Origin of the sequence: Mycobacterium sp. SMC-21 (assembly GCF_045310825.1) — a bacterium.
Classification (GTDB): domain Bacteria; phylum Actinomycetota; class Actinomycetes; order Mycobacteriales; family Mycobacteriaceae; genus Mycobacterium.
On sequence record NZ_JBJIAO010000028.1, the window covers coordinates 1 to 56297 of the forward strand.

General features: G+C 66.0%; 56 protein-coding genes and 4 tRNA genes (1 of these 60 running past the window's edge). 30 read left to right on the top strand and 30 right to left on the bottom strand.

Annotated features, from left to right (window positions below):
* Positions 1–238 precede the first annotated feature (238 nt).
* A complete protein-coding gene (locus ACJH6H_RS21755) occupies positions 239–634 on the top strand; it encodes a hypothetical protein (RefSeq protein WP_406775793.1) in 396 nt (131 codons plus the stop codon).
* Positions 635–857: 223 nt separating this feature from the next.
* Here ACJH6H_RS21755 and ACJH6H_RS21760 read toward each other — a convergent pair whose 3' ends face one another.
* The 8 genes from ACJH6H_RS21760 to ACJH6H_RS21795 form a co-directional block, all read right to left on the bottom strand.
* Positions 858–3644 (bottom strand): class I SAM-dependent DNA methyltransferase, encoded by a 2787-nt coding sequence (locus tag ACJH6H_RS21760; protein ID WP_406775794.1) that lies wholly within the window; start codon positions 3642–3644, stop codon positions 858–860.
* Positions 3641–6913 carry a helicase-related protein gene (locus ACJH6H_RS21765; protein ID WP_406775795.1) on the bottom strand — a complete coding sequence of 1091 codons (3273 nt, stop codon included), beginning with the start codon at positions 6911–6913 and terminating at the stop codon, positions 3641–3643. Before ACJH6H_RS21765 ends, ACJH6H_RS21760 begins: the two co-directional genes overlap by 4 nt.
* Positions 6914–7034: 121 nt before the next feature.
* Complete coding sequence (locus tag ACJH6H_RS21770) at positions 7035–7652, bottom strand: hypothetical protein (RefSeq protein WP_406775796.1); 618 nt, start codon at positions 7650–7652, stop codon at positions 7035–7037.
* Between the two features lie 129 nt (positions 7653–7781).
* Positions 7782–8903 (bottom strand): hypothetical protein, encoded by a 1122-nt coding sequence (locus ACJH6H_RS21775; RefSeq protein WP_406775797.1) that lies wholly within the window; start codon positions 8901–8903, stop codon positions 7782–7784.
* Complete coding sequence (locus ACJH6H_RS21780; RefSeq protein WP_406775798.1) at positions 8890–9594, bottom strand: metallophosphoesterase; 705 nt, start codon at positions 9592–9594, stop codon at positions 8890–8892. Before ACJH6H_RS21780 ends, ACJH6H_RS21775 begins: the two co-directional genes overlap by 14 nt.
* 2 nt (positions 9595–9596) lie before the next feature.
* Positions 9597–10340, bottom strand: coding sequence for a nucleotidyltransferase domain-containing protein (locus ACJH6H_RS21785; RefSeq protein WP_406775799.1), 744 nt, complete (start codon positions 10338–10340; stop codon positions 9597–9599).
* Between the two features lie 291 nt (positions 10341–10631).
* Complete coding sequence (locus ACJH6H_RS21790) at positions 10632–11159, bottom strand: GNAT family N-acetyltransferase (protein WP_406775800.1); 528 nt, start codon at positions 11157–11159, stop codon at positions 10632–10634.
* The gene (locus ACJH6H_RS21795) at positions 11156–11944 is read right to left on the bottom strand and encodes a GntR family transcriptional regulator (protein ID WP_406775801.1); all 789 of its coding nucleotides are present in this window, start codon (positions 11942–11944) and stop codon (positions 11156–11158) included. The genes ACJH6H_RS21790 and ACJH6H_RS21795 overlap by 4 nt, the downstream gene beginning before the upstream one ends.
* A gap of 138 nt (positions 11945–12082) precedes the next feature.
* Between ACJH6H_RS21795 and ACJH6H_RS21800 the strand changes: the two genes are divergently transcribed.
* From ACJH6H_RS21800 to ACJH6H_RS21815, 4 genes are all read left to right on the top strand, one after another.
* Positions 12083–12526, top strand: a complete 444-nt coding sequence (locus tag ACJH6H_RS21800; protein WP_406775802.1) for a hypothetical protein — start codon at positions 12083–12085, stop codon at positions 12524–12526.
* Entirely contained in the window at positions 12523–13842 is a 1320-nt protein-coding gene (locus ACJH6H_RS21805) for a cell division protein FtsK (RefSeq protein ID WP_406775803.1), read from the top strand. The genes ACJH6H_RS21800 and ACJH6H_RS21805 overlap by 4 nt, the downstream gene beginning before the upstream one ends.
* A 353-nt stretch (positions 13843–14195) precedes the next feature.
* Complete coding sequence (locus ACJH6H_RS21810; protein ID WP_406775804.1) at positions 14196–14432, top strand: helix-turn-helix transcriptional regulator; 237 nt, start codon at positions 14196–14198, stop codon at positions 14430–14432.
* Complete coding sequence (locus ACJH6H_RS21815) at positions 14432–15601, top strand: tyrosine-type recombinase/integrase (RefSeq protein ID WP_406775805.1); 1170 nt, start codon at positions 14432–14434, stop codon at positions 15599–15601. The genes ACJH6H_RS21810 and ACJH6H_RS21815 overlap by 1 nt, the downstream gene beginning before the upstream one ends.
* Positions 15602–15624: 23 nt before the next feature.
* On the opposite strand, the gene ACJH6H_RS21820 is transcribed toward ACJH6H_RS21815, so the two are convergent.
* From ACJH6H_RS21820 to ACJH6H_RS21830, 3 genes are all read right to left on the bottom strand, one after another.
* Positions 15625–15701: transfer RNA gene (locus ACJH6H_RS21820), tRNA-Phe, on the bottom strand.
* A 25-nt stretch (positions 15702–15726) separates the two neighbouring features.
* Positions 15727–15803, bottom strand: a tRNA-Asp gene (locus tag ACJH6H_RS21825).
* Positions 15804–15836: 33 nt separating this feature from the next.
* Positions 15837–15909 (bottom strand) — tRNA-Glu (locus ACJH6H_RS21830).
* 164 nt (positions 15910–16073) lie between these two features.
* Between ACJH6H_RS21830 and ACJH6H_RS21835 the strand changes: the two genes are divergently transcribed.
* Positions 16074–16146 (top strand) — tRNA-Lys (locus tag ACJH6H_RS21835).
* Between the two features lie 101 nt (positions 16147–16247).
* On the opposite strand, the gene ACJH6H_RS21840 is transcribed toward ACJH6H_RS21835, so the two are convergent.
* A complete protein-coding gene (locus tag ACJH6H_RS21840; RefSeq protein ID WP_406775806.1) occupies positions 16248–16970 on the bottom strand; it encodes a MerR family transcriptional regulator in 723 nt (240 codons plus the stop codon).
* 80 nt (positions 16971–17050) lie between these two features.
* Between ACJH6H_RS21840 and ACJH6H_RS21845 the strand changes: the two genes are divergently transcribed.
* The 3 genes from ACJH6H_RS21845 to ACJH6H_RS21855 are packed head-to-tail and all read left to right on the top strand — an operon-like array spanning position 17051 to position 20499.
* The gene (locus tag ACJH6H_RS21845; protein WP_406775807.1) at positions 17051–17842 is read left to right on the top strand and encodes an SDR family NAD(P)-dependent oxidoreductase; all 792 of its coding nucleotides are present in this window, start codon (positions 17051–17053) and stop codon (positions 17840–17842) included.
* A gap of 32 nt (positions 17843–17874) precedes the next feature.
* Complete coding sequence (locus ACJH6H_RS21850; RefSeq protein ID WP_406775808.1) at positions 17875–18864, top strand: SDR family NAD(P)-dependent oxidoreductase; 990 nt, start codon at positions 17875–17877, stop codon at positions 18862–18864.
* 12 nt (positions 18865–18876) lie between these two features.
* Complete coding sequence (locus tag ACJH6H_RS21855) at positions 18877–20499, top strand: AMP-binding protein (RefSeq protein WP_406775809.1); 1623 nt, start codon at positions 18877–18879, stop codon at positions 20497–20499.
* A 3-nt stretch (positions 20500–20502) separates the two neighbouring features.
* On the opposite strand, the gene ACJH6H_RS21860 is transcribed toward ACJH6H_RS21855, so the two are convergent.
* From ACJH6H_RS21860 to ACJH6H_RS21880, 5 genes are all read right to left on the bottom strand, one after another.
* Positions 20503–21120 (bottom strand): cation transporter, encoded by a 618-nt coding sequence (locus ACJH6H_RS21860; RefSeq protein WP_061006935.1) that lies wholly within the window; start codon positions 21118–21120, stop codon positions 20503–20505.
* Positions 21120–21458 (bottom strand): helix-turn-helix transcriptional regulator, encoded by a 339-nt coding sequence (locus tag ACJH6H_RS21865; protein WP_061006931.1) that lies wholly within the window; start codon positions 21456–21458, stop codon positions 21120–21122. Before ACJH6H_RS21865 ends, ACJH6H_RS21860 begins: the two co-directional genes overlap by 1 nt.
* Positions 21459–21536: 78 nt before the next feature.
* A complete protein-coding gene (locus ACJH6H_RS21870; protein ID WP_406775810.1) occupies positions 21537–22667 on the bottom strand; it encodes a protein kinase domain-containing protein in 1131 nt (376 codons plus the stop codon).
* A 56-nt stretch (positions 22668–22723) separates the two neighbouring features.
* Positions 22724–23089 (bottom strand): group 1 truncated hemoglobin, encoded by a 366-nt coding sequence (locus tag ACJH6H_RS21875; RefSeq protein WP_135357912.1) that lies wholly within the window; start codon positions 23087–23089, stop codon positions 22724–22726.
* Between the two features lie 110 nt (positions 23090–23199).
* The gene (locus ACJH6H_RS21880) at positions 23200–24207 is read right to left on the bottom strand and encodes an oxygenase MpaB family protein (RefSeq protein WP_406775811.1); all 1008 of its coding nucleotides are present in this window, start codon (positions 24205–24207) and stop codon (positions 23200–23202) included.
* A gap of 69 nt (positions 24208–24276) precedes the next feature.
* Between ACJH6H_RS21880 and ACJH6H_RS21885 the strand changes: the two genes are divergently transcribed.
* The 5 genes from ACJH6H_RS21885 to phoU all read left to right on the top strand — a co-directional run bounded on the left by ACJH6H_RS21885 (position 24277) and on the right by phoU (position 30007).
* Positions 24277–24864 (top strand): TetR/AcrR family transcriptional regulator, encoded by a 588-nt coding sequence (locus ACJH6H_RS21885; RefSeq protein WP_133428295.1) that lies wholly within the window; start codon positions 24277–24279, stop codon positions 24862–24864.
* Between the two features lie 132 nt (positions 24865–24996).
* On the top strand, positions 24997–25998 hold the full coding sequence (locus ACJH6H_RS21890; protein WP_061002045.1) for an acyl-ACP desaturase: 1002 nt from the start codon (positions 24997–24999) through the stop codon (positions 25996–25998).
* Positions 25999–26024: 26 nt separating this feature from the next.
* A complete protein-coding gene (gene dusB, locus ACJH6H_RS21895; protein ID WP_406775826.1) occupies positions 26025–27158 on the top strand; it encodes a tRNA dihydrouridine synthase DusB in 1134 nt (377 codons plus the stop codon).
* A 2-nt stretch (positions 27159–27160) separates the two neighbouring features.
* The gene (locus ACJH6H_RS21900; RefSeq protein ID WP_212813377.1) at positions 27161–29260 is read left to right on the top strand and encodes an LCP family protein; all 2100 of its coding nucleotides are present in this window, start codon (positions 27161–27163) and stop codon (positions 29258–29260) included.
* A 78-nt stretch (positions 29261–29338) separates the two neighbouring features.
* A complete protein-coding gene (gene phoU, locus ACJH6H_RS21905; RefSeq protein WP_212813379.1) occupies positions 29339–30007 on the top strand; it encodes a phosphate signaling complex protein PhoU in 669 nt (222 codons plus the stop codon).
* On the opposite strand, the gene ACJH6H_RS21910 is transcribed toward phoU, so the two are convergent.
* Positions 30004–30516, bottom strand: a complete 513-nt coding sequence (locus ACJH6H_RS21910; RefSeq protein WP_212813381.1) for a MarR family transcriptional regulator — start codon at positions 30514–30516, stop codon at positions 30004–30006. The two genes, phoU and ACJH6H_RS21910, sit on opposite strands and share 4 nt — an antisense overlap.
* A 76-nt stretch (positions 30517–30592) precedes the next feature.
* Here ACJH6H_RS21910 and ACJH6H_RS21915 point away from each other — a divergent pair, with 76 nt between their 5' ends.
* Both ACJH6H_RS21915 and ACJH6H_RS21920 read left to right on the top strand, forming a co-directional pair.
* Positions 30593–31567 carry a zinc-binding alcohol dehydrogenase family protein gene (locus ACJH6H_RS21915; RefSeq protein WP_212813383.1) on the top strand — a complete coding sequence of 325 codons (975 nt, stop codon included), beginning with the start codon at positions 30593–30595 and terminating at the stop codon, positions 31565–31567.
* 149 nt (positions 31568–31716) lie between these two features.
* The gene (locus ACJH6H_RS21920; RefSeq protein WP_212813385.1) at positions 31717–32589 is read left to right on the top strand and encodes a type IV toxin-antitoxin system AbiEi family antitoxin domain-containing protein; all 873 of its coding nucleotides are present in this window, start codon (positions 31717–31719) and stop codon (positions 32587–32589) included.
* Positions 32590–32699: 110 nt separating this feature from the next.
* Here ACJH6H_RS21920 and pstB read toward each other — a convergent pair whose 3' ends face one another.
* The 6 genes from pstB to ACJH6H_RS21950 all read right to left on the bottom strand — a co-directional run bounded on the left by pstB (position 32700) and on the right by ACJH6H_RS21950 (position 38441).
* Entirely contained in the window at positions 32700–33476 is a 777-nt protein-coding gene (pstB, locus tag ACJH6H_RS21925) for a phosphate ABC transporter ATP-binding protein PstB (protein ID WP_020098814.1), read from the bottom strand.
* A gap of 15 nt (positions 33477–33491) precedes the next feature.
* Complete coding sequence (gene pstA, locus ACJH6H_RS21930) at positions 33492–34406, bottom strand: phosphate ABC transporter permease PstA (RefSeq protein WP_318987087.1); 915 nt, start codon at positions 34404–34406, stop codon at positions 33492–33494.
* Between the two features lie 8 nt (positions 34407–34414).
* Positions 34415–35446 (bottom strand): phosphate ABC transporter permease subunit PstC, encoded by a 1032-nt coding sequence (gene pstC, locus ACJH6H_RS21935; RefSeq protein ID WP_036427561.1) that lies wholly within the window; start codon positions 35444–35446, stop codon positions 34415–34417.
* Between the two features lie 72 nt (positions 35447–35518).
* Entirely contained in the window at positions 35519–36628 is a 1110-nt protein-coding gene (pstS, locus tag ACJH6H_RS21940; RefSeq protein WP_406775812.1) for a phosphate ABC transporter substrate-binding protein PstS, read from the bottom strand.
* A 149-nt stretch (positions 36629–36777) separates the two neighbouring features.
* Complete coding sequence (mshD, locus tag ACJH6H_RS21945) at positions 36778–37668, bottom strand: mycothiol synthase (RefSeq protein ID WP_406775813.1); 891 nt, start codon at positions 37666–37668, stop codon at positions 36778–36780.
* Positions 37665–38441, bottom strand: coding sequence for a response regulator transcription factor (locus ACJH6H_RS21950; RefSeq protein ID WP_346414829.1), 777 nt, complete (start codon positions 38439–38441; stop codon positions 37665–37667). Before ACJH6H_RS21950 ends, mshD begins: the two co-directional genes overlap by 4 nt.
* 208 nt (positions 38442–38649) lie before the next feature.
* Between ACJH6H_RS21950 and lmeA the strand changes: the two genes are divergently transcribed.
* The 8 genes from lmeA to ACJH6H_RS21990 all read left to right on the top strand — a co-directional run bounded on the left by lmeA (position 38650) and on the right by ACJH6H_RS21990 (position 43217).
* Entirely contained in the window at positions 38650–39447 is a 798-nt protein-coding gene (gene lmeA, locus ACJH6H_RS21955; protein WP_318987066.1) for a mannan chain length control protein LmeA, read from the top strand.
* Positions 39444–39869, top strand: coding sequence for a thioredoxin family protein (locus tag ACJH6H_RS21960; protein ID WP_318987067.1), 426 nt, complete (start codon positions 39444–39446; stop codon positions 39867–39869). The genes lmeA and ACJH6H_RS21960 overlap by 4 nt, the downstream gene beginning before the upstream one ends.
* A 29-nt stretch (positions 39870–39898) precedes the next feature.
* Positions 39899–39991, top strand: coding sequence for an Ms5788A family Cys-rich leader peptide (locus ACJH6H_RS21965; RefSeq protein ID WP_350224456.1), 93 nt, complete (start codon positions 39899–39901; stop codon positions 39989–39991).
* An 82-nt stretch (positions 39992–40073) separates the two neighbouring features.
* Entirely contained in the window at positions 40074–40541 is a 468-nt protein-coding gene (locus ACJH6H_RS21970) for a DUF4395 domain-containing protein (protein WP_212813441.1), read from the top strand.
* Positions 40542–40579: 38 nt separating this feature from the next.
* The gene (locus ACJH6H_RS21975; protein ID WP_061001504.1) at positions 40580–41416 is read left to right on the top strand and encodes a sulfurtransferase; all 837 of its coding nucleotides are present in this window, start codon (positions 40580–40582) and stop codon (positions 41414–41416) included.
* A 1-nt stretch (position 41417) separates the two neighbouring features.
* Positions 41418–41720: a DUF1416 domain-containing protein gene (locus tag ACJH6H_RS21980; protein WP_020098804.1), complete on the top strand. Its 303-nt coding sequence runs from the start codon at positions 41418–41420 to the stop codon at positions 41718–41720.
* A 291-nt stretch (positions 41721–42011) separates the two neighbouring features.
* Positions 42012–42671 (top strand): FABP family protein, encoded by a 660-nt coding sequence (locus ACJH6H_RS21985; protein ID WP_212814988.1) that lies wholly within the window; start codon positions 42012–42014, stop codon positions 42669–42671.
* Between the two features lie 141 nt (positions 42672–42812).
* Positions 42813–43217 carry a hypothetical protein gene (locus ACJH6H_RS21990; protein WP_244872684.1) on the top strand — a complete coding sequence of 135 codons (405 nt, stop codon included), beginning with the start codon at positions 42813–42815 and terminating at the stop codon, positions 43215–43217.
* Positions 43218–43456: 239 nt separating this feature from the next.
* On the opposite strand, the gene ACJH6H_RS21995 is transcribed toward ACJH6H_RS21990, so the two are convergent.
* Complete coding sequence (locus ACJH6H_RS21995; protein ID WP_371824591.1) at positions 43457–44245, bottom strand: aminodeoxychorismate lyase; 789 nt, start codon at positions 44243–44245, stop codon at positions 43457–43459.
* Between the two features lie 57 nt (positions 44246–44302).
* Between ACJH6H_RS21995 and ACJH6H_RS22000 the strand changes: the two genes are divergently transcribed.
* Positions 44303–45370, top strand: coding sequence for a folate-binding protein YgfZ (locus ACJH6H_RS22000; protein ID WP_212813445.1), 1068 nt, complete (start codon positions 44303–44305; stop codon positions 45368–45370).
* On the opposite strand, the gene ACJH6H_RS22005 is transcribed toward ACJH6H_RS22000, so the two are convergent.
* From ACJH6H_RS22005 to ACJH6H_RS22015, 3 genes are all read right to left on the bottom strand, one after another.
* The gene (locus ACJH6H_RS22005; protein ID WP_212813447.1) at positions 45367–46842 is read right to left on the bottom strand and encodes an APC family permease; all 1476 of its coding nucleotides are present in this window, start codon (positions 46840–46842) and stop codon (positions 45367–45369) included. The genes ACJH6H_RS22000 and ACJH6H_RS22005 overlap by 4 nt on opposite strands.
* A gap of 74 nt (positions 46843–46916) precedes the next feature.
* Positions 46917–48383 (bottom strand): aldehyde dehydrogenase, encoded by a 1467-nt coding sequence (locus ACJH6H_RS22010; RefSeq protein WP_212813449.1) that lies wholly within the window; start codon positions 48381–48383, stop codon positions 46917–46919.
* A gap of 171 nt (positions 48384–48554) precedes the next feature.
* The gene (locus ACJH6H_RS22015; protein ID WP_406775814.1) at positions 48555–49295 is read right to left on the bottom strand and encodes an Lrp/AsnC family transcriptional regulator; all 741 of its coding nucleotides are present in this window, start codon (positions 49293–49295) and stop codon (positions 48555–48557) included.
* Between the two features lie 65 nt (positions 49296–49360).
* Between ACJH6H_RS22015 and ACJH6H_RS22020 the strand changes: the two genes are divergently transcribed.
* The 5 genes from ACJH6H_RS22020 (at position 49361) to ACJH6H_RS22040 (ending at position 53929) form a co-directional block, all read left to right on the top strand.
* The gene (locus ACJH6H_RS22020) at positions 49361–50236 is read left to right on the top strand and encodes a transketolase (RefSeq protein ID WP_406775815.1); all 876 of its coding nucleotides are present in this window, start codon (positions 49361–49363) and stop codon (positions 50234–50236) included.
* On the top strand, positions 50233–51249 hold the full coding sequence (locus tag ACJH6H_RS22025) for a transketolase family protein (protein ID WP_406775816.1): 1017 nt from the start codon (positions 50233–50235) through the stop codon (positions 51247–51249). Before ACJH6H_RS22020 ends, ACJH6H_RS22025 begins: the two co-directional genes overlap by 4 nt.
* Positions 51246–52463: an aminotransferase class III-fold pyridoxal phosphate-dependent enzyme gene (locus ACJH6H_RS22030; protein ID WP_212813457.1), complete on the top strand. Its 1218-nt coding sequence runs from the start codon at positions 51246–51248 to the stop codon at positions 52461–52463. The genes ACJH6H_RS22025 and ACJH6H_RS22030 overlap by 4 nt, the downstream gene beginning before the upstream one ends.
* Positions 52460–53569: an alcohol dehydrogenase catalytic domain-containing protein gene (locus ACJH6H_RS22035; protein ID WP_212813459.1), complete on the top strand. Its 1110-nt coding sequence runs from the start codon at positions 52460–52462 to the stop codon at positions 53567–53569. The genes ACJH6H_RS22030 and ACJH6H_RS22035 overlap by 4 nt, the downstream gene beginning before the upstream one ends.
* 144 nt (positions 53570–53713) lie before the next feature.
* On the top strand, positions 53714–53929 hold the full coding sequence (locus ACJH6H_RS22040) for a DUF3073 domain-containing protein (protein ID WP_318987077.1): 216 nt from the start codon (positions 53714–53716) through the stop codon (positions 53927–53929).
* Positions 53930–53990: 61 nt separating this feature from the next.
* Here the strand turns inward: ACJH6H_RS22040 and purM are convergent, their stop codons facing one another.
* The gene (purM, locus tag ACJH6H_RS22045) at positions 53991–55073 is read right to left on the bottom strand and encodes a phosphoribosylformylglycinamidine cyclo-ligase (RefSeq protein WP_406775817.1); all 1083 of its coding nucleotides are present in this window, start codon (positions 55071–55073) and stop codon (positions 53991–53993) included.
* A 63-nt stretch (positions 55074–55136) separates the two neighbouring features.
* A protein-coding gene (gene purF / locus ACJH6H_RS22050; RefSeq protein WP_406775827.1) for an amidophosphoribosyltransferase crosses the window boundary here: on the bottom strand, positions 55137–56297 show its 3' portion. Its footprint extends 372 nt past the window's final position; the window shows 1161 of its 1533 coding nt (coding positions 373–1533); its start codon lies off the right edge, out of view; its stop codon occupies positions 55137–55139.

Genomic DNA, 56297 nt, shown 5'->3' on the forward strand with positions numbered 1-56297 from the left:
TGCCATCGAGTTGGATCATCTCGCTTCCCCCAGGCATTCCTGGGATTAAGCGTGTCCAACACACGGGGTCAAGTCCCGTCGAGCGGGGCGTTCTCATCAGTGCATCGTCATCAACACCGATGACGCCGACATCGTCATCTTCAACGACGGCCAACACTCAGGTCCGGGTAGCCCGCCTGGTGACACCATCTACACCCTTGGATGGGGCGGGGGAGCACACGGATGGAGCCCCGCTGGGGTGGCCTCGCCGTATGACGATCCTGATCTATTGTCGGAGGATCGTGACCCGATGATTGTTCCTCCGACAGCTGTCAAGAGTGGCTACTACAACAATCGGACGTTGCGCGCGTTGTGGATTCGCGCAGCGAAAGCGCTGTCCGAGGCGGACGAGCTTGTGCTAATGGGGTTCAGCCTGCCGGTAACCGATCTCATCGTTGGGTCGATGTTGTCGACGAATTTGCCACACGACGCGACCATCGTGCCCGTCGACTTCAGCGACACAGTAATTCAGCGTGTCATCGACGTATTTGGATTAAGCGGAGTGGGCGACAGTCGGCTAGTTGCTAACTACGCGGGACTTGGCACACAAGCAATCCCGAAATGGGTGGGCACATTCGCCAATGTCGCGACATAACGAGTAGTTCCGGAGTGGTCTGAGACTTTATAACAGTCCGTCAGCGCAAGAAATGATTGCCATTGGCGAGTGGCCGGAACGAATGGGGCCGTAGCGCTACTCCGGCGCTTGCAAAGTCCGGGAGTGAGCGTTGACCTGAGTCAGGTCCCCTCCGGGATTTTCTTCGATATCACCGCTGTGACCGACGAATTTATTCTCGGCTCGCCACGCACGTCGCGGAACATCACGACGTGACCCTTCGCGTCCTGAGCGGAGCGCTGGAACCCGACTTGGCGATCACCGCGGCGTATCGCTCGAACAGCAGCTGTTGTCGGGCGACCTCATCGCTTGATCCGTCAATGCCGAAGGCTCGGTCGATCACATTGTCCAGTGCCTCGTGCGCGGCGACGACATCGGCCGGCGTCCGATCCGGATCGTAGAGGTCGGCCAGCGATGAACCGGGGTGGTTGTCGCGACTGGCGCTGATCTGCGCGGCGGCTTCTTTAACTGCCCGACGCTGCTCAGTTGTGAGTGACGGCAGAGGGAACGTGTTGTACACGAACGTACTCGAAAAGCGCAGGTCCGACTTGATCCGCCCTCCGATGGCCCGCATCCACGCAATGAACATTGAGGAGGAAAGGATTCCGAATACGAATCCGTCGCCGTCAGCAACCATGAAGTTTGCATCACCGGTGATTACTTCTTCGGGAAACGGGCGCGCAGTAAAATACCGTCGCCCTTCACCAACGTGGCGAGGAATCGCTAAATAGGCACCGCCGGGCCGCTTCTTATTTGGTCGAAATAGATGAGGGATGTCCTGGTACTTAAACGCATCGCCGGATTTAGGTTGTTCCCTCCGCCATTCGGCGCACAGTGCAATGCGCTCCGTTAGAACCGGAGACTTACGCTTATCTGTGTCGGTCAAATTTTCAAGCCAAAGACACCATCGCGGCAGGTCATGAACTAGCTCCCGAGCTCCCACGAACCTTCGCAGGTACTTTGCCGCAACCGCGTCCACTACCACGTTGTCATATTCGTCAGGGGATACGAGCAGATGGCCGCCATCGGTGGGTTGGCTTCCGCGCACAGCCTGCGGCAGAAGATCGCTTAGAGGCTTCGATACGTTGCTGACCAGGACGGTAATCGCGTCACTGAGGTACGGGTTGATGTTCAGTACCTCATGCCGTTGAACTTCACCGCGGCCACCGTCGGCGTAGGTCCACAGCACCGGCGTCGGAGTATTCAGTTTGTCGAAACCCACGATGGACACGTGAACGGCCGCGCCACCCGTGGCTTCTGTGACCCACTGGAACGAGCGGTGCGCGAACCGGCAGCGCCATCCGGCTTCGAGGATGGGCCGCCAGAGGAACTCGACCGGTTCACCCTGACAGATCGAGTTCGTGGACACGTACGCCCAGCGTCCGGCGTGGGTGCCGTAGAAGTCGATCGCCTTGGCGTACCAGCAGGTCACGTAGTCGAGGTAGCCGTTGTAGCGCGGTCCCCAGATGGCCTTGGTGTCGGCGGTCTGCTTCGCGGTCTTGGTGTACTGCCCGATGAACGGCGGGTTGCCCAAGATCACGACGTGGTCCGACGGCGTGACGACCGAGGTCCAGTCCGTGTGCAGGGCGTTGGCGTGCACGATGGTCGGCGCGATAGCGATCGGCAGCCGGTCCGGGGCCTCACCAAACTCCTCGGCCATCTGCTGGTTGGCGAGGTGGTCCACCAGCAGCATCGCTGTCTCGGCGATCCGGGCCGGCCATTCCTCGATCTCGATGCCGAAGAAGTGGTCGAGAGTGATCTTGATTTCCGAGGTGACGTCGAGTGAGAGCTGGGCGCGTTCGACTTTCTTCCCCTCAGCAATCGCCTCCATGTCGAGGTCGCGCCGGCGCTTGAGGATCTCGAGTTCGAGGGCTCGCAGTTCGCGGTAGGCGACGATCAGGAAGTTGCCGCAACCGCAGGCCGGGTCAAGGAACCGGAGCTTGGCCAGGTCATTGTGCAGCTTCGTGAGTTGGCCCTTGTCGTCCCCGGCGCGCTCCAGCCGGTCCCGGTACTCGTCCAGGAACAACGGCCCGATCGTCTTGAGGATGTTTTCCTCGGTGGTGTAGTGCTCTCCGCCGTGCCGACGGGCCTCCCTGCTCTTGACCGTCTGGAACATGGACCCGAACACGGCGGGCGAGATGATGGACCAGTTGAAGGCGCAGGCTTCGAGCAAAGCGCTGCGGAATCCTGCGGACAGCTGGGGCAGGCGGAGCTGTCCGTGGAAAAGACCACCGTTGATGTACCGGAAATATGAGAGGGGATCACCCTTTTCGAAGTCTCTTTGGTTCTCCGGTTTATCGAGTATGTCGAAGAGCCGGAGCAGATCGGTGTGAAGGGTTTCAGGAGTGGTGTGATTTCGCAGGTGATTCTCGAACAATGCTGGGGGCTTCCACATGTCGGCGTCATCACCGAAGAGCAGAAAGAGCAGTCGTGCGAGCAGGAGCGTCGCGTCGTGTTCACCTACACCGGCTGTTTCGAGGTGCGTGTAGAGGGTTCCCATGAGCCGCGCCGCCGCAACGGAAGCCGTTTCGGCTTCGCGGTCGAACGCATCGCGCATCCGTTCCAAGAGCGCGACCAGTGGCAGGTCTTCATCGAAGTCGAGCTCGATCGCCTTCAAACGGCCAGCGAGGTGAGTGGTCCGGTCGCCGATATGGTATTGGTGGACAACGAGTTTGGCGTTGGTGGAACCTAGCTGAGCCCGCCGCGGCCACCGCCATTCTTGACGGTGGTCGTCTGTGAAGATCACAAGGCGCTCCAGGTTGTCCTTGCCGACGAGGACATCGATCTGACGCTGGATCGCACGTGGCGGCAGCACTGGGCAGTGCCAGATACGCAGCCCCTTGTACCCCGCGACCTGAGTGAGCGCGTACTCGGTGCCATCTATGTCGAATGTCAAAACCGGACGGTCGGGGTTATCCCAGCCAAGTTCGTCGATGAACAGAGCCCGGAAGTCGCGGGCGTCGACGAGGTCGAGTAGGCGGTGGTCGGTCATTCGGCGATTCCCATGCTGGAGACGATGCGGATCGGGTCTTTACCGCTGCGGGCTGTGACGGTGAGGTCGCCATCGCGGTGCAGCGCGGTGATAAGCGTGGAGAGTTCATCGTCGCTTGCCCCATTGCGAACAGCTCGCCGGAGCCGATGTTCAGCGTCCTTTGCCAACGGGTGCTGATAGAGATCGTCGAGCGCGAGCGCGGTTTCTGCGTTGTGGCTGTGCAAGGTCGCACCCAGGCGGTTCCAGAGAGTGCGACGGACACCACGTAGGCGCCCCGCTGCGAGGGTTGGTGTAGCGAGTGGCCCACGGACCAGCGCCTCGATGAGCCCGTCATGGTCTGCGGCTGGTTCGAGTCCGGGTTCCTCGGGACCTGCTTCGAACGTCTTGAGGACCTCGTGACCGGTGAGCAGAGAGGTGGTGCCGTCGTCGCTGGCGCGGCCGAACCCGTCGACGCCAGAGTCGGTGCGGACGTAGCAGACCACCCCTGTACCACTGTCCGTGAGTCGCTTGCGTCGGGTCGCGGAAATCATGTCCGGCAGTCCCGCGATCTTGGCCGCGAGCTCCACATCATCCGCCGCCGCGCGTGTCCAGTGCTGGTAGGCCAAGCTCGACGCGTCGACATCATCGGCGGAATCAGGGTCGTCGAGGGTCCCGTTATACAGATCGGCGATCGTCTGGGTTTCACCATCTGAGCCGAAGAACAGTTCGTCTGACCCAAAGGCCTCGGCGTTCGCGTGCAAGCGCTCGCTGATCCGGCGGCGCAGGTCGATCACGTTGTCCACCGACTCGTGGAAAAACGAATACAGCAGGACAGTCTCGGCCTTCTGGCCAACACGGTCCACACGGCCGGCACGCTGGATGAGGCGGATGATCGCCCACGGCAGATCGTAGTTCACGACGATGTGCGCGTCCTGCAGGTTCTGGCCCTCGCTGAGGACGTCTGTCGCGATAAGGACCCGCAGCTCATCCTCGGGAGCGACGTCGGGCTCATGGCCTGGCAACGTGTTCGACTGCGGCGAGAACCGCTGCGCGAGGCGGGTGGGGTTCTCGCTGTCGCCGGTCGCGACACCAACACGATCGATCCCAGCCGCTCGTAGCGCTGCGCCGATGTACTCGGCGGTGTCTTTGTACTCGGTGAACACGAGGACCTTGTCGTCCGGGTGATCCGTTCGGAGCAGGTGGATAAGGGCATCGAGCTTGGAGTCGGTCTCCGGTTTCCAATCGCCGTACATGGTGAGCAATGTCCGAAGCGCCGTGGTGTCCTCGACCAGAGCCTCCCGCAAGGCTGGTGTGAACAGGTTCGGATTGATCCACGTCACACTCGCCGGGTTGGTCTCCTGCAGCGTCGCGTAGCGAGCCGCCGCGGTTGCCGTTTCGTCTCCGCCGCCGGCACCGTCTCCATTCGGGTCGTCGTCGTCTTCGCCAAATTGGTTCTCCGTGATCGTGCCCGCCGGGATCGACAGCCCGTTGTCGATCGCGTACAGAAACAATTCGTTGCGCGCGACGTGCCGCTTGAGGGACAGCGTGAACGAATGCCCGCATGACGACAGCCGCTTATAGAAGGTCGTGCGGACAAAGCCCGCGACATGTCCACGGCCACGCGCCAGATTATCGATGAACTCCCGCTCCGCCTCGGTCGGCGCCGCAGTTGGCGATAGGTAGTTGCCGAGCTCGTACCGGGGCAGCTGGAGCGCAGTGATGGTGTCGAGGGTTGCGTTCCCAGCCATCAAGGTAGCCGGGTCCTCGGGACCGAATGAATGGTCCACTGGCCTCGGAATACGTTGTGGGAACTTGAACTTCGTGCCGTCGGAGAATTCCAGGTACTGCTGCCCGTCGGCATCGGTATACGCGTAATTGTTCTTGATAAACGTGCGTGTGCGGCGAACGAGATGTTCACTCATCAGGCGCTTCCAGTCGTCTGGGTCTTCGGACCGACGGAAGGCTGCCATCGTGGTGGTTTTGCCGTCGACCTTGTCGACGAGTCGAGGATCAGCGGCAATAGCGTTTACCGGTGCGATTCCAAGGTCGTCGTCGTCATCGATATAGAGCCCGAGCTGGTTCGCGACATCCTGGAAGCGGATGTTGTACGGAGTAGCCGTCAGGAGCAAGGCCTTGCTGTCATTGGCGTCGATGTAGTCGCGGATCGCCTTGTAGTCCCGCCGGGTGTCGTTCCGCAGCGTGTGGGACTCATCGACGATGACCAGCTGGTACCGGCGCAGCGCAGGCAGAATCGCGTGAGCCATCGAGTAGGGCACCACGCAGCCGTGCAGGTCGTAGGCCTCGAAGTGCTCCTCCCACATCGACACAAGGTTCTTCGGGCACACCACCAGCGGCATGAAGCCGTGTTCGTCGCGGAGCATCAGCGCCACCGCGATCGCCGTCAGGGTCTTCCCGAGGCCGACGACGTCACCGAGCATCGTGCCGCGCCGCGTCATGATCCGGCGAGCTAAGGTCTGCACCGCGGTCGCCTGATATTCGAGCAGTTGCTCACGTATCGCGCTGGGTACGGAGTATTCGGCGAGCCCTTCGCGGACGTCGCGGGAAAGGTCGTAGCAGACCTTCAAAAACACCTCGTACGGTCGGCGGGGTTCACGCCGTGCCCACGACTCGTCGAGGAGGTCGAGAAGGTCGGCGGTGATCGGCCGGCTGAACTTGTCTGTCCACCGATCCGTGAACCACTGCGCGAGGTCCTTGGCCGCCGTGGTGTCGAGCACGTCGACGTTGAGCTCGTAGTTGACGGTGAGGCCTGGGCGGGTGAGGTTCGACGAACCGACAAACCCGGTGATCGGATTGTTGAGGTCCTCGCGGTGACAGATGTATGCCTTGCCGTGCAACGGCTTTCGGGTGTGCACCTTGATCTCAACAGCACCGGTAGAGAGCAGGTCACGCAGAGACTGCAAAACGGCCCGATCCGCTGCGGTAGGAAGGCCACGCATCAGCTGTATCCGGAGCTGCTCGATAAGGATGGCCTTGCGTTCGCGCGCGGCGTTCGCGTCGGCGTCGGATTCGGTCGTGCCTTCCAGGCCAGCCTGCAGGGCGTCGAGGGTCTCCTGCTGCACTCCGGCGGTCACCATGCCTATGAGGATTCGGACGATCGGCGGATCGCCCGCATTCCAGCTCTCTGCCTTGTCCCTGATCAGCTGGTCGAACACGGCCCACCCACGCAAGTTGAAGTAACCGACGGCGACGTCCATCGTGTTCGACACCAGGAGCGTCTTCGCCAGGTGCGAGCCCAGGTCCTGTTTGATGTTGTCGAAGATCCGCGTCAACGCTGCGCCCGCTTCCCTGTGAGTCGGTAGGTCCGTGATTTTTCTACACGACGTGGCCGACGAACCCGCCTTCAACCAGGATGTTCAGCCCCGTGGCGCCTCCTTCAGCCCCACGTCCCGCTTACTCCGAGCGACCTTCCGTCGGATTCGGAGTTGCTGTGCCTTCAAGGTAAGCATCGAGGCACTGCTGGAGGAGCATGAGTGAAAACGGCATGACCTCGTCGGCATCAACGTCGCCCACGTCAGAACCGTCTGGCAGAAGGAAGCCTCCGGTGCTGAGCTCGACGTTGATCCAAAATCGGTGCAGGTCTTTCAAAATGGCGAGCGCGTCGACCAAGAGCTCAGTATCTGGGTCCTCGTCGGGGTCGATGATGTACTTGGCCAATTCATGAACGAGCTCGTCCCGATGAGTACGGACTAAGTCGAGTCGATCCGCCTGCATCTGTGTGATTGCGTCGTTTCTGACCAGCCACAGCAAGGATGCACGAAACCTGTTCGACGCCAGAGACAGAACATGATTGCGGTACTGCGTCTCTTCCTCAGCAGTCATCGACCAACCGCCGTCCAGGTCCCAGTCCAGACAAAAGAATTCGCGAACCTTGACGAGCACCAAGTCTTTGATCATCTCGTGCGCGATCTGGTAAAGGCCTGCGAACGCGAGCGTCCCTCGAATGACGTCTGGCTTCAGCTTGGCGCGCAACCGCTGCTCGTACCCGACCGGGTCGTCCTGATAGCTCACCCACGCAAGTCTGACGGATTTGCGTAGATCATTGCCAACAACTTCGCGATGGCAGCATATCGATACATGTACGGCCGACACGCGCACACGGCGGCACCAGCCGTCGACGGGCTCCGATCACGACGGGCACTACCGATCGACAACCACGACGGTGACAGTCATTCCGGGCTGTGACACATCGATTCCCAGATCACTCTCAAGCCCCCGCGGATTATCGACCCACCCGTCCGGGTCGAAAACAATGCAGATCAGGTGGCCGATGTTCCCGATGCCTTTGTAACGATCGCGGTCGACGATCAATTGCTCGCCAACTTCTTTGTGCGTAAGCGATTTGGAAGCGTGCTTCAGTTCGACCCCGATGGCATACGCGGGTAGAAGATAGTCAATGCGGCTGTTCGAGCCCGCATACGAAGGTACGTACTCTTCGTCGCGCACATCGTCGAAGAACAGCTTCAGAAGCGCCTTGAAGAGATACTGATCGTCCCATTCGTTAGAGAACTCAATCGTTGTCTTGCCCCGGGGGTGTTTGCGCAGGCTTCGCTGTACAAGGACAAATTGTTCAGCGATGGCCTCGATTACCTTCGCGGCATCCAGCCGTGCACCAGCGAAGCCGACAATGCCGGGTGAGGACGCCGTCTTGACGGTTCCATTGATGAGCTTCAGAAAGAGCTCGCCGATGATCTTCGCTTTGCTGGCGCATGACCTCGACGTGGCGGACCAATCGCCGGCAGTGAATCGGTCGGCCTCATCCTTGCCTTTGAGCGCGGATCGGGTGTCGAGATCGTTCAGAAGTGCCATGTTAAGGAGCCGACCGTGCGGAGCGTAGTTATCGCCGAAGTGCTCGACGAAAAGATCGTCGATATCTATTCGCCGTGTGGGAAGCGCGATGCTCCCCGGTTGTTCCGTCAGATAGCGAAGCCGAGCCACTAGGGCATCGAACCCGTACTCCGGCCGATTCATGTTCCAATGGACGACCAGTGCCTCTTGGTAGGACCCGAGCCTAACGAAGAACCGGCGTAGCAGGTCGAGTTCGAGATCAGCTGGAGCTACGCCCTTCGGTGCATCGGTACGACTGAACGCAGACACGTCACCGCTGCCAAGGTCGTAGATTGCGATGCTCGCAACGCCTGGCGGGTAGTCCTTCGCGGTGATGATGGATTCGCACGCATAGTGGACAGCAATGATGGCTTCGTTCGTTTCGACAGCGCGCGAAAGCTGCTCAAGAGAGTGTTGCGGCCTAGTCAATCCCATCTCCGACGTCAGTGCTGGACTCAAATTGCAGGATTTGCCCGCTCGCGATGTCGAATGCAGTCAGCGGTCGCCCGCGCACGGTTCCACACCCGGTGTCCAGGCATACCAGATGCTGCGAAATGAAAGGCACATCCGTCGCTTGAACAAAATGGCCGAAGAATGTGCGCCGCCGCGGCCAGGGACCATTGTGGGCGAAAATCCTTGAATTACCACGTCCCGCCACCGCGGCATCTGTACGAAGCGTTACGTCAAAAGGGTCGAATCCAGTGTGAGAGAAGAGATAGTCATGGGTCTCAAGAAACGAAGGCAGCGACTCCAGCAGCTTTCTGTGACGAACGTCGAATCGTTCGCGGAATGCCCGCGCGGGATCATCCGTGATGTCGTCCATTAGATAGGATTTGATGGTGGCAAGGCCCCCGTGAGCAGCGAATTCTTCTAGTGGTCCGCCATCAAGGAACTTCAAAAGTTCACGCTCGTGGTTGCCACGAAGGAACACAAACCGCCCGTCCTCATATTCAGGTGCGTTAGCCAGGACTTCCAGTACCAGTCGGCTCTGCGGACCTCGATTCACGTAGTCACCGAGAAGCACCAGCGGCTGCCTTCGCTCCCGGGCTAGCGCGAGCAATGCCTCCAGCGGCGCCACCTCACCGTGGACGTCGCCCGCCACGATCGCAGTTGCAAAGCGGTCCATGCTTAGGATGGCGGAAGCGTCAAGAGGGAGTAGTCAATCTGAGCGTTGCCGGCGATTGCATGCTCCAACTGCTTAGACACAAGCGGATAGCGACCGATTGACCAAACGGTGATCGCTTCAAGCGTCTTGGGCATGCCAGTTGGTAGCGGCACGTCCAGCAATTGCACACCGCTGCCAAGAAGTGCCTCGAGATCTTCAACGATTGAACTCCGAAGCTGAGCTGCGACGGCCGGAATACCGGCCACACGTGCCGCGGCCTCCACATCGAAGATCGGGTTGCCAAGCTCCGCCGTACGCACGTACAACGCAGAGCGAACAGTGAATCGCGCCAGGTTGTCTAGCAGCGGGCGGTATTGTGCCGCATCGGGTTTCGACATGGCTTCCAGGAGGACCCGCAACTCCGTCTTCAAGCGGAGATAAGTCGCCGGCTCTCGATACGCGCCCAAGGCGGCAGAGACCAAATTATACGGGTCAGACAGCACGATGCCCTCGTCGATCAGGTGCCGTACGAAGAGGCTGCCGCGCTCGGCCATGGATGTGAGGTGGGCCGCGGTGTAGACGGTCACGTTCATCGAGCCGACAGCGTACGAACGCGGATTGTCCTCGACAATCTGGAGGACGTCGATGTCGCTGTCATCCCGGGAAGTGCCCCGCGCTCGGCTCCCGTATAAGACGAGGCCACGGTTGTCGTCACCAAATTCGGACAGCAGTCGCCTCACCAGGTGTGTCGCATGTGCTGCGGTCACGCGAGGCCCCCTTTTGTCCGTTTCAATCCAAATGTAGACGACGCATCCGACAGTGCAGTGGTACGACGCTCTGTCCAGAGGGCGGTGTCGCGGAGCAGGGAGCCGTGCCCCACCGAGTCACGCGGATCGGCCGAACGAGGTCAGGCCACGAGCTGACTACGGTCGCACAAACTGAGACCGCCTACCTCGGGACCTGCGACTTAACCATCACACAACATCCACGGCACCTCGGTAGGGTTCAACGCTGCCCCACCTTGCACGGCGCGAGGTCATCACGCTTCGAAACACATCTCAGTCCACAGGAGGCTGGGTCGGCAAAGCGTAGACGGCAGCTTCTTCTGTCTTGTTGCCGCTGTGCTCATGGACGACGGTCCCGAGCCTTTGATAGCCGAGCTTCTCGTAGAGTCGGATCGCGCCCCGGTCTTTGAGCATCACGTCGAGAGCCACTGCGAGCTGGCGTTCGGCGGCGAACCGATGCGCAGCTTCCATCAGCAGAGCCCCCGCACCCAAGTTGCGATGGCAGGGATCTACGAAAAGCCTTGCCAATACAGCCAATTGACTCACATCTCCACCAGTAACGCGTTGCCAGAGGATTGCCGTGTCATCGGTATCGCGCGCCAGGGCTAGCGCTACGTGGCCAATGGGCTCCTCCTCATAGACCGCTGTCCATGCCGCCAGTTCCGCCGGCGGCCCTATCCACGCCTCGGGATTGCCAACACCTTCAACGGGATACCCATCACGAGCATGGACGCGGACGAGAACGTCGGCGAGTGCGGCCAGGTCCGCCGGGCGCCGGCGGCGGATGATTACGTCGTTCATTCGTCCACCTTCATGGTGTAGTCGAGACCGGTGTAGTCGGCACGCATGATGAATTCAGTCACCTCAAACGGCTGCTTGTCCTGATCAAGTCCGGTGTGCAGCACCACGAGGACGGGGACGCCTTCGGGCATAATCAAGCCTCGGGCTTCCTCCGGTGTTGGCATTCGGGCGGTGACTTCTTCGCGCGTGTAGGTGATGAGGTGCCCTTTGTCCTCGAATCGCGCGTAGAGGTCGCCAACTCCGAGTTCATCGTTGCGCCCTAGAACAGAACCCTTTGCGATGTCCCATGGGATGTACGTGATGCCGATCTGCATAGGTTCAGAGTCAGCGAAGTACCAGTTTTCCCGTCGCACAGCACTTTTCGTGTCCGCGCTGATCTGTAGTCGTTCGGCAATCGCTTTCGGTGGCACAACGCGCTCGATGTTGGCCAAGAACGCGTTGGGCACCCGGTCCTGAGCTCGCACTTCGGCATGGAAGGGCGACAGCCCTGTTTCTTCGCGCAACTTGCGCGAGTACCGGCGTTGACCGAATCGCATCAGACGTGGCGCTGATCGGACGAACACACCGCGGCCATGCTCGGCGGTGACCAAACCAGATTTTGCGAGCTGCCTGACGGCCTCGCGCGCCGTATTACGTGCCACGTCATATGTCGCTGCGAGCTGCCGCTCCGAAGGCAGCTTGTCCCCCGGCCCTAAAACTCCCGACTCAATCGCAGCACGCAGCGCCGCCTCCACCTGCCGGCTGGCGGTGGAGTCACCTTGCGGAGTTCTTTCTGCGTCAGCCACAGGGCAAGTGTAGAACAACTGGCTCAAGCCACCTATTGACAAGTGGCTTAAGCCAGTCCTACCGTGGCTTTACTGGCTCAAGCCAGTTGCGATGGAAGCTCCAACGCAAGAGAAACCAAACCCAGGAGACGAAAACCCATGGATATCAAGGTGACTGGAGATGTTTACGCGTGGATCGTCAAGCCGGCCCGGCCGCGATCGATGTACTCCGGCCGAGGCGAAGGCCGCGTCGTAACTGGACGTGAGTACGACGATGACGGTGCCCCACTGTCCGCAGCGGAGGCGCTGCTCATCAGCGATTCACTTGGCGTCACGCCCGGCGCCACCCTGGTCATGCCCGACAACGTGGCTGCAGCGGTACCGATCGGGGCCATCGTGGCGGTCACCGGCCGCAACGGGTTGTCAGCACGAATCCTCGGAGGCGACTTCGGCAGTACCCGCGTCTCAATCCTCGGCATCACCGACGCCCGCATCATCGCCGACGGCGCACAACTGATCCGCGAAGCCGCCAGCAGGAACAACACTGCTGGCCGAAGCGCCAGCGGAACCGCCGCACCGACGCCCGGGAAGGTGTCGGCATGAACCCCGATCCGTACGCACCCGTCGACCCCGACACGCCCCTGCGGTTCGACCACCTCCTGCACCTGCTGACCACAGTCGCTATTTGGTGCACCGTGTTCGTCGTCATCAGTGCCGCGACACTGTCATATTGGCGGCTGCATGCACCCGAGACTTTCGAGCGCGACTTCGCGGCACCAGTCCGCAGGATGCGGTGGCGACTGTGGGCCATTCTCACCTGGGAGCGGTTGGCCAAGCGGTGCGGATTGTCGGCATCCGAGCACGTCACACGCAAGGACAACGAAGGCCGCCCAGTCACTAAGACGGTCTGGTTCCATCCAAAGTTGGTGCAGGTAAAGGCATCTGGTCACTGCCTGCATCTGACGGTACGAACCCGCACGGGACTGACCGTCGAAGACTTGGAGCGTGCCGTTCCCGCAATCCGCGACGCAGCACGAGCGCACTCCGCACGCTCGGTCGTCGTCGCGCCCGGCGCAGTTCGGATCGAGCTGGTGATGCGCGAACAACTCGCCGCAGTCAGCCACGGCGCACCATCGTCAGCGTTGGCCGTTCGCAATGTGCAGCTCGGCCGCTGTGAAAACGGCGCACCCTGGACCTTGACCATCACCGGCCGACACACCCTCACAGTGGGCTGCTCCGGCGCAGGCAAAGGATCAATCTTCTGGGGTATCGCGGGCGGCTACGGGCCAGCAGTCGCCGCCGGGTTGGTCCGGCTGGTTGGGATCGACCTCAAATACGGCATCGAATTGTCCGTCGGTGCCAACTTGTTCACTAAGATCGCCACCACGGAGTCCGACGCAGTGAAAACCCTTGCCGCACTGGAAAAACTGATGGACAAGCGCGGCATAGCGATGGCAGGCAAGACCCGCGAACACACTCCCACCACATCAGCTCCCCTAACTGTCCTGCTGATCGATGAACTTGCGGGAGTCACGGCATACATGAGCGATCCGGCCCTACGCAAGGAAGCCGCAGCCTCGTTGTCGCGGATTCTCACCAAGGGTCGCGCATTGGGCATCGTCGTGGCAGCGTTCCTCCAGGACCCCCGCAAAGAGGTGCTCCCGATGCGCGGATTGTTCACCCAAACCATCGCACTGCGGCTCCGGTCCCGTGAAGAAGTCGCTATGGTGCTCGGCGACGGAATGGCCGACAAGGCACCCGCACACCGCATCAGCCCGGACGTGCCCGGCACGGGATACGTCGTCGCGGAAGACGGACAAGTCACCAGAGTGCGTTCCGACTACTGGAGCGATGACCAAATCCACACCACAGCAAGGAAATACGGACGATCGAACGCCACCGGAGCGGGCCATGAATGACGATTGGCGCATCTTCGAACCGCCAGACCCGTACGAACTAGCCAGACGAGCCGACGATCTGTTGCACCGAGTCAACCTCGTCCGCGCCCACGGCTGGGACCAGTACCGCCAACTCTGGTCCTGCGGCGAAGTCCTGGGAGTTGCTCTGCTCTTGGGTAACGACTCAGAGCTCCAACGGTCCGGCGAGACAATCGTTTCCGCATTGGAGCGGTGGGCGTTCGATCTCTGGGGAATCGTTGGTGGGCAAGAAGATAGCGACGCCGGACTCCGCCGTACGCGTGCCTGGTTCGCATCCCTACGGGCCGCGATCAGCGTTCCGGACATTCAGCAACCACCGGTGACAAGGTGAAGCTATGGTCATCCACGGCCTGCGGGACGCACTCATCACATCGGGCAACTTTCCAGAACTGCTTACCGCCGAACAAGTTTCAGCACTGCTCGGAGTATCAGCGGCAACGCTGAACCGCTGGGCAGCGATCCGCGAAACCACCGGACAACAGATCGGCCCACCCTGCTACACACTGTCAGAACGGGTACGTCGATGGGACTGCGCCGAAGTCCGGTCATGGCTCAAGCAGGTGCGCCAGTAATGGCCGGCAATACACCCCGCGGCATCCGAAAGCGCCTCAACGCAGCCGGTGAACCCCGCTACCAAGTCCGCTACCTGGTCCGTGATCCCGATGCCTCGTCAGGCTGGGTTGAAACATCGGCGACGTTCCCAACGCTGCGCGAGGCCAAAGCATTCAAATCCGAACGCGATAACGAGGCCGCGCTCGGAGCCCGCCGATTCGACCCGCGCCTCGGCCGTACACCTCTGAACCGAATTTGGACACAGTTCTCCGACTCGAAGAAACCAGCGGTGTCTCCGAAGACCTGGAGCGGTTACACCCAGCACTGGGACCTACGCATCGCCCCGAACTTCGGCCACGTACCCGTCGACGAAATCACCCGCGCAGGCATCCAAGAGTTCGTCGATGGGCTGACCGTCGGACCGTGGGCAAAGGTGTCCACACTGAGACTCCTGCGATCGATCCTCGACGTCGCGCACCAGGACGGCCGCATCCACCGCAACCCGGCAACCGGAGTTTCGGCCGGGCGCATCCCCGAACGCGAACGGCACCGATACCTCACCGCTCAGGAAGTCCAGACCCTCGCCGCGGCCTGCGGCAACGAAGGTGACGTCGTGACCGTCCTCGCCTACACCGGGCTGCGCTGGTCCGAACTCGTCGGCCTCCGCGTCAAAGACGTCGACCTGACCGCCCGGCGTCTGTACGTCCGACGCGCCGCACCCGAAGTCGAAGGTCGCATCGTCGTCGGTCCGCCGAAAACCCGAGCCGGCATCCGAACCGTCCCACTCCCCCAAGTAGTGGTCGAAATCCTCAAACGGCGGATCAAAGGCCGAGCTGCCGACGAACCGGCAGTCACCTCACCCAACGGCAAAATGCTGCGATCGACCAACTGGCGCCGACACACGCACTGGAACAAGGTCCTCAAGAAAACGCACCTAGCGCCGCTGACCATTCATGACCTGCGCCACACCTACGCAAGCCTGGCCAGAAAGTCAGGCGCGGATCTGCGCTACGTACAGAAAACCATGGGCCACTCGACACCGACCGTCACCGCGAACATCTACAGCGACCTCTACGCCGACGAGCTCGACCAGGTTGCAACCAACCTCGATCAACTTCACACGACCGAGACTCAGACACCGAAGACCGGACAAGAACCGGACGAATCAGACCAACCACCGAGTGCATGACCCGTGTTTGTGCAGGTAAAGAATGGTGGCCAGGGCCGGGATCGAACCGGCGACCTTCCGCTTTTCAGGCGGACGCTCGTACCAACTGAGCTACCTGGCCGGAAGGGCAAGTTGCCTCGCCGTTCTGGCGACCCTGACGGGACTCGAACCCGCGACCTCCGCCGTGACAGGGCGGCGCGCTAACCAACTGCGCCACAGGGCCTTACATACTGCGTTGCTTCGCTTTCGCGTTGCGTACCCCCAACGGGATTCGAACCCGTGCTACCGCCGTGAAAGGGCGGCGTCCTAGGCCACTAAACGATGGGGGCCAATCCGAATCTCTTCGGGGGCACTCTCAACGTTTCCGTTGGGAGCTTCGATAGCTTAGGGCACGACCGCCCCACGGCCCAAATCGGCACTTCAGACCACCAACGGCCGCTCAACCACCTACCCGCGGAGGCGGCCTCACGGGACGCAGTATCCTGTGTCCCACGCCCCTATAGCTCAGTCGGTAGAGCTACGGACTTTTAATCCGCAGGTCCCAGGTTCGAGCCCTGGTGGGGGCACAAATATCTCGCCCTACGCCGAGCGTGGGGCTTTTCGAGAAGCCGCCCGGCGTGTCGTCTCGGCAACCCCCACGCTCGACGCAAAGCGTTGCAACGCCGGCCTACTTGGCCGGGATCTCCAGTTCCACCACGCGTTCCTGCACCGCCTGACTGATCGCGGCGGTGAACCGGTCGGCCATCATCTGCGCCGCCAGTGGCCGCAGGTTCGGCACCACCTTGGCGATCCGTCCGAGGTATACATTCGGGTCCTCCGCTTCCCGAATCCGGCTGAAGACCACGTCCGTCACCTCGTTGGCGAGGGCGTCGATGTGCTTGTCGACGACGCCGGCCAGGCGCCGGACATCCTCGGCCGGCACGTTGGTGTCGCGCAGGTTCATGGCGGCGCCCAAGACCGACTGCCGGACGCCGAAACGGCCGTCATCCAACCGTCGGATCGCCCCCAAAGCTTCGAGCGTGTCGAGGGCCCGGTCATCCAGCGACAGACCGGCGCGCTGTTCGAGTTCGCGTAGGTCGACGGTCTCGTCCTCGGCGGGGCTCCACGGTGTGAGAAGTGCCGCACGCACCGCGAGGTCGTGGGCCGTCGCGCCTTCGGGTAGCCGCGCCAGCACCTTGGTGATGGCGGCCAGCGTGTAGCCGTGCTGTTGCAGCTGTTGCACCAGCTCAAGCCGAATGCGATGCGGCGCACCGTAATACGCGAGACGGCCGCGCCGCTCGGCGGGCGGCAGCAGGCCGCTCTCGTTGTAGAAGCGAATGGTGCGCACGGTCGTGCCGGTGCGAGCGGCCAGTTCGTCGATGGTGAATTCCTCGACTGTGACATCTGTCATTCCACGAAGTATAGACACCAACATTCACACTGTGCCAGTGTTACTGGCACAGTCACACGTCACTAGGAAATGAGAGCCACATGACCCTGCCGAAGCCCGATGGCACCACCGAGGTCGTCATCACTGGTGCCTCGTCCGGAATCGGAACCGAACTGGCCCGCGTGCTCGCCGCCCGCGGCTACAGCCTGTTTCTGGTCGCCCGTCGCCAGGACCGCCTCGACGCGCTGGCCGACGAGCTGCGCGCCACGTACGGCGTCGCCGTCACGGTGCGGCCGTGCGACCTGGCCGACGCCACGCAGCGTCAGCCGCTCACCGAGGAACTGCGCACCCGGCCCGTCGCCGGCCTCATCAACAACGCGGGTTTCGGCACCAGCGGCGCCTTCCACACCCTGCCGATGGACCGCGAGCGCGAGCAGGTCGAGGTCAATGTTGTTGCGGTGCAAGAACTCACCCACGCCGTCCTGCCCGGCATGGTCGAGCGCGGCGCCGGCGCAGTCCTCAACGTCGCCTCCGTCGTCGCGTTCCAGCCCATGCCGTCGATGGCGACCTACGGCGCGTCGAAGGCGTTCGTCAATTCGTTCTCGGAAGCCGTCCACGAGGAGCTGCGCGGCACCGGCGTCTCCTGCACCGCGCTGTGCCCCGGGCCGGTCCCGACCGAATGGGCCGAGGTCGCCTCCGCACATGAGTTCAGCCTGCGGCCCGCTCAGGTCTCCCCCGCAGACGTTGCGACCCAGGCCGTCGACGGCATGCAGGCCGGCGCCCGCCAGGTGATCCCCGGCACCGTCGTGAAGCTCATGGCCATCACCGGCTCCATCACTCCCCACGCCCTGCTGCTGCCCGCCCTGCGCCTGGCCCGCCGGGCCCTGGGCTGAAACCAACCGAAACCCGAGAACGGACCCCTGCCATGAACCTCTCCGACATCACCGCACTGGCGACCAAGCCCGTCGCCGCCGTCAGCGCCAAGCCGCTCGCCGTGTTCGCAAGTGTCATGAACACGCCCATCAAGACCCGCCCGATCTATCTGCAGACCGTGGTCGACGCCCTCACCGGCTACACCCTCGAAGACGCCGTCGCGGGCAAGGTCGTCGTGATCACCGGCGCCTCGGCCGGTATCGGTGAGACCACCGCCCGCCGCATCGGCGCGGCCGGCGGCGAGGTCGTGCTGGTGGCCCGGACCCGGGAGAACCTGGAGCGCGTCGCCGACGACATCCGCGCCGACGGCGGCACCGCGCACGTCTACCCCTGCGACCTGAGCGACCTCGATGCCATCGGCGCCATGGCCGACCAGGTGCTGGCCGATCTGGGTCACGTCGACATCCTCATCAACAACGCCGGCCGGTCCATCCGCCGCTCGCTGGAGCTGTCGCACGACCGGATGCACGACTACCAGCGCACCATGCAGCTGAACTACTTCGCGCCGGTCCAGCTGATCCTGAAGTTCACGCCGGGCATGCGCGAGCGCGGCTTCGGGCACATCATCAACGTGTCCTCCATCGGCGTGCAGACCAAACTGCCGCGCTTCGGCGCCTATATCGCCAGCAAGTCGGCACTGGACGGACTGTGCGACACGTTGCAAGGTGAGACGGTGTCGGAGAACATCACCTTCACCACGGTGCACATGCCGTTGGTGCGCACCGCGATGATCGCCCCGACCAAGATGTACGACCGCTTCCCCACCCTGACGCCCGAGCAGGCCGCGGCCACGTTGTGCGACGCGATCATGCACCGGCCGCGCCGGCTCAGCCCGCCGTCCGGACAGCTGACGGCCCTCACCGACGCCCTCAGCCCGCGTCCGTTCGACCTGGTGCGGAACAAGGTCTACTCGATGTTCGGCGAGTCCGCCGCTGCCCAGGCAGCACCGGCCGAGGCTGCCGAATCCATTGTGGCCGAATAGAAGAGGACTGTGATGGACCTGAACTCACTGCTTGCCGAGCCGGCCCGGCGGGCCGGCCTCGAAACCCGCGCCCTCGTGGCATTGGTGCGGGCCGGCGCCATCGGCGTCGACCTGCCGCACCGGTTGGTGCAGGTCCTGCTGGTGCTCAACACCTATGGGCCGTTCGGGGCGGCGCCGCGCATCGCCGCGATCCGGCACGGCGCGTATCCGGCGATCGCCGACGAACGCGGGGAACTCACCTACACCGAGTTCGACGAGGCAGTCAACCGGATCGCCAACGCCTTTCGCGCTCGCCTGGCCCCCGGAGATACCGTCGGCATCCTCTGTCGCAATCATCGCGGACCGCTGATCGTGGCGTTCGCCGCGTCCCGCGCTGGGGTCAACGCGGTGTGGCTCAACACGGCATTCTCGGCCCGTCAGGCGGCCGAGGTCGCGAACCGCGAAGGTGTCGACCTGCTGGTGCACGACGTCGAATTCACCGATCTGGTCGCCGATATCGAAGCCAGGCGCGGCACGTTCGTCACCGACATCGACAGTGCCAGTGACGATCTCGACGCCCTCGCGGCCGACGCGTCATCGAAGGCACCGCCGGGACCGGCCAAGCCAGGGAAGATCATCCTGCTGACGAGCGGGACGACGGGCACACCCAAGGGTGCACCCCGCGCCGAGCCGCGCAGCTTCATCCTGCCCGGCGGCCTCCTGGAGCGGCTGCCGATGCGGGCCCGCGAAGCCACCATCATCGGGCCGCCGCTGTTCCACGGCACCGGCCTGCTGATCGCGATCATGACGATCGCCCTCGGCTCGAAGTTGGTGCTGCGCCGCAAGTTCGAGGCTGAGCAGCTGGTCGCCGACATCGAGCGACACAAGGCCACCACGGTGTGCGTCGTGCCGGTAATGCTGCAGCGGGTGATGGGCCTCGGCGACGACACCGTCCGCAGCTACGACACCACCAGCCTGCGCGCGATCTTCTGCGCCGGCTCCCAGCTGCCGGCCGCCGTCGCCACCGCGGCACAGGACCTGCTCGGTGATGTGGTCTACAACCTCTACGGCTCAACGGAAGTGGCGCTCGCGACCATGGCGACGCCGTCCGACATCCGCGAAGCGCCCACCTCGGTCGGCAAGCCGATGCTCGGTTGCCGGATCAAAATCTTCGATGACAACGGCCACGAGGTGCCCACCCCCGGAACGGGCCGGATATTCGTCGGCGCGGCAACACAATTCGAGGGCTACACCGGCGGCGGCACCAAAGAGTTCATCGACGGCCTGATGGCCAGCGGCGACGTCGGGCACTTCGACGACGAGGGTCGTCTGTATATCGACGGCCGGGACGACGACATGATCGTCTCCGGCGGCGAGAACGTCTTCCCGGCCGAGGTCGAGGAACTGCTGGTCACCCACCCGGCCATCGTGGAAGCCTCGGCGATCGGCGTAGACGACGAGGAATTCGGAAAACGCCTGCGCGCCTTCGTCGTCACCGTCAAGGGCACCGAGGTGTCGGAGGCGGAGGTCAAGCAGTTCGTCAAGGACAACCTCGCCCGCTACAAGGTGCCGCGCGAGGTGGTGTTCCTCGACGAGCTGCCGCGCAACCCCACCGGCAAGGTGCTCAAGCGGGATCTGGCAGTACACGACGACTGAGCGTCATCCGCACGAGGCACAGCAGGCGTCGCCCCGCCACGCATTGACGCCTTCTTTGACCGCAATGCCCGCGATCACCAGTGCGGCGATCGGGTCGGCCCAGGACCAGCCGAGGATGGAATTCACCAGTAGGCCGATCAACAGCACGGCCGACAGGTAGGTGCACAGCAGCGTCTGCTTGGAATCGGCCACCGCCGAACGAGATCCGAGCTCCCGGCCGGCCCGGCGCTGCGTATAAGACAGCACCGGCATGACGATGAGGCTCGCCACCGCCAGCACGATGCCGATGGTCGAGTGCTGGGCTTCACCGAAGCCCAGCAGGGCACGGATCGCGTCGATCGTCACGTAGGCGGCCAGCGCGAAGAACGAGAACGCGATGACGCGCAGTGCGGTCTTCTCGCGGGCTTCCGGGTCGGCGCCCGCGAATTGCCAGGCGACCGCGGCGGCCGAGGACACCTCGATCACCGAATCCAGGCCGAAGCCGACCAACGCCGCCGACGACACCCGTGTGCCTTCCGACAGCGCCACGACGGCCTCGATGACGTTGTAGGAGATGGTCGCCGCGACCAGCCACCTGATGCGCCGCGCCAGCTGACCGCGGCGCACGTCGGTGAGTGTCATCAGGTGCACCCGCACGGCTCGCCGTCGGCGCCGACGCACACGCAGTCGGGGTCGACCGCGAGCACCAGTCCCATGAGGTCGTCCAGGGCCCGGCCGATCCGGCGGTCCGCCAGCTCGTATCGCATCCGACGGCCTTCCGGCACCGCCACCACCAGACCGCAGCCCCGCAGGCAGGTGAGGTGGTTGGAGAGGATCTGCCGGGAGACGCCCAGCTGGTCGGCCAGGTCCGACGGGTACCCGGGAACCTTGTTCAGGCTCAGGAGGATTCGGGTGCGCGTCGGATCGGACAGGGCATGGCCGAACCGCGCCAGGGCGTCAGTGTGCTGCAGTGTCGCCATACGGTTGACGGTACATCATTTTCTGTATTCAGGAACCAATGTACCGTCGGACACATCCCGCCGCCAATCACCGCGTCGTCAATGTTTGTTGTGGCCCTTGCCTTTTCCGTTGCCATGACCGTTGGGCGGCGGTGCGTCATCGACCGGCTGTGGCGGAGTCGAAACCGGGGCCGACGTGGACGTCGGGGTCGGCTCAGGCGTGCTCGTCCCGACCGGCGCCGGCGTCGACGGCCGTGACGCGGCGTCGACGATCACCGCGACGACCGTCACCAGCACCACGATGACAGCCGCACCCCAGAGCAGCAGTCGCGAGCTGCGGCGCGGCGCGGCGACCGGCAGCAGCGACGTCGTCGGGTCCGGTAGCGGCTGCCCGAGCACCAGCGTCGGGGGACGACCGGCGGGCACGGCGCCGGACAGGCCGGCACGCATCTCCTCGGCACTGCCGAAGCGCGCCCGCGGGTCGCGGGCCATCGCCCGTTCGACGACGACCGCCAGCGTGGGGTCGACATCGGGACGCAACGCCCGCAGTGGCACCGGATGCCCTTCGGTGACGGCCCGCGCCAGGTCGACGAGGTTGTCCTGCGGAAAGGGCCGCCGGCCGGTGAGTGCCTCGTACCCGACGACCCCGACGGCGTAGAGGTCGTCGGCCACCGTCGCGGGCCGTCCCGACAGCCGCTCGGCGCTGAGATAGCCCATCGTGCCGACCACCTGGCCGGCCACGGTGTGGTTCGAGTCGGCGCTCTTGGCGATGCCGAAATCGGCGATCTTCGCCGCTCCCGAATCGGCCAGGAGGATGTTTCCGGGCTTGATGTCGCGGTGCAGAATGCCTGCCGCGTGGGCCGCGGCCAGCGCCGAGAGCACGCCGTCGAGGACGGCTCGGACCACGTGTTGGGGCAGCGGACCCGCGGCGATCACGTCGGCCAACGTCCGTCCCGGCAGCCGTTCCATGACGATGAACGGGGTGCCGTCCTGCTCGCCGTAATCGTGCACCGCGACGACGTGCGGATGGTTCAGCCCGGCCGCCGCGCGGGCCTCGACCTGGAAGCGATGCCGGAAGTCTGGCTGTGCACTCAGCGGCGCATGAAGCAGTTTGACGGCCACCGGACGCTGCAATTGGGCGTCCCACGCGTCGCGGACCTCCGCCATACCGCCGTGGCCCAGCGTCCCCCGCAATTGGTAGCGGTTGGCGAGAACCCCGGGATAAGGCATGACTCCACGCTAGCCCGCCTCGACCGACCCGCCGAGTCTGGTGCGGGCAGGGTCCGTCAGGCGCTCTTGGCGGTGACGATGTCGCCGGCCAGCGGCGCGATGGCGGCCATGATCCGCTGCACGGTCCGTGCCGGAACGCCCGCGGCGGCCAGGCTTTCACTCAGATACGCGGCCACCAGGTTGAAGTGCTGCCGGGAAATGCCGCGCCCGCGGTGGATGTCCCGCATGGAAGCGCCGGTATAGGGCTCGGGACCACCCAGGGCCGCGGCGAAGAACTCGACCTGCCGGCCTTTGAGCCGTGACATGTTGGCGCCGGCGAAGAAGCCGGCGAGTTCGGGGTCGGCCAGTACGCGCTCGTAGAAGTCCGCCACCACCTGTTCGAGCGCTTCGGCTCCTCCGATCTGCTCATAGATGCTCGTCATGCACCGAGCCAACACCCGCCGTGTTGCCTATCCATTGCTCGACGGTGACCCAGCGACTAAATCGGCCTCACAGACCCCTCGAATTGCTGCGAGTACGGAAAGTGCCTGGGTCAGTCCACAATTGGGCAGTAGAACTGCGGCTGACCCCGATATTCGAGCGGCGGCAGGTTACGCGCGGGCGTCTCCACCAGCGGCGAGTCGACGGGAAGCCGGCCGGAGGCGCGGTCCATCGCCGACCGCTTGCGCGGATGCATCAGCCTGCGCTTCGGGCCGTACTTCGAGACCAACGTGATCACCTGGCACAGCCGGTCGTGCACCCACTGCTGCCGCGCGGACCACGAGTAACCCATCAGCTCGCGCACCGGCGGGTCGTAGAGGGCCACCGTCATGAAAGTCAGGAAGCGCTGCATCACCTTGAGGTTCTGCGCCCACAGCCAGTCCGGAATCCATTGCAGCGACGGATGTTTGGGCATGGTCGACAAATCCATGACCTCGCGCGCCGCATAGTTGTTCTCCAGGACGTTGCGGCACATGTGATCCCAGTAGACCTCGAAGTCCTCCCAACTCTTCGGCACGGGCCGCATGCTCATGCCGTACATGCGGTACCACTGCACGTGCTCGTCGAACAGCTGTCGCTTGTCGGCCTCGGAGATGCCGCCGCCGAATTTCTCGGCAGCCAGCAGAGTGGATTTGAAGAACGTCGAGTGGGCCCAATAGAAGACGTCGGGGTTCAGCGCGCTGTAGCGGCGACCCCGCTTGTCGACGCCCTTGATCCCGATGTGATAGTCCCGCACCTCGGCGCCGGTCTTGGGCGCACGGTCACCGTCGAAGACGACGCCGCCGATCGGATAGATCGACCGCAGGAGCCGCGGAATCCGCTCCATGAAGAAGATCGAATGTTCCTCCACCGCCGCGCCGAGCTGCGGATGCATGTTCTGCATGGAGCCGGCCCACGTGCCCTGGAACAGCCCGGTCCACTGGCCGAAGTACTTCCACGTCAGCGAGTCAGGGCCCAGCGGCACCGCGTCGTAGCCGCCGGGCGAAGCCGGGCAGCCGACCGCCGCCACGGGGGCAGATTCGCTGGTCACTGGGCATGTGTCGGAAGTATTTTGGGTCACCGGCATTCTTTCCTGGATGTCAGCGGGTATCCTGACTACACGCGTTGTCAGCCACAGCTTAGGAGTCACGTGCCTTCCGGTCAACGACAGGGCCGCTGGTCTGCCGTCCCACTGGCGGACCGCCCGACGCGGCGTCGCGAGGCGCTCATCGAAGCCGGCATCGCCGCGCTCGGCCATGCCGACGGCCCCGCGGCGACGGTGCGGGCGGTGTGCCGCACCGCCGGCCTGACCGAGCGCTACTTCTACGAGAGCTTCACCGACCGCGAGGATTTCGTCCGCGCCGTGTACGACGAGGTGTGCACGACGGCCATGGCGGCGCTGACCACATCGCAAAGCCCCCGCGACGCCGTCGAACGGTTCGTCACGATGATGGTCGACGACCCCACGCGCGGCCGCGTCCTGCTCATCGCGCCGGCGCAGGAACCCGTACTCACCCGCTCGGGCGCGGACTGGATGCCGAGCTTCATCGAACTGCTGCAGCACAAGATGTTCCCCGGCGGCGATCCCGCGCGGCGGGCGCTCGAGGCCACCAGCCTGATCGGCGCCCTCACCGCACTGTTCACCGGGTACCTGGGCGGCAAGCTGCCGGTCACCCGCGAGCAGTTCGTCGATTACTGCGTCGACATGCTGATGAGCCGGGTGCCCTCACACCGGTAACACCTAACGAGCGCCGACATCACAGTTCAGAATCACCGGTCGGACATGCGTCACAGCAACTTGATGTCACTACCCGACACAGATACTCTGACTGCTACCAACAGGTACAGATACATCGCACCGGGAGGCGCCATGACAGCCGACTACACGGACCTGCAGCTCCTGCACGAGCTGGAGCCGGTCGTCGAGACGCTCGTCGACCGCCACATGAGCATGCGGAAAGACTGGAACCCGCACGACTACATCCCCTGGAAAGAGGGCAAGAACTACTACGCCCTCGGCGGCCAGGACTGGGATCCGGATCAGGCCAAGCTCTCCGAGGTCGCCCAGACCGCCATGGTCCAGAACCTGCTGACCGAGGACAACCTGCCGTCCTACCACCGCGAGATCGCGATGAACATGGGCATGGACGGAGCCTGGGGCTACTGGGTGAACCGCTGGACCGCCGAGGAGAACCGCCACGGCATCGCGTTGCGCGACTACCTCGTGGTCACCCGCAACTGCGACCCGGTCGAGCTCGAGGAACTGCGCGTCGAGCAGGTCACGCGCGGCTTCTCGCCCGGCCAGAACCTGCAGGGCGACCTGTTCGCCGAGAGCCTGTTCGACTCGGTCATGTACGTCTCGTTCCAGGAGCTGGCCACCCGCGTCTCGCACCGCAACACCGGCAAGGCCTGCAACGACCCCGTCGCCGACCAGCTGCTGCAGCGCATCTCCGGCGACGAGAACCTGCACATGATCTTCTACCGCGACGTCTCGGCCGCCGGCCTGGACATCAACCCGAACCAGGCGATGGCCTCGCTGCACCGCATCGTCGAGAACTTCAAGATGCCCGGGTACACCGTGCCCGACTTCCGCCGCAAGGCCGTCATCATCGCCGTCGGCGGCGTCTACGACCCGCGCATCCACCTCGACGACGTCCTCATGCCGGTGCTCAAGAAGTGGCGCATCTTCGAGCGCGAAGACTTCACCGGTGAAGGCGCGCGCCTGCGCGACGACCTGGGCCGGATCATCAACGAGCTCGAGGACACCTGCGCGAAGTTCGAGGTGGCCAAGGAACGTCGTCTGGAGCGCGAGCGCAAGGTCGCCGAGAAGAAGGCGATGAAGAACCTACTGGTGTCGACATCAGCGTCGTAAGTCCGGAACGAGACACGGCCCGATCCCTGCGGATCGGGCCGATCTCGTTGCGCTCTCCGGTCGTCCTCGCCCCCATGGCGGGTGTGACGAACGTCGCCTTCCGGACGTTGTGCCGCGAGCAGGAACTGGCCCGGGTGGGCACGGTCAGCGGCCTGTACGTCTGCGAGATGGTCACCGCGCGCGCCCTCGTCGAGCGCAATGCCGCGACCATGCACATGACGACGTTCGCGCCCGAGGAGTCGCCCCGCTCGCTGCAGCTTTACACCGTCGACCCGGCCACCACGTACGCTGCGGCCAAGATGATCGTCGACGAGAACATGGCCGACCACATCGACATGAACTTCGGCTGCCCGGTGCCCAAGGTGACGCGCCGCGGCGGCGGTTCGGCCCTGCCCTACAAACGCAAGCTGTTCGGCCAGATCGTCGCGGCAGCCGTCCGCGCGACCGAAGGCACCGACATTCCCGTCACCGTGAAGTTCCGGATCGGGATCGACGACGCCCACCACACGCACCTCGATGCCGGCCGGATCGCCGCCGAGGAAGGTGCCGCGGCAGTCGCACTGCATGCCCGCACCGCCGCGCAGCGCTACTCCGGCACCGCCGACTGGGACCAGATCGCCGCATTGAAAGCGCACGTCACCGGCATCCCGGTGCTCGGTAACGGCGACATCTTCGACGCCGACGACGCACTGCGGATGATGGCCGAGACCGGCTGCGACGGCGTCGTCATCGGCCGCGGCTGCCTGGGCCGGCCCTGGCTGTTCGCCGAACTGTCGGCCGCCTTCAACGGCCAGCCCCGCCCCACCCCGCCGACGCTCGGCGAGATCGGGGACATCATCCGCCGGCACGGCCAGCTGCTCGCCGATCATTTCGGCGAGGACAAGGGCATGCGCGACATCCGCAAGCACGTCGCCTGGTACCTGCACGGGCTGCCCGCCGGCGCTGAGCTGCGTCGCGCACTGGCCCTGGTGAAAACCCTGGCCGAACTCGACGAGCTGCTCACCCAACTGGATTCCGATGTGCCGTTCCCGGACTGCGCAGAGGGCCCACGAGGCCGGCAGGGGTCGCCGGGTTCCGTGGTGCTGCCCGAAGGCTGGCTGGACGACCCCGACGACTGCACGGTGCCGTTCGGCGCCGACATGGTCAACTCCGGCGGGTAAACGTGAGCGACCGCGACCGGACCACCCCCGGTGAGGGTGACGGCGATGCTGCCGGCGACAACCCCTGGGTAACCCGTACGACGCGGGCCGCGGGCCCCGTCCGGGCGCCGTGGGAACGGGCCGGTCGCCTGCAGAGCCAGCCGGACGACGAGAGCGCGGACGACGAGGAAACCGGTAGCCACGGCGGCGGTGGCGTCACCGTCGCCGAACTCATCGCCCGGCTCTCGGGCGGCGCGGTCCCGTCAGCACCTGTCATCGAGGCACCCGCACCACCCGAGCCACCGAAGCCCCAGCGGCCCGCGCCGAAGCCGGCGCCGGCGCCACGGAACGCGCCGAAGCTCGAGCCCGTCGCCCCGCCAGCGGCCGAGGAGCCGGCGCGCACCGCTCGCCGTCGAGTCGAATCCGAGCCCGTCACAGAGGTTTTCGGCGCGCCGCTGGCCGACCCCGACGCGCTGCCCGAACGGCCGCGGGCCGTGGTGCGCACGGACGTCCGGAACTACATCGACCATCCCGAGCGGCCGGCGCACATCGACGCGCCCCCACCGGTCGATCACCACACCCGCCACCGGTTCGCGGTTGCCGGTCGCATCCTCATGGCGTTGGCGGCCGTCATCGCGCTGTCGATGACCGGCGCCGCCTGGCAGTGGCAAAACATCAAGAACAACAACATGAACCGGGTCTCGGCGCTGGACCTCAACTCCCGCGACATCATCGACCCCAACGCGCAGTTCGGCGACGAGAACTTCCTGATCGTCGGCGTGGACAGCCGCTACGGCCAGAACGCCGACATGGGTGCCGGCACCACCGAAGACGCGGGCGGCACCCGCTCCGACACGATCATGCTGGTGAACATCCCGGCGAACCGCAAACGTGTTGTGGCGGTGTCGTTCCCGCGCGACCTGGCCATCAAGTCGACACAGTGCGAAGCCTGGGATCCGAAGACCGGCGGCTACGGGCCCATCTATGACGAAGACACGAAAAGCTATGGGCCCGACCAGGTTTACACCGAGACCAAGCTGAATTCGGCCTACTCGTTCGGTGGGCCGAAGTGCCTGGTGAAGGTGATCCAGAAGCTGTCCGGCCTGTCGGTGAACCGGTTCATGGCAGTCGATTTCGCCGGCTTCTCCAAACTCGTGGACGCCGTCGGCGGCGTCGAGGTCTGCAGCAGCACACCGCTCGAGGACTACGAACTGGGCACCGTGCTGGAGCACTCCGGCCGCCAGGTCATCGACGGTCACACCGCGCTGCAGTACGTGCGCGCCCGCCAGGTCACCACCGAGGTCAACGGTGACTACGGCCGCATCAAGCGCCAGCAGATGTTCCTGTCCTCCCTGCTGCGGTCGATGATCTCCAAGGACACGTTCTTCAACATCGGCAAGCTCAACAACGTCGTCAACCTGTTCATCAACGACTCCTCGGTCGACAACGTCACCACCAAGGACCTGGTGCAGCTCGGCCAGTCCATCCAGGGCGTCAGCGCCGGCCGCGTCACCTTCGTCACCGTGCCCACCGGCGTCACCGACTCCGAGGGCAACGAACCGCCGCGGGTCGACGACATGCGCGCGCTGTTCGACGCGATCATCAACGACGAACCGCTGCCCGAGGAACGCAACTCCGACAACACCCCGGTCCCCGCCACGTCGGCTGCCCCCAGCAGCACCGCGGCCACCCCGGACGGCGAAGAGGTCAACACCACGACGACCGACCCGAGCCAGGTGACGGTCCGGGTGTCCAACTCGACCGGGCAGGACGGCCTGGCCGCGACGGCGACCAAGGAACTCGAGCAGCACGGCTTCACGGTCAACTCGCCGGACGACTACCAGGGCCAGGTGACGTCGACGACGGTGTTCTACTCGGCAGGGCACGAACAGGCCGCCGCGACCGTGGCGTCCACGTTGCCCAATGCCCACGTCGAGCGGGTGTCGGGCCTGGGAGACGTGGTGCGCGTGGTGCTCGGGACCGATTTCACCGCGGTGGGAACCCCGGCCGCCAGCGGTTCAGCCGCCCAGATGCGGGTGACCCATGGCAGCCTGTCGGGTGAGCCGACCAAGCTGCCGGAAGACCTCAGCATCACCAACGCGGCCGACACCACCTGCAAATAGCATCTGACCTGTCCCATTCACCGGCCGTTCATTGCCAGATCACGGCATGTCCAAGGGCCAGAAAGTAGTCTGGAGCCCATGCGTACCGCGTACCACGAGCAGCTTGAAGGCCTGACCAACCGCCTCGGAGAGATGTGCGGCCTGGCCGGCGTTGCCATGGAGCGCGCGACCCAGGCCCTGTTGCAGGCCGATCTGGTGCTGGCCGAGCAGGTCATCTCCGACCACGAGCACATCTCCGCCCTGAGCGCGCAGGCCGAGGAACAGGCCTTCGTCCTGCTGGCCCTGCAGTCCCCCGTCGCCGGTGACCTGCGGTCCGTCGTCGGGTCCATCCAGATCGTCGCCGACGTCGACCGCATGGGTGCGCTGGCGCTCCACGTCGCCAAGATCGCCCGCCGCCGGCACCCGCAGCACGCGCTGCCCGAGGAGGTCAACGGCTACTTCGCCGAAATGGGCCGCCTCGCAGTCGAATTGGGCAACACCGCGCAAGAGGTGCTGCTCACCCGGGACCCGGAGCGCGCGGCCCGCATCCAGGAAGAAGACGACGCGATGGATGACCTGCACCGTCATCTGTTCAGCGTGATGATGGACCGCGAGTGGAAGCACGGCGTGACCGCGGCGGTCGACGTGACGCTGCTCAGCCGCTTCTACGAGCGCTTCGCCGACCACGCCGTCGAGGTCGCGCGGCGGGTGATCTTCCAGGTCACCGGCCGGTTCTCCGACGACGACGGCCTGCCCACCATCAGCTAGGCCCGTTCGGCGGGTACCAGCCGCACGCCGTCGCGGCCGGCGGCCAGCAGGTCCTGCAGCATCTTCTCCAGCACCGACAGTTCCGCGGCGGTGTAGCGCGACAGGAAGTCGTGCCGGCCGGCGTCCATCTCGTCGTGCATGCGCTGGTGTACCTCGATGAGGCGTTTTCCATCCGCGGTGGGGGTCAGCTGCAGCTCTTTGCGGTTGCCCGGCACCGGTGTGCGGGTCACGAGCCCGGCGTCGACGAGTCTTTGGACGTGCTTCGACACCGTGCCCTTGAGCTGCCCGGCGCGGGCGGCCAGGCCCACCACACTGATCGGGCCGTCAGCGAGCTCCGCCAGCAGATGCAGGCCCAGGGTGGGCAGCTCACGCACGGTGCGTTCCAGCCGCGGCGGGCAGTGCGCGGCGAGGTAGTCGCGCTCGGCATCAACCTCGTCGGTGTCGAACTTGTCCCCCACCGCGCCGACCAACGCACTGATGTCGGCGATCAGCGCGGATTTGGTTTTCATGGAAACCATCTTGCCATCCGGCGAGCCATCGGCATATAGTTTCCACAGAAACCATATTCTGAGTCGAGGAGCGCACATGAAGGCAGCGGTCGTGCACGAGTGGGGCCAGCAGCCCCGGTACCTGGATTTCCCCGAGCCCCAGCCGCGCGACGGCGCCGTCGTCGCCACCGTTGAGGCGTCGGCGCTGACCAACCTCAGTCGCATGGTCATCATGGGAAAGCACTACAGCAGCAAGGAGGTTCAGCTCCCCGCCATCGCCGGGGTCGACGGCGTCGCCCGCCTCGACGACGGCTCACGGGTGTACACCGGATCGCTCGCCCCGTACGGGCTGATGGCCGAACGCACCCTCGTCGTCCCGGCCGGCGCCGTCCCGGTGCCCGAGCACGTCGACTCGGTGACCGCGGCGGCGGTGCCCAACCCCGGCATGTCGGCGTGGATGAGCCTGGACTACGCGGCCCAGACCAAACCCGGCGACCACGTGCTGGTCCTCGGCGCCACCGGCGTCACGGGATCAGTGGCAGTGCAGTTGGCCAAGTTCGTCTTCGGGGCGGGACGCGTTGTGGTGGCCGGCCGCAACCCCGAACGGCTGGAGTGGCTCCGCACCGTCGGAGCCGACGACGTCATCGCGCTCGGCACCGACGATCTCGCGGAAAGCGTTGTGGCCCAACACTCGGCGCGGCCGTTCGACGCCGTCATCGACTACCTGTGGGGCACACCCGCGGAGCAGACGCTGACCGCCCTGGCCGCCGCGCATCCGTCGACCCATTTCCACGCCACGCGCTTCATCCAGGTCGGTTCGATGACCGGCGCGAGCATCAGCGTCGACGCCGCGACGTTGCGCAGCACGGGCATCACGCTTCAAGGCGTGGGCATCGGCAGCGTCCCGCCCGAGGCCCTGCAGCGCGCCCGCACCGAAGGCCTGCCCCGGATGTTCGCGATGCTCGACGCCGGTGAGCTGCAGCTGACCACCGCCGCCCGTCCCCTCGCCGACATCGAAAACGTCTGGGCGGCAAAGGAACCCTCCGGCACCCGCGTCGTCATCACGCCGTAGGACGCAGTTGGGTCACCTCCCCTCGCGAGCAGACGCAAAACTGTCGTTTTCGAGCGAAAAATGACAGTTTTACGTCTGCTCGCGGAGTTATCCACAGGGCTGGAGGCCGGATGCTGGCGGCGATGGGATGCGGCCGCCACCATCGACGCATGACGCTCGAAGACGTATTCGCCGTCCACAACGGCGTTGCGACAGCACAGCAGTTGCTCGCGACGATGACCGATCGGGCACTCGCACGCAGAGTCCGGGAGGGAGAAGTCTTCCGGGTGTGCCACGGCGTCTACTCCGCGCGGCCTCCAGACACGACAAGCCGGCTCAGAGCACTGGACCTGCTGTCCGACGTCCCCATCGTCGCCTGTATGAATACTGCTGCCGCGATGTACGGCTTCGATACCGAACAGGACGATCGCACCCACATCCTCGACCCGGGCGTGCGCATACGGACTTCGCTCGACCTCATCGTGCACCAGCGAATTGGCGCGCCGCTCAAGAAACTTGACGGCCGACTCGCCACCGCGCCCGCATGGACAGCGATAGAAGTCGCCCGGACACTGAAACGTCCGCGGGTGCTGGCGGTATTGGATGCCGCTCTCCGCAGCGGCACCTGCAGCAGGGCGGAACTGCTGCAGGCCCTTGAGGAACAACGTGGCCGTCGCGGCGTGGTCAATGTCCGGGAGCTGCTGCCACTGGCTGACGCGCGAGCCGAGTCTCCAATGGAATCCGAGATGCGGTTGGTCTTCATCGAATGGCAGCTTCCGACTCCCGAATTGCAGTACGAGGTACGCGATCTCCACGGTCAACTATGGCGACTCGATTTCGCCTGGCCCGAATACCGCGTGGCAGCTGAGTACGACAGTATGGAATGGCACTCGAATCCCGCTGCGGTCAAACATGATCGCATCAAGACGGCACGGCTACAGGAAATGAGCTGGACCAGCGTTCCGGCTGTCGTCGACGACATCAGGCAATACCCGGTCGAGCTGTGCACAAGAATCAGACGTCACTTTGATCGCGCGGCATGAGTTCCTGCGCGAACAGACGCAAAACTGTCAAGTTTCAACCAAAAACGACAGTTTTACGTCTGCTCGCGAGAGAAAGTGACCGCGAACCCCCGCGCATATCCGCGGGCGACCTAACCGAAGCGGCCGGAGATGTAGTCCTCGGTGGCTTTCTTGGACGGGTTGGAGAAGATCTTCTCGGTGTCGTCGATCTCGATCAGCTGGCCGGGCTTGCCGGTGGCCTCGAGATTGAAGAACGCGGTCTGGTCGCTGACACGCGCTGCCTGCTGCATGTTGTGCGTGACGATCACAATTGTGAAGTCCTGCTTCAGTTCTGCGATCAGGTCCTCGATGGCGAGCGTCGAGATCGGGTCCAGCGCCGAGCACGGCTCGTCCATCAGGAGCACGTCGGGCTGCACCGCGATGGCGCGGGCGATGCACAGACGCTGCTGCTGACCACCGGAGAGACCACCACCGGGCTTGTCGAGGCGGTCCTTGACCTCGTTCCACAGGTTGGCGCCCTTGAGCGACCGCTCGGCGACCTCGTCGAGCGTCTTCTTGTTGCGCACGCCCTGCAGCTTCAGCCCGGCCACCACGTTGTCGCGAATGGACATGGTGGGGAACGGGTTCGGGCGCTGGAACACCATGCCGATGGTCTTGCGCACGCCGACGGGGTCCACGCCGGGGGCGTAGATGTCGTCACCGTCGAGCAGCACCGATCCGGTGGCGCGGGCGCCGGGGATGACCTCGTGCATGCGGTTGAGGGTGCGCAGCACCGTCGACTTACCGCAGCCCGACGGCCCGATGAACGCCGTCACGCTGCGCGGCTCCACCGACAGGCTGACGCTCTGCACGGCGTGGAACGAGCCGTAGTAGATGTTGAGATCTTTGAGATCCAGACGCTTGGCCATTGACGGTACTCCTGCTCAAACTTTCTTCGGGGCAAAGAACTTGGCGCCCAACCGCGCCGCCACGTTCAGCAGCGCGATCAGCAGCACCAGGGTCAGTGCCGCTCCCCACATCCGGTCGGTGGGGACCTCGTTGGCGCCGGCACCGGCGCCGATCTGGTCGTACATCATGCCCGGCAGCGAACCCATGAAGCCGCCGAACATGTCGAAGTTCATGGCCTGTGCGTAGCCCACCAGGACCAGCAGCGGGGCCGTCTCACCCATGACGCGGGCCAGCGACAGCATGACGCCCGTGACGATGCCCGACAGTGCAGTCGGGATGACAATGCGCACAATGGTTTTCCACTTCGGGATACCCAGTGCGTAGCTGGCCTCACGCAGGTCCATCGGCACGATGCGCAGCATCTCCTCGGTGGACCGCACGATGACCGGGATCATCAGCAGCACCAGAGACAGCGACACCGCGAAGCCCGTGCGCTGGAAGCCCAGGGTCGCGACCCACAGCGCGTAGACGAACAGCGCGGCGACGATCGACGGGACACCGGTGAGGATGTCGACCATGAACGTGGTGACCTTGCCCAGCTTGGTGCCGCCCCCGTACTCCACGAGGTACACCGCCACCATCACGCCGATCGGGATCGAGATGACGGCGCACACCAGCGCCTGCAGCACGGTGCCGACGATGGCGTGGTACGCGCCGCCGCCCTCGACGAACGCCGTCATGCCGGACTGCGAGTTGGTGAACCATTCCGACGCCGTGAGGGCCTTGTAGCCCTTGGTGACAACGGAATACAGCACCCACACCAGCGGGATCAGCGCCACGAGCAGTGACAGGCTCACGAGCACCGTCGCGACCTTGTCGGTCACCTTGCGGCGCAGGCCCACCCCTTCGAACGACTGGTGCTTGACGGGCCGCTCCAGCATCGCCGCCATCTTTGCGTTCATTTCGCCGTCCTTCCGGCCACGACCGCGCGCGCCGCGGAGTTCACCACGAACGTCAGGATGAACAGCACCAGGCCGGCGGCAATGTAGGCGCCTGCTTTGTACTGGTCGTTGAATTCGCTTGCGGTGGCCGCGATCTTGCTGGCGAACGTGTAGCCGCCGTCGAACAGGGTCCAGCTGAACTGGGTCTGCGTACCGCGCAGGATGATCAGCAGCGCGATGGTCTCACCGAGCGCGCGGCCGAGGCCGAGCATGGCGCCGCTGATGTAGCCCGAGAGGCCGAACGGCAGCACGGTGGTGCGCACGACCTCCCAGCGGGTGGCGCCCAGCGCCAGCGCGGCTTCGATCTGGCCGCGCGGCGTCTGGATGAAGACCTCACGGGTGACAGCGGTGATGATCGGCAGGATCATCACCGCGAGCACGATGCCAGCGGTGAAGATGGTGCCGCCGCCGGCGACCGAGGCGTTTCCGGTCTTGAACAGGAACAGCCAGTCGAGATTCTTGTTGAGCCACAACGCAAACGGCTTGAGCACGGGTGCCAGCACGTAGAGGCCCCACACGCCGTAGACGATCGACGGCACCGCCGCGAGCAGGTCCACCACATACGCCAGCGGTCCGGCTAGCCGGCGCGGTGCGTACTGCGTCTGGAAGATCGCGATACCCAGCGCCACCGGCATCGCGATCAGCAGCGCGAACACCGACACGAAGACGGTGACCTGCAGCAGATCGAGGATGCCGAAGTGCATCGCCGAGGTGTCGGTGGTGACCCAGTTGCCACCGAAGGTGAAGAAGTTCTCTTTGTTGCGGGCCAGCGCCGGGATGGCGCGCCACAGTAGGAACACACCGATGGCCGCGATGAGGGCGACGATCAGTACGCCGGAACCCTCGGCGAGCAGGCGGAAAATCCGGTCGCCCAGGCGAACTTTCGAGCCCTTCAGCGGGTCGAGAGACACCGGCGTCGGCTCGGGGAAGGGTGCGGCAAGCGCCTCCCCCGACCCCGCGTCGGCTGGATTCGGTGTTGTCACTGTCATCCTGTCAGGAACCTAACGGTCGTGGGCTCCGGTTCCATCCTTACTGCGATGGAACCGGAGCGCCAGCACTGCTTAAGCGATTGCGTCGACCGACTGCAGCAGACGCGTCTTGAAGGCGTCGGGCAGCGGGATGTAGCCCGCCTTCGACAGGTTGGCCTGCCCCTGGTTGGCGGCCACCTTCAGGAACGACTTCACCGCGGCCGCGGTGTCGGCGTCGTAGCCCTTCGAGCAGACGATCTCGTAGGTGGCCAGCACCAGCGGGTACGCGCCGGCTTCCTTGGTCGAGTACAGCGACTTCAGGTCGAGGGCCAGATCGTTGCCGTCCTTGGCGAACTTGGCGGAGGCAATGGCCTTCTTGGCGTTGTCGTCGGTCAGTTCGACTGCGCCCGAACCGGTGTCGATCTGCGCGAACGGCAGGCCGGCGGCCGCGGCCGGGCTCTTCTCGACGTAGCCGATGGCGCCCGGGGTGGCCTGGACGGCCTGCACGACGCCGGCCGACTTCTGCGCGCCCTCACCGGCGCCGCCCTGGAACTCGCTGCCGGCGCCCTTCTTCCAGCTCTCCGGAGCCGCGGCGGACAGGTACTTCTGGAAGTTGTCGGTGGTGCCCGACGAGTCCGAGCGGTAGACGGGCTTGATGTCGGCGTCCGGCAGGCTGGTGCCGGCGTTCAGCGCGGCGATGGCCGGGTCGTTCCACTTCTTGATCTCACCCTGGAAGATCTTGGCCAGCACATCGGCGTTGACGACGAGCTTGCTCACACCTTCGAGGTGGTAGGCCAGGGCGACGGGGCCGAAGACCAGCGGCAGGTTCCATGCCGGGTTGCCACCGCAACGCTCGGCGGCCTTCTCGATCTGCTCCTTGGCCAGCGCCGAGTCCGAGCCGGCGAAGTCGACCTGCTTGGCGATGAACTGCTGGCGGCCGGCGCCCGAGCCGGTGCCGTTGTAGGACAGGTTCTTGCCCGAGCAAACCTGGCCCCAAGCCTTGTTGAACTCGGCGATCGCGTTCTGCTGCGCGGTCGAGCCCTCGGCGGTCAGCGCGTTCTTGCCGCCGCACTCGGCGGACGAACCGGACGTCGACGACGCGGTGCCGGACGTGTTGTCATTGCCACACGCGGTCATGCCGACGGCAAGCGACGCAGCCGCTGCGGTGACGACGAATGCTTTACCGATGCTGGTGAACTTCACGGGTCCTACTTTCGGTGTCGGCCGATGGTCGGCTTTCAAGGGTCGGCTTCCGACTCCCGCGCAACGTATGCGGCCGTAATGGACGAATCACTGATGCCGAATGAACACCGGGTGAACACGGTCAGGGACTTTTCAGCCAACTCGCCGTTTCAGCTAACGGTCGGAGCCGCCGCGTAGGCGACATCGGCGCTGTACAGCTCGAACCCCAGACGTCGGTAGGTTTTCACCGCCGCGGTGTTGTCTGCCTCGACATACAGCAGTACGGTCCCGTCCGGCCCCAGCCGGTCGGCCAGGTGGTGCAGACCGGCCAGCGTCAGCAACGCCCCGAGGCCGCGGCCCTGCGCGTCCGGGCCCACCCCGACGACGTACACCTCGCCCAGGCCCGAGCCCGGGTGAATCTTCGTCCAGTGGAAGCCGAGCAACCGTTCCCCGGTCAGATCGTCGGCGTCGTACGCCAGGAACAACCCGGCCGGATCGAACCAGGACTCACCCCGGCGCTCGTCCACCTCGGCCTGCGTCCAGCCGCCCTGCTCGGGGTGCCAGTGAAAGGCCGCGTTGTTGACGCGCAGCAGTTCGTCGTCGACTTCGGGCCCGGGATACGTGGTCAGCCGAACGCCCGGGACATCGGTCAGCGCAGGCAGATCGGACAACGAGCGGCGCATCTGCCAGAGTTCGCGCACCGCGGTCAGGCCGAGTGCCGCGGCGGTGGCCCGTGCGGCATCGAGGTTGCCGTGCGCCCAGATTCGGGTGGCCGGACCACCGGCGGCCAGGCCGGTGCGGATCAGGTCGCTGCCGATCCCCCGGCCCCGGGCGCCGACGGCGACGACGGCCTCGGCCATGTCCGGCGCGAGATTCAGATAGCCGACCAGCGCACCGGAGTCATGCGCCAGCAGGTGCCGGGTGCGGTCCAGCGGGAGTTCGCGCAGCACCTGGTCCCCGACCGGGGCCACGCCGTCGGCGGCGGTCGCCGCCGCGACGAGTTCACGGATGGCCGTCTGGTCGGCAGCACTCAGTGCGGTGTGCCAGGTCAGTTCTGTCACTGCACGGGCTGGGTCTGGCGGGCGCCGTTCTCGACGTCACCGGAGTCGCCGTCGTCCTCGTCGTCGATGTCGTCGACCGATTCGGGGGCGCCGTTGGCGCGGCCGCGCGCGGGCCGCACGGCCTTGTAACCGACGTTGCGGACGGTGCCGATCAGCGATTCGTAGTCGGGGCCGAGCTTGGCGCGCAGGCGCCGGACATGCACGTCGACGGTGCGGGTGCCGCCGAAGAAGTCGTAGCCCCACACCTCCTGGAGCAGCTGGGCGCGGGTGAAGACCCGGCCGGCGTGCTGGGCCAGGTACTTCAGCAGCTCGAATTCCTTGTAGGTCAGGTCCAGCGGCTTGCCACGCAGCCGCGCGGTGTAGGTGCCCTCGTCGATGACGAGTTCACCGAGCGTGATCTTGCCGGCGCTCTGCTGGTCGGCGACGCCGTTACGGCGTCCCACGAGCAGACGCAGCCGGGCGTCGATCTCGGCCGGGCCGGTGCCGGGCAGCAGGATTTCGTCGATACCCCACTCGACGTTGACGGCCACCAGGCCGCCTTCGTTGACCACGGCCACCACGGGTACCGACGCTCCGGTGCTGCCCAGCAGACGACAGAGTCCGCGGGCGGCCGCGAGATCAGTGCGCGCGTCGACGATCGCCACATCGGCGTTGCCGGCTTCCAGCAACGACGACACCTCGGTGGGTGCCGGCCGCACACTGTGCGGCAGTAGCGCCAGCGCCGGGAGCACAGACTCCGGGTGCGGGTCGACGGTCAGTAGCAGAAGATCCAACGGGTCCTCCAGTACGTCCGGGGCCGCACCGGACCCGCCCCCGCGACGACGCTGTCGCAGTTCAATCCGATTCAACTCCGGAGAATCATGGCTGACACATGGCCGTTACCGGCCAAGATCATCTAACGATAGCTTGCCACCTGCGATTTAGCGGCTTGGAACGGCCGGTCGCAACACTGCGTGGCTGGCCGTACGCCAGAATGTCCGGATGCGTAAGGTGCTGACCCGGCTGCTGATCCCAGCGGTCGTGCTGATCCTCGCGGTCGTCGGCACCGATTTCGGCTTCGCGATCTTCGCCGAATACCGAATGTCCCGCAGCGTCCGGACCGCGGCCCACCTGCACTTCGATCCGTGGGTGTCCATCCTCGGTTTCCCCTTCGCGACCCAGGCGGCGCGGGGCCGCTACCAGCAGGTCGAGGTCAAGGCCGCCGCCGTCGCGCACCCCGTCGTGGGGAAGGCGTCCATCGAGGCCACGCTGTACGACATGGTCGCGACGCCCAAGTCCTGGCTGATCGGACCCGACGCCAAGTTGACCGCGGCCAAGCTGGAAAGCCGCATCATCGTCGACTCGACCCATGTCGGCCGCTTCATGGGTATCAAGGACCTGTTGGTGGAAGCCCCGACCAACGATTCCAACGACGCCACCGGCGGCACCACCGAATCCGGTATCTCCGAGAACCACGGCCTCGTGTTCACCGGGACCCCGGCCGCCGCCGGCCTGAACAAGCGCGTCAGCGTCTCGGTGGACCTGTCCATCACCGGCGCCGACCACACGAACCTGGTGTTCACGGCGACCGATGTGCTCACCGGTCCGGGCACGGCGGAAGAAAAGGTGCCCGACGACAAGAAGGCCGCGGTCCTGCGGGCCTTCTCCACCACGATGCCGGGGATGAAGCTGCCGTTCGGGCTCACGCCGACCAGCGAGGGGGCGCGCGGCTCCGACGTCATCATCGAAGGCATCGCCACGGGAGTAACCGTGCCCCTGGATGGGTTCAGACAATCATGAACTCCACAGTCGTGGTGCTGACGGTCCTGGTCGCCGCGCTCGGGATCGCGTACATCATCGGGCGTCTGCTGACGCTGCGCGCCGGCCTGATGAAGGAAGTCGTGCCGGCCGAGACGTCGGCCGAAAACGACAACGCCGACCTCGGCCTGTCGACCACCGGCCCGACCGTCGTGCATTTCAGCGCAACGTGGTGCGGACCCTGTGCGGCCGTGCGCCGCGTCGTCGACCAGGTCTGTGATGACCTCGGGGTCGCGCATGTCGAGCTCGATCTGGACGCCAATCCCGTTGCGGCCCGACGACTGTCGGTGCTCTCGCTGCCGACGACGTTCATCTTCGACGCCGCGGGGCAGCAGCGGTACCGCACCGCGGGCGTCCCGAAATCCGCTGATCTGCGCGAGGCCCTGCTACCGCTGTTGGCCTGACCACCCCGTCTTTGGGTAAGCTGTCTGCCGTGTTGGCCCCCCGCGAGCTCCTGCTCACCAAGCGTCGCGCAGTAGATCTGTGCCGCGTTGCGGGTTGTTGCTGTTGTTGTTGTAGCTGCTGAGTAGCCGCGCCGTCATTTCGTGTTGCGCTCCGAGCAGCCCTTCTGTGGCCAGTCCACGATCACAAACAACAGGAGCTTTCCCATGTCAGACAATTCCATCGAAACCCCGCAGGTCGACGTGCGTGGACCCCGCTTCGCAGCCTGGGTCACCACCGCGGTGCTGATCGCTGCGCTGCTGGTGTCGGCTGTCAGCCCGATCGCCGCGGCCGTGATCCTCGGCGTGCAGGCCGTGGTGTTCGCGATCGGCGCGATCGGCGGCCCGCGCAAGCACCCCTATGGCCGGATCTTCGCCACCTTCATCGCGCCGCGGCTGGCGCCGGTGTCGGAGAAGGAACCGGTCGCACCGCTGAAGTTCGCCCAACTCGTGGGCCTGCTGTTCGCCATCGCGGGATTCGTCGGCTTCGCGACGGGTATCACCGCCCTGGGACTCGGTGCCACCGCGTTCGCGTTGATCGCCGCCTTCCTGAACGCTGCCTTCGGCATCTGCCTCGGTTGCCAGATTTACCCCCTGGTGGCGCGACTGCGCCGCACGGGCGTCCCCGCCACCTGACCCGCTAGAGCTCATAAGCAACCGAAAGGAATTCGTACATGGCACGTTCCGACGTCCTGGTCTCGACCGAATGGGCCGAGAACAACCTCGACACCGCCGGCGTGGTGTTCGTCGAGGTCGACGAGAACACCAGCGCCTACGACGACGAGGGGCACATCCCCGGCGCCGTCAAGCTGGACTGGCGCGATGATCTGCAGGACTCGGTCAAGCGTGACTTCGTCGACCAGCAGCAGTTCTCGAAGCTGTTGTCCGACAAGGGCATCAGCAACGACGACACCGTCGTCCTGTACGGCGGCAACAACAACTGGTTCGCGGCTTACGCCTACTGGTACTTCAAGTTGTACGGCCACAACGACGTCAAGCTGCTCGACGGCGGCCGCAAGCGCTGGGAGCTCGACGACCGCCCGCTGGTCAAGGACGCCACCGTCCGCCCGGCGACCTCGTACGAGGCCAAGCCCATTGACAACAGCATCCGCGCGTTCCGCGACGAGGTGATCGCCGCGATCAACACCAAGAACCTGGTCGACGTGCGTTCGCCCGACGAGTTCTCCGGCAAGATTCTGGCTCCCGCGCACCTGCCGCAGGAGCAGAGCCAGCGCCCCGGCCACGTGCCGAGCGCCATCAACGTGCCGTGGAGCCGGGCCGCCAACGACGACGGCACCTTCAAGTCCGACGAGGAGCTGGCGAAGATCTACGCCGACGCCGGCCTCGACGGCGAGAAGGAGACCATCGCCTACTGCCGCATCGGTGAGCGTTCGTCGCACACCTGGTTCGTGCTGCAGGAGTTGCTCGGCCATCGGAATGTAAAGAACTACGACGGCAGTTGGACCGAATACGGCTCCCTGGTGGGTGCCCCGATCGAGTTGGGAAATTGATATGTGCTCTGCACCCAAGCAAGGCCTGACGCTGCCGGCCAGCGTTGATCTGGAGAAGGAAACGGTCATCACCGGCCGCGTCGTCGACGGCTCGGGCCAGCCTGTCGGCGGGGCATTCGTGCGCCTGCTGGACAGCACCGACGAGTTCACCGCCGAGGTCGTCGCGTCGGCCACCGGTGACTTCCGCTTCTTCGCCGCGCCCGGCACCTGGACGCTGCGTGCGCTGTCCAAGGTCGGCAACGGCGACGCCGTGGTGGCGCCGACCGGTGCCGGCATCCACGAGGTCGACGTCAAGGTCGCGTGACCTGAGTTAGTTCTTACTGCCGCGAGCGGCCGTGTTTGTACCCCGACACTCCGTGTCTGGACGTACAGATGCGGCCGCTCGTCGCATCTGAGGGGCCGGTGCGGCGCACGTCACACCGGCATCCCGAGTAACCTGTCTGTCCGTGGTGCTTTTCTTCGAGATCCTGCTGGTCGTGGCCTCGCTGGCCATCACCTGGTTTGCGCTCTACGCGTTGTACCGCCTGATCACCGACGAGTCGTGACGTCCGACCAGGACCCCGCGCACGCGAGGAGCGATTCAGCCCCTGACGGCTTGGGCGAGCTCGGCGCGCTGGCCGGTTCCGGCGACCGCGCCATCGCCGCGGCGGCCGATCGCGCCAAGGCCACGGCCGCGCGCAACGTACCCGGGTTCGACGACCTGCCACTGCCCGCGGATACCGCCAACCTCCGTGAGGGCGCGGACTTCAACGACGCCCTGCTGGCCCTGCTGCCGCTCGTCGGTGTCTGGCGCGGTGAGGGCGAAGGCCGCGATTCCGCCGGTGACTACCGCTTCGGCCAGCAGATCATCGTGTCGCACAACGGCGGCGACTACCTCAACTGGGATGCCCGCTCCTGGCGGCTCGACGAGAACGGCGAATACGCCGGCCCGGGCCTGCGCGAGACCGGCTACTGGCGGTTCGTGAACGACCCGAACGATCCCCACGGGCAGGACGAGTCCCAGGCCATCGAGCTGCTGCTGGCGCATTCGGCCGGCTACGTCGAGCTGTTCTACGGCACCCCGCTGAACCAGGCCTCCTGGGAACTGGCGACCGACGCCCTGGCCCGTAGCAAGTCCGGCATGCTCGTCGGCGGCGCGAAGCGGCTCTACGGCATCATCGAGAACGGCGACCTGGCCTACGTCGAGGAGCGCGTGGACGCCGACGGCGGCCTGACCCCGCACCTCTCCGCGCGCCTGTCGCGCTTCGTCGGCTGACGCTGCTTCGGCTTCGCGTCGGGTTTCGTCGGTCTCGGCGCCGCCACTTCACAGGTGACGCCTAGATTCTCGATATCACTCCCCCATCGGCGCTCTCTAGCGTCTGCCTGGTCAGCAATTCGCAACCAGATTGGGGGAAACGTGGTTCCTTCCGCTATTCGTCTCGCCGTCTTCAGTGCGACTGCGGCCGCGCTGGTCGGCGGTGTGGTCGGGTGTTCGTCGAGCAGCGACTCGGCGCCGAGCAGCTCGAGCACGGCGTCGTCGGCAGCCTCGTCCAGCAGCGCGGCACCGGTGTCCGGCTCGGAAGCTCCGGGCACGCCACCCGGTGGTGACGCCTTCGCGCAGTGCCTGACCGAGCACGGCGTTCCCGCGCCGCCGCAGGGCCCGCCGCCGGGCGCTCCGGGCAAGCACGAGGGCCATCAGGGTCCCCCGCCCAGTGGCGAGCACGGCACCCCGCCGGCTCCTCCCGGGGTCGACGAGAACACTTGGAAGTCCGCGACGCAGGCGTGCAACTCGCTCGCGCCGACGCCTCCGCCGGCCGGCTGACCTACCCCGGACATGAGGCAGCCCCCGAGCCAAGGTTCCTGGTTGGACAAGACCGGGAGGCTCGGGGGCCGGGTGGCTGCGGGAATTCGCGAGTGCGCTCGGGAATTACCCGGCGCTACTAGCGGGCAGCCACCTCACATGTCCTCAAAGAATCAATCAATTTGTCGGACCACCTCCTTCCCTGTGTACGTGCGACCGTACTCCCAGGTCGAAGACCCGACAACCGATTTTTCTCGGGCTCAGATCTGCCGGTCGATCAACCCGCTGATCAAGGCTTCGAAGGGCGAAGCCGCCAGCGTCCGCCCATCCAACGTATGCACCCGCGCCGCCAGCGTGATCGCCGAAAGCAGCCAAACACCTTGCGCGGCAATCAAATCCGGTACCGTCACCCGTCGGTACACGCACTCGATGCCCTGCGCCGCGGCGGCCGCGAACAGCGCGCGCTGCGTGGTCGACGGCAGGATCGACGACGCATCGGGCGTCACCAGGACGGGTTCCCCGGCTGAGCCACGAACCGCCAGCACGACGGCCGAGCGCGGCCCTTCGAGCACCGCGCCCGTCGCGTCGACGAACACGGCGTCGCCGGCGCCGGCCCGTTCGGCGTGCCGCAGCGCGGCCACGTTCGCCGCATAGGACAACGATTTCGCGGCGGCCAGCGGCCAGTGGGGCCGCACCAGAGTCACGGCCGCGACGCCGTCCCGGCGGGCCGCGGCGACGCGCTCCGGCACGGCCGAGACCATCACGAAGGCCACCACACCGTCGACGCCGCGGCCGAGCACCAGCCGCAGCACGGCCTCCCCGTCGGGCCACTGGGCCACCGCGGCCGTCACCGCCGCCCGCCATCGGCCGGCGTCCGGACACGGCAGGCCCGCCAATGCCGCCGACGCCGTCAGCCGCGCCAGGTGCTCGTCCAACAGGCAGACGGCCCCCGAACGCACGAGTGCCGTCTCGAAAACCCCGTCGCCGCGGGAGAACACGGGATCGTCGGCGCGGACCGTGGCCCGGCAGCCGTCGACGGCGACGACGATGGGCGGCGGGGTGGTCACGGCCAGAAGGCTAGTCGGGACGCCAACTACGCTCGAAGCATGAGCGCAGTTCCCGCCCCCGAATCCGGACCCGACGCCGGCGCCGTCTGGCACTATGGCGACCCGCTCGGGGAGCAGCGTGCCGCCGCCACCGAGGCCGTCGTCGTCGACCGCGGCCACCGCGCGACCATCGAGCTCACCGGCGACGATCGCCAGAGCTGGCTGCACACCATCTCGAGCCAGCACGTCAGCGCCCTTCCGGAGGGGTCCGTCGTCCAGAACCTGAGTCTGGACGGCCAGGGCCGGGTCGAGGACCACTGGCTGCAGACCGAACTCGGCGGCGTCACCACGCTGGACACCGAGTCGTGGCGCGGGCAGCCGCTCGCCGACTTCCTGCGCAAGATGGTGTTCTGGTCGAAGGTCGAAGTGAACCCCGCTGACCTCGCGGTGCTGTCGCTGCTCGGGCCCGCCGTCAACCAGTTGGACCTGCCGACCCCGGACGCCGCCTGGACCGCCGCGCCGCTGCCCCAGGGCGGTTTCGTCCGCCGAGTGGGCCCCGACGAGATCGAGCTGGTGGTCCCGCGGGCCGACGCCGCGACATGGCGACAGCGGCTGCTCGACGCGGGTGTCCGGCCCGCCGGGCTGTGGGCCTACGAGGCCCTGCGCGTAGCGGCGCTGCGGCCGCGACTGGGCGTCGACACCGATGAGCGCACCATCCCGCACGAGGTCGGCTGGATCGGCGGCCCGGGCGTCGGCGCCGTACATCTGGACAAGGGTTGCTACCGCGGCCAGGAGACCGTCGCGCGGGTCCACAACCTGGGCAAGCCGCCCCGCATGCTGGTCCTGCTGCATCTGGACGGCGGCGACGACCGCCCCGCGACGGGTGATCCGGTACTCGCCGGCGGCCGGGCGATCGGCCGCGTCGGGACCGTCGCCGAGCATGTGGACCTCGGCCCCATCGCGCTGGCGCTGCTCAAGCGCGGCGTGCCCGCCGACACCGAGCTGACCACCGGCGGTGACGCCGAGGTGCCCGCCGCGATCGACGCGGACTCGCTGCCGGAGGCCGACACGTCTGCCGGCGCAGGCCGGGCCGCGGTGGACCGGTTGCGCGGCGGCGCCCGGAACTAGTTGTCCTGCACCAGCGCCCGGTAGCGGTCGGGACGACGGCACCGAACCCGCTCGGCGACGGCCACGCCCGCGGCGAAGATCGCGGCGATGAGCCCACCGAGCACCACCGCAGTGGTGGTGCTGCCGACCAGGAGCGCGAAGTTCTTGATCACCAGCAGCAGGATCGCGGTGAGCCCGAGGAACGACAGGCCGGGCGCGATCACGGTGTGCCACACGCTCGCACCGTGCTCCTGTGTCCGGAAGAAGACGATGACGGCCAGGCTCGTCATCGCCATGAGGGCGATGAGGCCCAGCGTGGATGCGCCCGAGAACCACATGTAGGTCTGCGTGATCGGGTCCCAGCCGATCACCCCGACAGCCACCATGGCGGCCAGCGAGATCACCGTGAACACCAGCGACGACCGGGACGGCGTGCGGTGCCGCTCGTCGACCTCGGCGAGCGACGCGGGCAGCAGCCCCTTGGTCGCCAACGTGAACTGGTAGCGGGTGATGACGTTGTGGAACGACAGCACGCAGGCGAAGAAGCTGGTCACCAGCAGCACCTGGATGACGTCGGTGAGGATCGGTGAGATGTAGGTGCTCGCCAGATTCTGCACGACGTTCTCGGGCTCGGCCTTGGCGGAATCGACGGCCCGATCCACACCCAGGCCCTCGACAACCGCCCATGCCGCCAGCGCGTAGAACAGTCCGATGAAGACCACGGCGGTGTAGGTCGCCCGCGGAATGGTGCGGTCGGGGTCTTTGGCTTCGTTGCGGAACACCGCGGTGGCCTCGAATCCGATGAAGCAGAAGAACGCGAACATCAGGCCTAGACTCGGTGCGCCGATGGCGAATTCGGACGGTGACAGCGGTACGAGGCTCAGGCCGCCCTCGCCGCCGGACCAGCCGGCTCCGCCTGCACAGATGACACCGATGTCGACGAGCACGACGGCCAGCGTCTCGGCGATCAGCAGTACCCCCAGCACCTTGGAGCTCAGCTCGATGTCGCGGTAGCCCAGCACCCCGACCAGGCAGACCCAGCCAATCGCACTGGCCCACCACGGAATTCCGATGTGCACCGCGGTCAACAGCTTCGACGTGGCCACGCCGAGGTAGGTGTACAGCCCGATGAGCATCACCCCGTAAGACCCCAGCGCGAGTGCCGCCGCGCCCACCCCGACGTGCCGTCCCAGGCCGCGCTGGATGTACGAGTAGAACGCGCCGGCATTGGGCACGTACTTGCTCATCGAGGTGAAACCGACCGAGAACAGCGCCAGGATCACCATCGCGATCAGGAAGAACTGCGGCGCGGCGGCGCTGCCGCTCACCGAGATGATGATCGGGACGCTGGCGGTGACGACGGCCAGCGGGGCCGCCGCGGCGACGACCATGAACACGATGGAGCCGACGCCCAGCCCGCGCTGCAGCATGGTGTGTGTCCCGGGCGCTGCTTCCAGCGTCGTCGCGGGGTCGGATGGTGGAGTGTTGATCATTGATTTTCGGCTTTCTGACGACGCTGTCGGGGTGAATTCCGGGAACCCAGGAACGGCGGGGCGAGCGGGCGGGGTCAGTCGGCGAGCACGCCCCGCAGCACGATGCTCTTGACCTGGGTGAATTCGTCGAGCGTGTAGGCGATCCCTTCACGCCCCAGGCCGCTCTTCTTGTAGCCGCCGAACGCGGCCACGTCGGGCCGGTAGGTGTTGCCGCCGTTCACCGAGACGATGCCGGCCTTGATGCGCCGGCCGGCGCGGATGGCCTGTGTGACGTCGTTGGTGAAAACCGCTGCATTGAGCCCGAATTGGGAGGCGTTGGCGAGTTCGATGGCCTCGTCGAGGTTGTCGACGGCGAGCACCGAGAAGACGGGCCCGAAGATTTCTTCGTCGGTGGCGATGCCGACGCGGGTGTCGATCTCCAGCAGCGTGGGGTCGATGAAGGGACCGCGCCGGGTGCCACCGACCAGCACCCGCGCGCCCTGCTCGACGGCTTCGTGGATCTGCCGTTCGACGGTCCGCGCTGCCTCGACGCTGATGAGCGGACCGACATCGGTGGTTTCGCAGCGCTGATCGCCGACCCGCAGCGCCGCGACCCGCTCACGCAGGCGGTCCACGAACTCCTGATAGCGGGACCGGACGACCATGATGCGTTTGGTGGCCACGCACACCTGTCCGTTGGCGTAGGTGCGCCCCGCGACGGCATGGTCGACGGCCGTGTCGAGGTCGGCGTCGTCGCAGACGATGAAGGCGTCGTTGCCACTGAGTTCGAGGAAGACGCGAACGACGTTGCGGCCCGCGGCGGCGGCGATGACGGCGCCTACCGCGGTGCTGCCGGTGAACGTGACCGCCGCGATGTCGGGGCTGCCGGCCAGGTGCGCGCCGACGATGTGGCCATAACCGGTGACCAATTGCAGTGCGGCGCCGGGCACTCCGGCCCGGTGCAGGATCTCGGTGAGCATGACGGTGACGATCGGGTCGTCCTCCGGCGGCTTGACGATCATGGGGTTGCCCGCGGCGAGCGCGGCCCCCACTTTGTGCGCGTACAACTCGGCCGGGAAGTTGAACGGGACGATGCCCACCATGACGCCGAGCGGCTCACGCACTGTGAGCATGAGGTCCGATTGCAGCCCGTCCTGGATGTCGAGGGGGATGGTCTGCCCGAACAGCCGCAGGGATTCTTCGGCGAAGCCGTCGAAGATGCGGGCGGTGGTGTCGATCTCCGCCCTGGCATCGGAGATGGTCTTGCCGTTCTCCGCCGACAGCATCGCGCTCAGTTGGGCGCGGTCGGCGCGGATCTGTGCAGCGGCGGTCTTGAGGATGGCGGCTCGACGGAACGCCGGTGTTGCCGACCAGGTTTCGACACCGGCCACGGCTGCGTCGAGGGCGTCCTGCGCGTCGGCGACGGTGCCGGCCGGCACGGTGCCGATGAGGTGGCCGTCGAACTTGTCGCGGATCTCGATGACCTGACCGGAGGCGCTGTCGCGCTCCTGACCACCGATCGACATCCGGTGCTTGGCGAGCAGTTCCATTGCTGCGGTCATCGTCGAATTCCTCTCGGGGCGGGCCGTGGCGGCAAGACGCTGCCTATGATGCAGACCACATTTCGGGCCCCGGGAGGATTCCGAACATCGTGCGCCAGGTGGTCCGGAAGTTTCGATGTTCTTCGAAACAAGCCCGGCCAGACCTGGTGCCCGCCGAAATTTCTTCGGTATTTACCGGATCGGCCGACGCATCTCGTCGTAACCGCTGACGTATTCCATGTGCTGGACGCCGATGTAGTGATCGAACATGATGCTGGTCGTCGTGGCCGCGACGGGCCCGGAACTGAGCTTGGTCGCGACGAAGTCGCGCAGCTGACTGGTCGACGTGCACGCCACATGGATCAGGAAGTCGTCCGGCCCGCCCATGTGAAACACGTTGAGCACCTGGGGAAACCGGATCACCCGACTGGCGTAGCTCTTCACCTGATCGCGCGCCGACGCGGGCAGCCGCACGAAAACGATTGCCTGCACCGGGAATCCGAGCGCCTCGTAGTCCACGAACGCGTTGATCGACCGGATGACACCGAGCTGCTCGAGCCGCTTGATCCGCGCATGGCAGGTCGACGGCGCGATTCCCGCCTTGCGGGCCAACTCATTGTTGGTGCGCCGGCCGTTGGTGGTCAGCTCCCAGAGCAACAACTCGTCGATCTCGTCGGTCTTGACCTCTCCGACCCGGCCGTCCTCATACCGCTGCATCTGAACCTCCTCGTGCCACAGCCTGAAGCCGCGGCGTCCGCGCCCGAGTTCGGGCAGCACATCCTTCGGCGCATCTCGGACAATACGGGCCGCAGCCGAAAAAAGAGTCTTGTTCGCCTGAGTTTCCGAACGAAATTCGGTGGCACCCGTCCAGCCTCGAAAGATCTCCCACCATAGCGTGAGGCCGACCACAGCCGGAACTGCGATCAGCGCCATACCCGTTGCGCCACATCGCCTTTGGCACGCCCCGGTCGGCACCACCCACTGCAAGGGAGCAGCAGATGATTCCACCAACGGGAACGCCCGACCGGGCGGCAGCACTGGAGCAACTCGCCGACCGGGCGAAGTTCATCCGGCTCGAGACCGTGCGACTGTCCCGGATCGCCGGCGCCGGCCACTACACGTCGTCCTTCTCGGCCGCCGAGCTGTTCGCGGCCCTGTACTACTCGGTCCTGAAATACCGCCCGGCAGAACCGAAATGGGCCGACCGTGACCGGTTCGTCCTGAGCAAGGGCCACGCCGCGATCGGCCTGTACCCGGTGCTGGCCGAAGTCGGCTTCTTCCCGCCGTCGGCGCTCGACGACTACACACGCCTGGGCAGCCCGTTCGGCGATCACCCCGACATGAAGAAGATCCCGGGCATCGATTTCAGTTCGGGCTCGCTCGGCCACGGCCTGTCCATCTCCGTCGGCATGGCCTTCGCCGGACGGGTCGGCAACCGCCCGTACCGCACCTTCTGCATGTTGGGCGACGGCGAGTTGCACGAGGGCCAGATCTGGGAGGCCGCCAACGCCGCCGGGCACTACCGCCTCGGCAAGCTGGTCGCGATCGTCGACCGTAACCAGTTGTGCATCGACGGCTTCACCGATGACGTGATGAGCGTCGAGCCCATCGAAGACCGCTTCGCCGCCTTCGGCTGGCAGACCCACCGCGTCGACGGGCATGACCCCGCGGCGCTGCTGGATCTGTTCGGCACCCTGCCCGACAAGCCCGACGGCCCACCACAGCTCATCGTCGCCGACACAGTCAAGGGCCGCGGCGTGCAGCTCATGGAATACAACCCCGATTGGCACGTCGGCAACCTCGTCGGCGCCGACTACGACGACGTGATCGCGGAACTGCAGGCCGGCCTGCGTCCGCTGGAGGCAGCGAAATGACCGAAACCCAGGACCAGGCAGAGATTTTCGGCGGCGGCGCCACCGAACTGCGCGACAAGCGCTCGTTCGACGGCAGCGACGTCAGTTCGATTCCCGCGTTCGTGTTCGGTGAGGAACTGGCCGACCTGGCCGACCACGATCCGCGCGTCGTCGTGCTGACGGCCGATCTGGCCAGCGCCAACCGGGCCACCGATTTCTCCGCACGCCACCCCGACCGGTTCTTCAACATGGGCATCGCCGAGAAGGGCATGATCACGTCCGCGGCCGGCATGGCGTCGTGCGGCTACGTGCCGTTCGCCGCGACGTTCGCGTCGTTCTCGGCACTGCTGTGCGCCGAGCAGATCCGCACCGACTGCGCGTACCCGCGGATGCCCGTGCGGATCGTCGGACACCACTCCGGCATGTCGATGGGGTTCTACGGCACCAGCCACCACGCGCTGGAAGACCTTGGCGTACTGCGCACTTTCGCCGAACTGACCGTCGTCTGCGCGACCGACGCCAACCACCTGCGCGCGATCCTGCGGGCGTCCGTCGACCACCCGGGCGCGATGTACATCCGGCTGGGCCGCGGCCGCGACCCCGAGGTCTATCAGACGGTGCCCGAGCTCACCTTCGGCAAGGCCATCCGGCTGTGCGACGGCCACAACCTGACCATCATCGCCACCGGCAGCGAGGTCCACCCGGCCCTGGAGGCCGCGGCGATCCTGGCGGACGAAGGCATCAGGACCCGCGTCGTCGACATGCACACCGTCGCGCCGCTCGACATCGACGAGGTACTCGCCGCCGCGCACGAGACCGGCGCCATCCTCACCGTCGAGGAACACAACGTCACCAATGGCCTGGGGTCGGCGGTCGCCGAAGCGCTGTTCCTGAACGGCGCGCCCACCGTGCCGTTCGCCAAACACGGTGTGCCCGACGAGTACATCCCCGTCGGTCCCCCGGCGGCGCTGTATGCCAAGTACCGGCTGGACGCACCCGGTGTCGCGGCGGTGGCCCGGGAGCTGTTGCGATGATCGACCACAACGACACGGCCCTGACCAAACGAGCCCGGCTCGTCGTCCCCGGCGGCATGTACGGACACATGAATGTGCGGTCGTTCTCGGCCACGCTGCCGCAGTACATGGCCACCGGCGAGGGCTGCCGCATCACCGACACCGACGGCAACACGTACCTGGATTTCATGTGCGGCTGGGGCCCCGTGGTGCTCGGCCATCGCAATCCAGCTGTACAACAAGCGGTTTCGGAGCAGATCGCCAAGGGCGACTGCCTCAACGGCGCGGCTCCGGTGATGGTGGAACTGGCCGAACTGCTCGTCGACACCGTGGCCCACGCCGACTGGGCGATGCTGGCCAAGAACGGCACCGACGCCACCACCGCGTGTGTGACGATCGCGCGCGCGGCCACCGGGCGGCGCAAGGTGCTCATCGCTCACGGGGCGTATCACGGTGCGGTGCCGTGGTGCACCCCCGTGACGGCAGGGGTGACGCGTGAGGACCGGGCGCATCTCGACTACTTCGAGTACAACGACCTCGATTCCCTTCGCGCCGCTGTCGACCGCGCCGGCGGCGATCTGGCCGCCGTCATCGTCTGCCCGTTCCGGCACGACGTGTACCGCGATCAGGAACTGGCCGATCCGTTGTTCGCCAAGGGGTTACGCGAACTGTGCGACCGCACCGGCGCGGCGCTGGTCCTCGACGACGTCCGCTGCGGCTTCCGGCTGGACCTCGCCGGTAGCTGGGAGCCGCTGGGCGTGCGTCCCGATCTGTCGGCGTGGTCCAAGGCCATCGCCAACGGCTACGCGCTGGCGGCAGTGACGGGCACCGAAGCGATGAGAGAAGCGGCTGGCAGCATCTACGCCACGGGGTCGTTCTGGTACTCCGCGGTGTCGATGGCGGCCGCGCTGGCGACCATCCGGGAACTGCGCGACACCGACGCGATGCAGCGCATGTCCGACTCCGGTCAGCGCCTGCGCGAAGGGCTGGCGGCCCAGGCCCGCGCGCACGGCTTCGAGGTCGTGCAGACGGGGCCGGTGCAGATGCCACTGCTGCGGTTCGCCGGTGACGACGACTTCAGCCAGACCCGGCTGTGGTGCGACGAGGCCGGTGCCCGCGGCGTCTACCTGCACCCGTACCACAACTGGTTCCTCAGCGCGGCCCACACGGCGACGGACATCCACGACGCGCTCGACCGCACCGACGACGCCTTCGCGGCATTGGCCCGCCGATGAAGATCACCGGTGCAGTCCTCGAGGAGGCCGGGCGGGCCCGGCCGTACGCACAGTCGCGGCCGATCACGGTCGGCGAGCTGGAGCTGGCGGATCCCGGCCCGACCGAGCTGCTGGTCCGGATCGAGGCGGCCGGCGTATGCCACTCGGACCTGAGCGTCGTCGACGGCAACCGGCCCCGCCCGCTGCCGATGCTGCTGGGGCACGAGGCAGCCGGTGTCGTCGTCGCCACCGGTGACGCCGTCGGCGACATCCGCCCCGGGCAGCGCGTCGTGATGTCGTTCCTGCCCCGCTGCGGCGAGTGCCCCGACTGCGCCGAAGGCGGCCGCCTGCCGTGCCCGACCGGATCCGCGGCGAACTCCGCCGGCACGCTGCTGGCCGGCCGGCGCCTGAGTGCGGCCGGCCGGCCCGTGCACCACCACCTCGGCGTCTCCGGTTTCGCCACCCACGCCGTCGTCGACCGGGCCTCCGTCGTGCCCGTCGGATCCGATGTCCCGCCCGACGTCGCCGCGATGCTCGGCTGCGCCGTGCTGACCGGCGGTGGTGCGGTACTCAACGTCGCCAGGCCCGCGCCGACCGACAGCCTGATGGTGGTCGGCCTCGGCGGCGTCGGCATGGCGGCCGTCATCACCGCGCGGGCGCTGCAGGTCGCGCGGGTCATCGCGGTCGACACCGCCGCGGACAAGCTCGGCCAGGCAGCCGCGCTGGGCGCGACCGAGACCTATACCGCAGGTCAGGCCGCTGAACTCGGCATCAAGGCCCGGCACGTCATCGAGTGTGCCGGGCATCCCCGCGCCTTCGAGACGGCCTTCGGCGCGACGCTGCCGGGCGGCAACACCATCACGGTGGGCCTGCCGGCCGCGGCCGCACTGGCCGCCATCTCACCGCTGACGGTCACCGCCGAGGCCAGGATGGTCGTCGGCAGCTATCTGGGCTCGTCGGTCCCGGCCCGCGACATCCCCAGGTACGCGCAACTGTGGCGCGACGGGAAGCTGCCGGTGGAGAAGCTCATTTCCGCGCGGATTCGGCTCGATCAGATCAACGAGGCGATGGATCGGCTGGCCGACGGGCAGGCCATTCGTCAGGTCATCCTGTTCGACCAGGGCTGACGATTCGGCCCTCAGACCCCCGTAAGGGTGGCCTGCCAGCATGAGACCGCCGGGCACGGTAAGCTAACGGCAGGACAATAAACACACTCAGATCGGAGCCGCCTGCACATCGGGCCGCTCCGTTATTGCGCGAGGGGGTCCCCCATGGGCCGCGGCCGAGCAAAGGCAAAGCAGACCAAGGTTGCTCGAGACCTTAAGTACAGCTCACCGCAGACCGATTTCGGTCGGCTGCAACGAGAGCTCTCGAACGACCCCGTTGGTTACCGCACCAGTGCCTTCGATGACGACCTGGGCGACGACGACTCGGACGACGAGCCCGCCGGTCGCTGGGCCGTTCCCGAAGACGACTGGCGTCACTAGACCCCACGAGCGGCCCTGAGTCCCAAGGCCGCCGGCCCAGCCCCCGCGCACGACCTGAAGGTCAGAAGCGCGGGTGCTGGCCCACCAACTCGGCGCGAACGCTGCTCTTGCCACCCTTGTTGACGGTGCCCAGGGTCCAGCAATCCAGGTGCCGGGCAGTCAGAATCGCCAGTGCGCGGTCGGTGTCCTCCGGCGCGACGACGGCGACCATGCCGACACCCATGTTGAACGTCTTCTCCATTTCGGCACGCTCCACGCGGCCGCGCTGGGCGATCATCTGGAACACCGGCGCCGGCGTCCAGGTGCCGCGGTCCATCTCGGCGGTCAGGCCGTGCGGGATGACGCGTTCCAGGTTCCCGGCCAGTCCACCACCGGTGACGTGGCAGAAGGTGCGCACCTGGGTCTCGGCGGCCAGTGCCAGGCAGTCCTTGGCGTAGATGCGGGTCGGCTCCAGCAGCTCTTCACCGAGCGTGCGGCCGAACTCCTCGACGTGGCCCGACAGGCTCATGCGGTCGATCTCGAGCAGCACCTTGCGGGCCAGCGAGTAGCCGTTGGAGTGCAGGCCGGTGGCGGCCATGGCGATGATCACGTCTCCGGGGCGGACGTTCTCGGGGCCCAGCAGGTCGTCGGCCTCGACGACGCCGACGCCGGTCGCGGAGATGTCGTAGTGGTCGGGCTCCATCAGACCCGGGTGCTCGGCGGTCTCACCGCCCAGCAGCGCACAGCCGGCCTGGACACAGCCGTCGGCGATGCCCGAGACGATCTCGGCCACCCGCTCGGGCACGGTCCGGCCCACGGCGATGTAGTCCTGCAGGAACAGCGGCTCGGCGCCACACACCACGAGGTCGTCCACGACCATCGCGACGAGGTCGATGCCGACGGTGTCGTGCTTGTCCATGGCCTGCGCCACGGCGAGTTTGGTGCCCACACCATCGGTCGACGAAGCCAGCAGTGGCTCGCGGTACCCGGCTTTCAGGCCGAACAGCCCGGCAAAACCTCCGAGGCCGCCGCGTACCTCGGGGCGGGTGGCCTTCTTGGCGTGGGGCTTGAACAATTCGACGGCGCGATCGCCTGCCTCGATGTCAACCCCCGCCGAAGCGTAGGAGGCGCCAATCGATTCAGCTCGCTCATCCTGGCTAGTCATCGGCCCCAAGGCTACCGGTCGCACCCTCGCGGATGCACGTCGCGCCTGTTGACGGGCGTCAGGTCAGGGACGGCGCAGGGCTGAGGCGTTGTCGTTGTCGGCCGTCAGCGGCAGGCCGGTGCGGGCCGCCGACGCGAGCATGTGCTCGACGACGTTCTTGCCGAGGGCAGCTTCACCTGGCAGTTCGATCGGGTAGTTGCCGTCGAAGCAGGCCGCGCACAGCCGGGAGGCGGGCTGCTCGGTGGCGGCGATCATGCCCTGCCGGCTGATGTAGCCGAGGGAGTCGGCGCCGATCGCGTGCCGGACCGCCTCGAGCATCTCGTCCTCGCTCGCCTCGGTGCTCTTGGCGTTGGCGATCAGCTCGGCGGGGGTGGCGAAGTCGATGCCGTAGAAGCACGGCCACTTCACCGGCGGCGACGCGATGCGCACGTGCACCTCGACGGCGCCGGCCTCACGCAGCATGCGGACCAGGGCGCGCTGGGTGTTGCCGCGGACGATCGAGTCGTCGACGACGATCAGCCGCTTACCGCGGATGACTTCCTTCAGCGGGTTGAGCTTGAGCCGGATGCCGAGCTGGCGGATGGTCTGCGACGGCTGGATGAAGGTGCGCCCGACGTAGGCGTTCTTCATGAGGCCCTGACCGAACGGGATACCCGAGCCCTGCGCGTAGCCGACAGCCGCCGGCACGCCCGATTCGGGCACGCCGATGACCAGGTCGGCGTCGACGGGCTTCTCTTCCGCCAGGCGGCGGCCGATCTCGACACGCGCGGCATGCACCGAACGGCCGGCGATCGTGCTGTCCGGACGGGCCAGGTACACGTACTCGAAGACGCAGCTCTTGGGCTCGGGGTTGGCGAACCGGGTGGAGCGCACGCCGTCGGCGTCGATGGCCAGCAGTTCACCGGGCTCGATGTCGCGGACGAACGACGCGCCGACGATGTCCAGTGCGGCGGTCTCGGAGGCGACGACCCAGCCGCGGTCCAAGCGGCCCAGGGACAACGGACGGACGCCGTGCGGGTCGCGCGCGGCGTACAGGGTGTTCTCGTCCATGAAGGTCAGGCAGAACGCGCCGCGCACCTGCGGCAGCAGTTCCAGCGCGGACTGCTCCAGGCTCGAGTCGGCGGCGCCGTGCGCCAGCAGGGCGCCCAGGATGTCGGAGTCGGTGGTGGCGGCGACATGGCCACGCGCGTTGATCAGGCCGTCTTCGCGGGCCCGGGCCGCCAG

What these genes read in the sequence shown, in the direction of transcription:
- phoU (WP_212813379.1), top strand. Translation starts at nt 29,339, where the DNA reads ATGCGTACCGCGTACCACGAGCAGCTTGAAGGCCTGACCAACCGCCTC.
- ACJH6H_RS21855 (WP_406775809.1), top strand. Translation starts at nt 18,877, where the DNA reads ATGGACCTGAACTCACTGCTTGCCGAGCCGGCCCGGCGGGCCGGCCTC.
- ACJH6H_RS21850 (WP_406775808.1), top strand. Translation starts at nt 17,875, where the DNA reads ATGAACCTCTCCGACATCACCGCACTGGCGACCAAGCCCGTCGCCGCC.
- ACJH6H_RS22000 (WP_212813445.1), top strand. Translation starts at nt 44,303, where the DNA reads ATGAGCGCAGTTCCCGCCCCCGAATCCGGACCCGACGCCGGCGCCGTC.
- ACJH6H_RS21805 (WP_406775803.1), top strand. Translation starts at nt 12,523, where the DNA reads ATGAACCCCGATCCGTACGCACCCGTCGACCCCGACACGCCCCTGCGG.
- ACJH6H_RS22040 (WP_318987077.1), top strand. Translation starts at nt 53,714, where the DNA reads ATGGGCCGCGGCCGAGCAAAGGCAAAGCAGACCAAGGTTGCTCGAGAC.
- ACJH6H_RS21860 (WP_061006935.1), bottom strand. Translation starts at nt 21,120, where the DNA reads ATGACACTCACCGACGTGCGCCGCGGTCAGCTGGCGCGGCGCATCAGG.
- pstC (WP_036427561.1), bottom strand. Translation starts at nt 35,446, where the DNA reads ATGACAGTGACAACACCGAATCCAGCCGACGCGGGGTCGGGGGAGGCG.
- ACJH6H_RS21800 (WP_406775802.1), top strand. Translation starts at nt 12,083, where the DNA reads ATGGATATCAAGGTGACTGGAGATGTTTACGCGTGGATCGTCAAGCCG.
- ACJH6H_RS21780 (WP_406775798.1), bottom strand. Translation starts at nt 9,594, where the DNA reads ATGGACCGCTTTGCAACTGCGATCGTGGCGGGCGACGTCCACGGTGAG.
- ACJH6H_RS21840 (WP_406775806.1), bottom strand. Translation starts at nt 16,970, where the DNA reads ATGACAGATGTCACAGTCGAGGAATTCACCATCGACGAACTGGCCGCT.
- ACJH6H_RS21960 (WP_318987067.1), top strand. Translation starts at nt 39,444, where the DNA reads ATGAACTCCACAGTCGTGGTGCTGACGGTCCTGGTCGCCGCGCTCGGG.
- ACJH6H_RS21815 (WP_406775805.1), top strand. Translation starts at nt 14,432, where the DNA reads ATGGCCGGCAATACACCCCGCGGCATCCGAAAGCGCCTCAACGCAGCC.
- ACJH6H_RS21910 (WP_212813381.1), bottom strand. Translation starts at nt 30,516, where the DNA reads ATGAAAACCAAATCCGCGCTGATCGCCGACATCAGTGCGTTGGTCGGC.
- lmeA (WP_318987066.1), top strand. Translation starts at nt 38,650, where the DNA reads ATGCGTAAGGTGCTGACCCGGCTGCTGATCCCAGCGGTCGTGCTGATC.
- ACJH6H_RS21875 (WP_135357912.1), bottom strand. Translation starts at nt 23,089, where the DNA reads ATGACGAGCATCTATGAGCAGATCGGAGGAGCCGAAGCGCTCGAACAG.
- ACJH6H_RS21975 (WP_061001504.1), top strand. Translation starts at nt 40,580, where the DNA reads ATGGCACGTTCCGACGTCCTGGTCTCGACCGAATGGGCCGAGAACAAC.
- ACJH6H_RS21980 (WP_020098804.1), top strand. Translation starts at nt 41,418, where the DNA reads ATGTGCTCTGCACCCAAGCAAGGCCTGACGCTGCCGGCCAGCGTTGAT.
- ACJH6H_RS21760 (WP_406775794.1), bottom strand. Translation starts at nt 3,644, where the DNA reads ATGACCGACCACCGCCTACTCGACCTCGTCGACGCCCGCGACTTCCGG.
- ACJH6H_RS21970 (WP_212813441.1), top strand. Translation starts at nt 40,074, where the DNA reads ATGTCAGACAATTCCATCGAAACCCCGCAGGTCGACGTGCGTGGACCC.
- ACJH6H_RS22030 (WP_212813457.1), top strand. Translation starts at nt 51,246, where the DNA reads ATGATCGACCACAACGACACGGCCCTGACCAAACGAGCCCGGCTCGTC.
- ACJH6H_RS21890 (WP_061002045.1), top strand. Translation starts at nt 24,997, where the DNA reads ATGACAGCCGACTACACGGACCTGCAGCTCCTGCACGAGCTGGAGCCG.
- ACJH6H_RS21775 (WP_406775797.1), bottom strand. Translation starts at nt 8,903, where the DNA reads ATGGGATTGACTAGGCCGCAACACTCTCTTGAGCAGCTTTCGCGCGCT.
- ACJH6H_RS22035 (WP_212813459.1), top strand. Translation starts at nt 52,460, where the DNA reads ATGAAGATCACCGGTGCAGTCCTCGAGGAGGCCGGGCGGGCCCGGCCG.
- ACJH6H_RS21790 (WP_406775800.1), bottom strand. Translation starts at nt 11,159, where the DNA reads ATGAACGACGTAATCATCCGCCGCCGGCGCCCGGCGGACCTGGCCGCA.
- purM (WP_406775817.1), bottom strand. Translation starts at nt 55,073, where the DNA reads ATGACTAGCCAGGATGAGCGAGCTGAATCGATTGGCGCCTCCTACGCT.
- ACJH6H_RS21845 (WP_406775807.1), top strand. Translation starts at nt 17,051, where the DNA reads ATGACCCTGCCGAAGCCCGATGGCACCACCGAGGTCGTCATCACTGGT.
- ACJH6H_RS22005 (WP_212813447.1), bottom strand. Translation starts at nt 46,842, where the DNA reads ATGATCAACACTCCACCATCCGACCCCGCGACGACGCTGGAAGCAGCG.
- ACJH6H_RS21915 (WP_212813383.1), top strand. Translation starts at nt 30,593, where the DNA reads ATGAAGGCAGCGGTCGTGCACGAGTGGGGCCAGCAGCCCCGGTACCTG.
- ACJH6H_RS22010 (WP_212813449.1), bottom strand. Translation starts at nt 48,383, where the DNA reads ATGACCGCAGCAATGGAACTGCTCGCCAAGCACCGGATGTCGATCGGT.
- ACJH6H_RS22025 (WP_406775816.1), top strand. Translation starts at nt 50,233, where the DNA reads ATGACCGAAACCCAGGACCAGGCAGAGATTTTCGGCGGCGGCGCCACC.
- ACJH6H_RS21870 (WP_406775810.1), bottom strand. Translation starts at nt 22,667, where the DNA reads ATGCCTTATCCCGGGGTTCTCGCCAACCGCTACCAATTGCGGGGGACG.
- ACJH6H_RS21920 (WP_212813385.1), top strand. Translation starts at nt 31,717, where the DNA reads ATGACGCTCGAAGACGTATTCGCCGTCCACAACGGCGTTGCGACAGCA.
- ACJH6H_RS21810 (WP_406775804.1), top strand. Translation starts at nt 14,196, where the DNA reads ATGGTCATCCACGGCCTGCGGGACGCACTCATCACATCGGGCAACTTT.
- pstB (WP_020098814.1), bottom strand. Translation starts at nt 33,476, where the DNA reads ATGGCCAAGCGTCTGGATCTCAAAGATCTCAACATCTACTACGGCTCG.
- ACJH6H_RS22020 (WP_406775815.1), top strand. Translation starts at nt 49,361, where the DNA reads ATGATTCCACCAACGGGAACGCCCGACCGGGCGGCAGCACTGGAGCAA.
- pstA (WP_318987087.1), bottom strand. Translation starts at nt 34,406, where the DNA reads ATGGCGGCGATGCTGGAGCGGCCCGTCAAGCACCAGTCGTTCGAAGGG.
- ACJH6H_RS21865 (WP_061006931.1), bottom strand. Translation starts at nt 21,458, where the DNA reads ATGGCGACACTGCAGCACACTGACGCCCTGGCGCGGTTCGGCCATGCC.
- ACJH6H_RS22015 (WP_406775814.1), bottom strand. Translation starts at nt 49,295, where the DNA reads ATGGCGCTGATCGCAGTTCCGGCTGTGGTCGGCCTCACGCTATGGTGG.